Below are 57,671 nucleotides of genomic sequence, written 5' to 3'. Positions count from 1 at the left end.
GCCACCCGGGCCAGCGCCGACCGCGCCGCCCGCGCCGCGACCGCGGCCGCCTCGGCCATCTCGGCCAGTGCCCCCTCGACCGATCCCGCGCTTCCGTCATCCGCACGGGTTCGCTGCGTTCGCACGGGATCCGATCCCGTGCGAACGACAGGATCCCGTGCGAATCGGCCCGAGGCCGCCGACACCGCGGCTACCGTCTCGCCGACCGCCGACGCGGCGGCCTCCAGGACCGTGAGCGCGGTGCCGGGGCGGGGCGCCGACACCGCTCCGGTGGCGAGTGCCGCGGCCCGGCGCAGTGCCCCGGCGAGCAGCTCACCCGCGGTGCGGGCACGGGCCGCGACCCCGGGACCCGGCCCGTCCGCGACATCAGGACCCGGCTCGTCCCGGACACCGGCCGGGGCCGCCCGGTCGAGGTCGGCCGGCCCGGCGCCCGTCGGCCCGGGCCCTGCCCCGCCGGTCCCCTCGGCCGGGGTCGCCGCCAGCTCCTCGGCGAGCCCCCGGAACAGCTGGGACAGGATCAGCCCGGAGTTCCCGCGCGCGCCGCGCACCGCGGCCGCGGCCAGCGCCGCGGCCGCCCGCGCCGGGCCGCCCTCCAGCGGTGCCGACGCCGCCGCCCGCGCGGTGAGCAGCAGGTTCGAGCCGGTGTCGTGGTCGGCGACCGGGAACACGTTGATCCGGTCGATCTCGGCCCGGCCCGCGGTCAGCCGCTCGGCGGCCGCGTCGATCCAGCGGCGCAGCAGCGCGGGGTCGAACGGCGGGGCCACGCCGTCAGCGTAGGTGCGCGGCGGTCCGCCGCCGCCCCTGGGCGGGCCCCCGCGGAGGTCGCGTCGCACGGATGGCTAGACTGGATCGCCGAGCCCCGGTCCGTCCGGGCTCTGCGCACTGTCTCAACCTTGAGATGCTGTCTCTACCTTGCAATGTCTCCAACCTTCGAGGAGTGTTCGACGTGGCTGCCGTCTGCGACGTCTGTGGCAAGGGTCCGGGCTTCGGCATGTCCGTCTCGCACTCGCACCGCCGCACCCACCGCCGCTGGAACCCGAACATCCAGACCGTGCGGGCCGCGATCAACGGGGGCAACCGCCGCCGGATCAACGCCTGCACCTCGTGCCTGAAGGCCGGGAAGGTCGCCCGCGTCTGACGCGTGGTGCCGCGCGAGAACCGATACCCCGGTAGGCCCGGACCCGGCAGGGTCCGGGCCTACCGTCGTTCCGGGGCCGGTCAGCCCAGCACGGCCTTCCACCAGCCCTTGCGTGAGCCGCGGACGGTCAGCGATCCCATCCCGACCTTCCCGCGCACCACGATGTGCGGCCCGGAGCCGCCCGGCGTCGACGGCACCTTCGTCTTGACCTCGCCCCACGAGCCGGAGACGGCGTCGACGTCGGCGCTGCCGCCCTCGGGGAGCACCAGCACGATCTCGCCCATCCCGGTGGAGACCTCGATGTCGATCCGCGGCGGGATCCGCCGCGCCTCGGACAGGTCCAGGTGGATGGTGCCCATGCTGGTGGTCAGCCGCATCGCGGCCGGGACCGGCCAGTCCCCGGTCCGCTTCACCGTCCCGGCGCCGGTCCGCAGGTGCACCCGGTCCGCCCCGTCGACCGGACGCGCGAGCTGCGCCGACCCGGGCGGGACGACGAGGTCCGAGCCGGGCAGGTCGGCCAGCGGCGGGCGCAGCTCGCTCGCGGTGCGCGCGGCGTACACGGCGTCGAGCCGCTCCTCCAGTTCGGTGAGCGTGATCCGGCCCTCGCCGAGCGCGTCGTGCAGCCGTTTGGCGGCGGCCTCGCGGTCGGCGTCGGATATGCGCATCTCCCCCGGATCGGTCACACCGACCAGCCTAATGCCCCCCGGCGCGCGACCCGGCACACCCGTTGACGACGCCGCACACCTGCTGTGCGGGGTGTGCGGCGCGGTCAGGGGGTGTGCGGCCGGTCAGCCGCCCGAGGCGGCGGTGGCCCGGGCGGCAGCGGCGGGAGCTCGCCCCTGGCCCGCTCGAACTCGCCGTGGATCATGTCCTCGGTGTGGCCGTACTCGCGCGCCGCCGCCCGCAGCCGCTCGGTCGCCTCGGACAGCTCCCGGTAGCGCGCCCACTGGCCGTCGAGCATGTTGTTGATCTTGAGCTGGAAGGAGTTCCGCGCGTCCAGCGACACCGGATCGCCGCCGACCGCCTCGATGGTGCGCAGCCACCTCGACCCCTCCAGGAGGACGTACATCCGCTCGGCCTGCGCGGCGAGCACTCCGTGCACGGCCAGCACGTTGCCGATCGAGATCTGGCTCATCAGACCGTCCGACGCCGTGCCGACCGGACGCTTCGCCTCGATATCCACCGGCCGGACGGTACGCAGAGCGCACCCGGCCCGGGCCGCGAACCGGGCGCGGCGTTCACGGCCGCGAACCGCTCACGGGGTGAGCGTTCTCGCGGTACCGAGGGCGTCGGCCGCCAGCAGCTCCGCCTCCCGGCAGGCCTCGTCGATCGACGGCGTCGATCCGTCCGGCTTCCGGCCGACCACCTGAACCTGGAGCCGCATGAGCTGGCCGTCCGCCACGTCCACGACCAGCTCGCACATCGGCGAGGTGTCCTCCCGCTCCGTGTTCCGGACCGCGCCGTAGCCGGCGACCACCTGCACCCGCGAGCCCGGGCCGCCGACCGCGCGCGCCGCGTCCACCGGCATCATCTGCGCGCTGTAGCCGAAGTCCACCGTCCAGAGCTCGCTCCAGCCGCAGGCGTGGGTCGTCGCGTCGCCCACCACGGGCTCCGCGTAGTGGCTGTCCTCCGGCGTCAGACCGCGGCTCGCGAGCTGCTCCGGCGTCAGCACCCGGCACGGGTCGATGGTCATCACCTCGATCGGCTGCGGCCGCGGCGGGAACGGATCGGGCGCCCCCTCGGCAGCCCCCGAGCAGCCCGCCAGCACCGCCCCCGCCACCACGAGGATCCCGAGGTGACACCGCACGTCGATCATGTTGCCTCCCGCAACGGAGGCTAGCGGGGCGGCGCCCCGGTCAGGGCAGCTTCCAGTCGACGGGATCCCCGCCGATCTCCTCGAGCAGGTCGTTGGCCCGGGTGAACGGCCGCGACCCGAAGAAGCCACGGTCCGCCGACATCGGGCTGGGATGCGCGGACTCGATCATCGGCACGTCCTCCAGCAGCGGCGCGAGGTTGCGGGCGTCGCGGCCCCAGAGGATCGCCACCATCGGCTCGGCGTCCCGCGCGACGAGCGCCCGGATGGCCTGCTCGGTGATCTCCTCCCAGCCCTTGTTGCGGTGCGAGCCGGGCTCGCCGGGGGCGACCGTCAGGCACCTGTTGAGCAGCAGCACGCCCTGCTCGGTCCACGGCGTCAGGTCCCCCGACGACGGCGCCGGATGCCCGAGGTCCTCGCAGTACTCGCGGTAGATGTTCTGCAGCGAGCGCGGCAGCGGCCGGGTCTCCGGCGCCACCGAGAACGACAGGCCGACCGCGTGCCCCGGCGTCGGGTACGGGTCCTGGCCGACGATCAGCACCCGTACCTGGTCGAACGGCTGCTGGAAGGCGCGCAGCACGTTCGCCCCGGCCGGCAGGTAGCGGCGGCCCGCGGCGATCTCGGCGCGCAGGAACTCGCCCATCGCGGTCACCGCCCCGGCGACCGGCTCGAGCGCCTGCGCCCAGCCCGCCTCGACGACCTCGTGCAACGGCTTCCCGGCCATCAGCCCTCCAGCTTCCGCAGCTGATCGCGGAACCGGCGCCCGCGCTCGACGTAGGACTCCACCGAGTGCCGCCAGCGGTCCGCGGCGACCTCGTACCCCTCGCGCACCCGGGCCGGGACGCCGAGCGCCATCCGGTAGGCGGGGACCTCGGCGTTCGGCGAGACGACCGCGCCGGCGGCGACCACGGCGCCCTCGCCGATCCGGGAGCCGTTGAGCACCACCGAGCCGGACGAGATCAGCGCCCGGTTCCCGATCGTGGACGCCTCGATGTGCACGTTGTGCCCGACCGTCACCTCGTCGCCGATGATCGTCGGCTCGCGCAGCGTGGTGTGGATGATCGAGCCGTCCTGGATGCTGGTGCGCGCGCCCACCTCGATCCGGCCGTCGTCGCCGCGCAGCACCGCGGTCGGCCAGACGGTCGACTCCGGGCCGAGGGTCACGTTGCCGATCACCACCGCGTCCGGATGGACGTAGGCGGTGGGGTGGATGTCCGGTTCGGCGTCACCGAGCGCGTACAGGGGCACACCGGGAGGGTACGAGCGCCGCCGTGGCGACCTGCCGGGCCCCCCGGGAGGATGCGCCGCGCAAAGCAACGCGGTGTCCACCCTGGCGGGTTGGGAAACCTCGCGGGTGGGTAAGTAGTCGGGCGTGCTGTCGATCAGGGCGCTGCTGGCGCCGACCCCCGGACCCCGGACGGAGGCGCTCGCCCGGTGCTGCCGCTGATCGTCCTCGGTGGTTCGGTCCTCCTCGCGCTGGCCGCCCCGCTCCTCGCCCGCCTGTCCGGCCGCACCGCGGGCTACCCGCTGGCGGCCGGCCTGGCCGCGCTCGGCGTCTACGCCAACACCTCGGCCGGCGCGATCGTCGACGGCGACGTCCTCACCGCGTCCTGGGACTGGATGCCGGCCCTCGGCGTCTCGTTCGGCCTGCGGATGGACGGCCTGTCACTGCTGTTCGTGACGATCGTGCTGGGCGTCGGCGCGCTCGTCATGGCCTACAGCGCCCGCTACATGGGCGACGGGTACCCGGTCGGCACGGTCTACGGGCTGCTCACCGGCTTCGCCGCCGCGATGATCGGCCTGGTCACCGCGAACGACCTGGTGCTGCTCTACGTGTTTTGGGAGCTCACCACGATCCTGTCCTTCCTACTGATCAACACCGCCGGGCCGAAGGCGGCACTGCCCGCCGGCCGGGCGCTGGTGGTGACGGCGACCGGCGGCTTCGCGCTGCTCGGTGCGGTCGTGATGATCGGCGTGGCGGCCGGGACGACCGACCTGGGCGTGATCGTCGGGAGCCCCGAGGTGGTGCTCGCCAGCCCGCTCGCGGTGCCGGCGGCGGCCCTGCTGATCCTGGCCGCGGCGACCAAGTCCGCGCAGCTGCCGTTCACCTTCTGGCTGCCCGGCGCGATGGTCGCGATGACCCCGATCAGCGCCTACCTGCACGCCGCGACGATGGTGAAGGCCGGCGTCTACCTGCTGATGCGGTTCTCCCCGGTCTACGTCCCGACGACGGCGTGGTCGATGGTGCTCGTCCCGCTCGGCCTGCTGACCGCCGTCGTCGGCGCCGTGCTCGCGCTGCGCGAGCACGACCTGAAGGCGATCCTCGCCCAGTCCACGGTCAGCCAGCTGGGCCTGCTGACGGCCGCGATCGGCGTCGGCACCTCCTACGCGCTGTCCGCCGCGGTGCTGCACACCTTCGCGCACGCGCTGTTCAAGGCGACCCTGTTCATGCTGGTCGGGATCATCGACAAGGAGGCGGGCAGCCGCGACGTCCGCGAGCTCGGCGGGCTCCGGAAGGTCATGCCGGTCACCGCGACGCTCACCGGGATCGCCGCGCTGTCGATGGCCGGCGTCCCACCGCTGATCGGGTTCGTCTCCAAGGAGACGCTCTACGAGGGCTTCCTGGAGGCCGACTTCGCGCCGGGCGCCGGACCGGTCGCCGCGGTGACGGCAGTGATCGCCTCCGCGCTGACGTTCGCCTACAGCGCCCGCATCGTCTACGGAGCGTTCGGCGGCACCCTGACCCAGCCCGACCTGTACGAGCCGTCCACGGCGTTCCTCGCCCCGGCCGCCGTGGCCGCGGCGCTCGGCCTGGCCCTGGGGCTCGGCGTCGGCGTGCTGAACCCGCTGACCGACCGGGCCACCACCGACCTGTACCCGGGCGCCGAGCCCGCGACGTTCGCGTTGTGGCACGGCGTCAACGCGGCGCTGCTGCTGTCCCTGGTGACCTTCGCCGCCGGCTACGCGCTGTTCCACTGGCGGGACCGGGTGGACGCCCTGCTGCAACGGCTGTGGGTGCCCGACGGCTCCGCGGTCTACGACCGGATCCGGACCCGGGTGATCGAGTTCGGCGGCCTGGTCGGTAAGCCCGACGTCGACCCGACGCCGGCCGCCGTGCTGGCCCGGCCGGTGCTGCTGCTGCCGGTGCTCGCCGTCGTCGCCGGGATCGGCCTCCCGGCCCTGCCCGGGTACCCCGGACCGGCCGTGCAGGGCCTGGACTGGCTGGTCGTGGTGCTGGTGCTGGCGACGGTCGCCGGTGCCGCCGTCACCCGCTCGGTGCTCGCCGCACTGACCCTGACCGGGTTCGCCGGGCTGGCGACCGCACTGTGGCTGCTGCTCGCCGGGGCGCCGGACGTCGCGATGACCCTGCTGCTGGTCGAGGTGCTGACCACGGTGGTGGCGGTGCTGGTGCTGCGCGGGCGCGGGGAACGGCTGCAGCGGCCCGCGCGGATGCGCGCCACCCCCGCCGCGCTCACCGCGCTCGCCGCCGGGCTCTCGCTGGGCACCGCCACCTACGTGCTGACCGGGCGGCGCCCGCCGTCCGAGGTCGGCGGGTACTTCCTGGACACCGCACAGGAGGCGACCGGCGGCACGAACGTCGTCAACACCATCCTGGTCGACTTCCGCGGGATGGACACCTTCGGCGAGGCCGTCGTCGTCGGTGCGGCCGCGCTGGGCCTGCTCGTGCTGCTGCGGCGGACCAGCGACGAGAGCCCCGGCGGCACCGGGGACGCCGGGGCGCCGCGCCGGTTCGCCCGCGACGGCCCGGCGGACACCGTGGTGATGCGGGTGGCGAGCCGGGTGCTGTTCCCGGTAATGCTCGCGCTGTCGCTGTTCCTGCTGTGGCGCGGGCACGACGAGCCGGGCGGCGGGTTCATCTCGTCGCTGGTCGGCGGGGTCGCCGTGCTGTTCCTGCGGCTCGCCCACCGGGGCGACGCCTGGGCGCTGCGGCTGCGCCCGGAGCCGCTGGTCGGCACCGGCCTGCTGATCAGCCTGCTGACCGGGCTCGCCGTCTACCCGCTGGGACTGCCGTTCCTCGCGCCGGTGTACCTGCCCGGCGAGGTGCTGCTGTCCTCGTTCATCTTCGACCTGGGGATCTATCTGATGGTGGTGGGGCTGATGGTGGCCGCGGTCGACCGGATCAGCGGCCGGACACGGGTCGGCCCGGTGCTGGCCCGCCGGGACCGCGCCGCGCCCGGGGGGACCACCCCGTGACGGCCGCGATCATCGTGACGGTGCTGGTCGCCGGCGGCGTGTACCTGATCGCGCAGCGCGAGCTGCTGCGGGTGGTCCTCGGCTTCATCCTGCTCGGCCACGGCGTCAACGTGCTGATCATCTCCGCGGGTGGGATGTACAACCGGCAGCCCCCGCTGCTCGGCCAGCAGGACCGGGCCGCCATGGCCGATCCGCTGCCGCAGGCGTTCGTGCTGACCGCCATCGTGATCGCCTTCGCGATCACCGTGTACCTGCTCGCGCTGCTCAAGGCCGGCGACCAGGAGACCGGCGGGGACGGCGGCACCCGATCCGATTCGGACCACGACCCGGCCGCCCGGGACGACCCGGACCGGGAACGCACCGAACGGGCCGGCGGCTCGGCGCGGGGTGAGGACCGGTGACCGGGCTCGAGGCGCTGGTCATCGCGCCGGTCGCGGTCCCGCTGTTCGCCGCCGGCCTGCTGATCCTGTTCGCGGTCCGGATGCCGGTGGCCGCCCGCCGCGCGGTCGCGTTCGCCGCGGTCGCCGCCTGCACCGCCGTCGCCGGCTACCTGCTCGCCGTCACCACCGACGGCACGGTGATCGTGCAGCGGCTCGGCGGCTGGCCGGACGGCATCGCGATCCCGCTCGCCGCCGACGCCTTCGGTGCGGTGATGCTGCTGGTCACCGGCGTGCTCGGGCTGGCCTGCCTGGCGTTCGCCGCGCTCGACGGCGGCGGCCCCGGCGATCTCGAGGCCACCGACCGGACCCGCGCGTTCCTCCCGCAGGCGATGCTGCTGCTGGCCGGCGTCAACGGCGCCTACCTGACCGCCGACCTGTTCAACCTGTTCGTGTTCATCGAGGTCATGCTGGTCCCCAGCTACGTGCTGATCGCCACCGGCCGCAACCCGGAGCGGCTCGCCGCGGCCCGGCTGTACCTGACGGTGAACCTGCTCGCCTCCACCGTGTTCCTGGCCGGGTTGGGCCTGGTCTACGGCGTCGCGGGCACCGTGCAGCTCGGTGACCTCGCCGGGGCCGCCGTGACCGACCCAAGGGTGGCCGCCGCGACCGCCGTCATCCTGCTCGCGCTGTCGGTGAAGGCGGCCCTGGTGCCGCTGCACAACTGGCTGCCGCGGGCCTACTCGGTCGCCCCGGCCGCCGTCACCGTGCTGTTCTCCGGCCTGCTCACCAAGGTCGGCGTGTACGCGCTGTTCCGGATCTACGCGGTGGTGTTCGACGGCGACCCGCGGTTCCTGCCGGTCGTCCTGGTCGCCGCACTGCTCACCATGGTCGTCGGCGTGCTCGCCGCGGTCGGTGCCGGCGGGATGCGCCAGATCCTGACCTTCCACATGGTCAGCCAGCTCGGCTACATCGTGCTCGGGCTGGCGATCTTCACCCCGGTCGGGCTGGCCGCCGCCATCTACTTCATGGTGCAGTACGTGCTGGTCAAGGCGGCGCTGCTGATGATCGCCGGCGCGGTCGAGCGGCACGTCGGCATCGGTGAGCTGGCCCGGCTCGGCGGGCTCGCCGCACACAGCCCGGCGGCCGCGGTGGCCTTCGCCGTCTCCGCACTGTCGCTGGCCGGGATCCCCCCGCAGTCCGGGTTCGTCGGGAAGTTCGCCCTCGTGCTCGGCGCGGTGGACGCCGGGCTGATCGTCGCCGCACTCGTCGCGATCGGAGTCAGCGTGTTCACCCTGCTGTCGATGCTCAAGATCTGGAACGGCGCGTTCTGGGGCGGCGACGCGCCCGATCCCGACCCGTCCGGCGGCGCCGGGACGGTCGTCGCGCTGACGGTGCCGGTCCGCGCCGTCGCCCCCGCGCTCGCGCTGGGCGGACTGAGCCTGCTGCTCGGCCTGGCCGCCGAACCGCTGCTCGCCGTGTCGACGGCCGCCGCGAACGGCCTGGTCGACACCGCCGGCTACGCCGGGTCGGTGGGCGCCCCGTGACCGGCCGCACCCGCGCCCCCGGCGCCAGCAGGCTGCTCGCCTCGGCGCACTTCCTCGTCTGGTTCACCGGGGAGTTCTTCCGGGCCAACGCGGTCGTGCTCCGCGAGGTGCTGACGCCGGGGCACGGTATCGATCCGGCCGTCATCCGGGTCCGGCTGCGGTCCCGCAGCATGGTCGAGATCGCGACCATCATGGCCCTGATCAGCCTCACCCCGGGCACCCTCGCGCTGAACCTGACCACCGCTTCGCGCGGCCCGCTGCTGACCGTGCACGGCATGCACGCCTCCGACCCGGAGCAGCTCCGCGCGAGCGTGCAGGAGATGGAGGACCGGTTGCTCGCCTGCCTGCGCCGGCCCGCCCCCGCAGAAGAGGGAGTGGACCCGTGACCGCCACCCTGCTGCTCGACGCCGGGCTCGTCCTGCTCGGGCTGAGCCTGCTCGTCGCGGTGTACCGCGTGCTGCGCGGCCCGACCGAGGCCGACCGCGGGCTCGCCGTCGACTACGGCTTCGTGGTCGTCGTCGGGCTGATCGCGCTGCTCGCGTTGCGGCTCGGATCGACCGCGATGCTCGATCTCGTCGTCGTCGCGACCCTGGTCGGGTTCCTGACCACGGTCGCGGTGGCCCGGCTGGTCTGGGCGAGCTCGTGAGCGCGCCGGACGTGCTGACCGGCGGCCCGGTGCAGAACACGATCGGCGGCCTGATCGTCGCCGCCGGCGTGCTGCTGATCGGCTCCGGCGCGATCGGCATGCTGCGGCTGCCCGACATCTACAACCGCACCAACGCCGTCACCAAGGCGGCCGGGCTGGGCATCGTGGCGCTGCTCGTCGGCGTCGCCGTGCTGGTGCCCGAGCCCGGCGTACTGGTCACGCTCGGGGTGGCGGTGGCGCTGCAGCTGTTCACGATCCCGATCGCGAGCTTCGCGATCGGGCACGCGGCCTACCGGTCCGACGTCCCGTCGACGCCGTCGACGCTGCGCGAGGACGTACCCCCGGGATCGGAGGCCCGCTCGCCGTCGGACGACCGGGACGGCTGAGCGGGCGGCGGGGCCGGCACCCGCACGGCGCGGGCGTCGGCGTCCATCTGCTCGCCCAGGTCGTCGACCACCAGCGAGTCCCGGTCGATCGCGCCGCTGCGGTACGCCGACCGGCCCACCACCTGGGAGATCACCGGCGCGGTCAGCACCTGGAACAGCACCACGAGCACCAGCGTCGAGGAGTTCTCGAACTCCAGCTGCACGGCGACGCCGAGCAGGATCAGCAGCAGGCCCAGCGTCTGCGGCTTGGTGGTCGCCTGCAGCCGGGCGGGCAGGTCCGGCAGCCGGACCAGGCCGAGCGCGCCGAGCAGGCAGGACAGGCCGCCTGCCAGCATCAGCACCGCGGACAGCACGGCGGTCACGTCGACGTCGCCGATCACCGGTGTCGCTCCCATCGTTCGACGAGCCGGGCCGCGGTCGCCGAGCCGACCAGCGCGATCAGCGCGACGGCGGCCAGCAGCGGGATGTTCGACCCGTCCGAGTAGATCGCGGCGTACACCGCGGCGGCGGCCACGATGAGCACCACGAACACGTCCAGGGCCGCGATCCGGTCCAGGGTGGTCGGGCCCTGCAGCAGCCGCCACAGGGTCAGCATGGCCGCGGTGGTCAGCATGGCGAGGACCAGCGCGTAGACGACGGTCACTCCGGTGCCCTCCCCTGTTCGCGCCCGGCGGTCACGGCGTCCATCGCCGTCCGGCAGCGCCGCACGTCCTCCTCGCTGCCGACTGCGTCGATCACGCGCATCTGCAGCAGCATCATGTTGCGCCGGACCCACTCCACCGAGCCCGGCTGGTGCAGGCCGAGCGCGTAGACGTACCAGCGCCCGCGGCGCCGGTCGATCTGCAGGGTGAAGCTGCCCGGGGACAGCGCGCAGGCCGCGACGATCGTCGTCGTGGTGCGGTCGGAGCTGCTGCACAGCGGCAGCCCGACGATCCCGGACTGCGCGCGGGGCCCGTACATCAGCGTCACGGCGCTGACCCGGACACCGGAGACGACCAGGTCGCGGATCAGGAACCCGATCAGCCGCACCACCTTCACCGGGCGGATCGGCAGTCGCTCCGGCAGCACCGGCAGCGGGAAGATCATCGTGACCAGCAGGCCGACGAGCAGGCCCCCGACGATCGCCATCGGCGTCAGGCTGCCCCACAGCAGCACCCACACCAGGGCGAGCGCGAGCACCTGCGGGATCCGGCGCCGCCAGTTCCCGATCCGGGCGGTCCCGGCCATCGGCTCGGACGTCGTGTCGGGCACCGGCGGGGGGACCCGGGCCGTGGTGCGGTCGTCGGTGTCGTGGCCGGTCTCCGCCGACGACGCCGAGTGCTCCCGGTGGGCCTCCGCGGCACCGCCCGGCGAGTCCGTGTCGGCCGTGCCGGATGCACCGGCTCCGCCGGTGGTACCGGCGGTCCCGGTGGTCCTGTCGCCCACGACTCCCCCGCTGTCTTCCGTGCCCGTCCCGCTCGTAGCTGCTCCCGTCGTCGTGCTCCCGGGTGGCGCGGTACCCGTCTCCTCCGCGGCCACACCCAGCTCGGCCTCGACGGCGTCGGGCCTCGTCCCGCCGCCGGGGGTCGCGCCGTCGCCGCTCACGGGGTCACCTCCGGGCCGTCACCGGCCGGATCGGCGAGCGCCGTGCCGATGTCCCCGGCGGCGTCCCCGGTGTCGCCGGCGTCCCCCTCGGGTGCCCCGGCGACCGGGTCCAGGACCGCGCTGCGGTAGGTCTCCCTGCCGTGCAGGTCCTCACCGGCCCGCGCGGTGATCCCGGACAGCGGCCCGGCGAACAGCGCGATCACGATGCTGACCACGACCAGCGAGGACGCGCCGACGTACATGCCGCGGGCGCTGCGCGCGGTGCCGACCACCAGCTCGTCGTTCGGGTCGTTGTCGACCAGCGGCTCCTTCGGCGTCCCCCAGAACACCCGGACCCAGACCCGCGCGACCGCGTACAGCGTCAACAGGCTGGCGACCACCACGAAGGCGGCGACGATCTCGCTGGCCAGCCCGGCACCGGCACCGGCCTGTAGCAACGCCAGCTTCGCGACGAAGCCCGACGTCGGCGGCAGACCCGCGAGGGTGATCGCCGGGATGGCGAAGAGCACGGCCAGGTGCGGCGCGGTCTGCGCCAGCCCGCCCATCTGGCTGATCGACACCGTCCCGGTCCGCCGGGTGATCAGACCGCTGACCAGGAACAACGTCGCCTGCACGGTGATGTGGTGCACCACGTACAGCGCGGTGCCCGCGATGCCCTCGGGCGTCCAGACCGCCATCCCGAACAGCATGAAGCCGATGTGGCTGACCAGCAGGAACGACAGGAGCCGGTTGAGGTCGTCCTGCGCGATCGCGCCCAGCGCACCGACCACCATCGTGAGCGCCGCGATGACCAGCAGCAGCAGCGACGGGTGGTCCTGCGGGAAGACCAGCGTCTGGGTGCGCAGCAGCGCGTAGATGCCGACCTTCGTCAGGAGGCCGGCGAACAGCGCGGTGACCGGGGCCGGAGCGTTCGGGTAGCTGTCCGGGAGCCAGAAGTGCAGCGGCACGATCGCCGCCTTGATCCCGAACACCACGACGAGCACGAGGGCCAGCACGGTGCGCAGGCCGTCCGGCAGCAGGTCCATCCGGCCCGCCAGGTCCGCCAGGTTGACCGTGCCGGTCGCGGCGTAGACGAAGCCGACGGCAGTCAGGAACAGCAACGACGACGTCAGCGAGACGATCACATAGGTCATCCCGGACCGGATCCGGGACGCCGAGGTCCGCCGGGTGATCAGCACGTACGACGACGCCAGCATGATCTCGAACGCGACGAACAGGGTGAACAGGTCGCCGGTCAGGTAGGCCAGTGAGACACCCGTCGAGAGCAGCAGGAAGATCGGGTGGAACGTCGTGCTGGCCGTCTCCCGGCCGTAGTCGGAGATCCGCTGGTCGATCGCGTACACCAGCACCGCGAGGGTGACCAGCGTCGAGATCAGCAGCAGCAGCGCCGACATCCGGTCCGCGACCAGCGCGATGCCCATCGGGGCCGGCCAGCCGCCGAGCTCGGCCACGACCGGGCCGTTCCGGTCCGCGGCGACCAGCAGGATCCCCGCGACGACGCAGACGATCGCGAGGGTCACCACGCCGATCACCCGCTGCAGCGACGCGCGGCGCCCGACGATCACGCTGGCGGCCGCCCCCAGCATGGGGAGCAGCACCGGGAACGCGACCAGTGCCTGGAGCAGGGTCACTTGCGGCCCTCCTCGAGCTCGTGCGAGTCGGCGGTGTCCTCGGGGGAACTCTCGGTCTCCGCCGCGGTACCCTCCTCCATGGCGCCGTCCGGGCTCTGCCGGGCCGCGATCCGGCGGTCCTCGACGTCGTCCTGGACCTCGTCGTGACCGACCAGCACCCACGACCGGTAGCCCAGCGCGAGCAGGTAGGTGGTCAGCGCGAAGGTGATCACGATGGCGGTGAGGGCGAGCGCCTGCGGCAGCGGGTCGGTGATCTCGTCGAGCCCGACGGCGTCCAGGATCGGGGCCCGGCCGGGCGGCCCGCCGGCCAGCTGCAGCAGCAGGTTCGCGCCGTGCCCGAGCACCACGATGCCGATCAGGATGCGCATCAGGGAACGCTGCATGAGCAGGTAGAAGCCGACCGAGTAGAGCACGGCGAGCACCAGCGCCATGCTCAGGTTGATGGTCATGTTCATCGGTCACCACCGAGATCGCGGCCCGGCGGGTCCTCGCCCGCCTCGCGGGCGTCCCGGGCGATGCCGGAGCCGAGCGAGCGCAGCAGGTCCAGCACCACACCGATGATCAGCAGGTAGACGCCGACGTCGAGCAGCAGGCTGGTGACGATGTCCAGGTAGCCGAAGTCGCCGAAGGTGATCGTCCACTTGGTGGACTCCAGCACCGCGCCGCCCCACAGCACCGGGGCGAGCCCGGTGAGCACGGCGATCGTCAGGCCGGTCCCGACCACCACCGGCGGCCGGATCCGGAACTTCGAGCCCAGGTTGTCGTCGCCGCCCGCGATGTGCCGGAGCACGAACGCGAGCCCGGCGACCAGGCCGCCGGAGAACCCGCCGCCGGGGCCGTAGTGGCCCTCGAACAGCAGGAACACCGAGAAGACCAGCACTGTCGGGAACAGCAGCCGGGCGGCCGCCTCCAGCACCAGGGTCCGCTCCCGGGTGTCCGGGCAGTTGCCGGGCAGCATCCACTGGCCGCTGGGCTCGTCCCAGCGGGCCCAGGACTCCTCGGCGGCCGCTGCGCCGGGCTGCTCCGTCGTCGCGGGCGCCTCACGTGAGGTGGTCATCCCATCACCTCCTGCTCGTGCTTCGGAGACCCGGACCCGCTCGTCACGACCTGGCCGCCCTTCCTCTTGTCGTAGCGGGTGGCCAGCACCAGGCTGGCCGTCCCGGCGGCGCAGATCAGCAGGATCGTGATCTCGCCGATGGTGTCCAGCGCCCGGAAGTCGACCAGGATCGCACTGATCAGGTTGGTGGCGCCCGCGTCGGGCGCGGACGCGACGAAGTCGGCGGTGGTCGCCGGCGGCTGCACCCGGGCGCCGGAGAAGATCACCGCCATCCCGGCGACCAGGACGCCGCCCACCGAGGCCACGGCGGCCTTCGGCAGCCGCACCCGGCGCTCGGTGTCCGGCTCGTCGAAGTGCGCGGGCAGCCGCCGGAGCACGAACACGAACGCGACCAGGGTCAGCGTCTCCACCAGGAACTGGGCGAGCGCGAGGTCCGGGGCGCCGTCGATGACGAACAGCCCGCCGATGCCGTAGCCGACGGCGCCGACCAGCAGCACCGCGGTGAACCGGCGGCGCGCCCGGCACAGCGCGATCGCCGCGACGATCACCATCAGGCCCACCGGGACCTGCATGATCGAGTGGTAGACGCTCTGGTCCTGCGGCAGCGCACCGCCCATCAGCAGGGCCGGGGCGGGCAGCGCGATCAGGGTGACCAGGATGAAGCCCAGGTAGACCGGCAGCGAACCGATCTGCAGCCGTCCGGTGACGGTGATCGCGGCCCGCTCCATGCCGGTCACCACCGACTCGTAGCCGCGCTGCGCGGACAGCCCGTGCAGCACCACCCGCTCGGTGAGTGCCGCGCCGTACTGGTGCAGCAGCAGACCACCGGCAACGGCGATCGCGGAGAACAGCAGGGCGATCCCGAACCCGTGCCAGAGCCCGAGCTCGTACTGCGCGGCGTAGGCGTCGCCGAGCGAGGGCAGCGGCCGGGCGTAGGCCGCGGCGAGCTCCTGGACGGCCGGGGCGGCGAACCCGGCGGCGAGCCCGGTCAGCGCGCACAGCCAGGCCGGCCCGGACAGGCCGAGCGGCACCGGGTCCCCGCCGGTGGGCTGCAGGCCCTTCGTCGCGAACGCGCCCCAGAGGAAGCGCGCGGTGTAGGCGACCGTCAGCAGCGACCCGGCGAGCAGGCCGATCGCGACGATCCAGCCGCGCACCCCGCCCTCCAGCACGAACGCCTCGTAGGCGGCCTCCTTGCCGACGAACCCGAGCATCGGAGGCAGCCCGGCCATCGACATCCCGGCGATCGCCGCGAGCACCGCGAGCCCGCGCTTGCGCCGGCCCAGCCCGCACAGCTCGCGCAGGTCACGCGTCCCGCACGCCTTGTCGATCGCACCGACCACCATGAACAGCGGGGCCTTGAACAGGCCGTGCGCGAGCAGCATCGCGATGCCGGCCAGCGCCGCGACCCGGGAGCCCGCGCCGAACAGCACCATCAGGAAGCCGAGCTGGCTGACGGTGCCGAAGGCGAGCAGCCGCTTCAGGTCGGTCTGGCGCAGTGCGCGCCAGCCGCCGAGCAGCATCGTCGCCAGGCCGAGCACGACCACCGGCACCCACCACACCGCGAACGGAGAGAACGCCGGCCCGAGCCGGGCCACCAGCACGACGCCGGCCTTCACCATCGACGCGGCGTGCAGGTAGGCCGAGATCGGGGTCGGGGCGGCCATCGCATACGGCAGCCACGGGTGGAACGGCAGCTGCGCCGACTTGGTCAGCGCGCCGAGCAGGATCAGCACCAACGCGAAGCCGAGCGCCACCGGCTGGTCCGCGGCCAGGGTGCCGGCGTTGGCCGCCGCGGTGATCTCCGGGATCGAGTAGGTGCCGGCGAGCTGGCCGAGCAGCACGATGCCCAGCAGCATCGCGAGCCCGCCGAACACGGTCACCAGCAGCGCCTGCACCGCGGCCCGCCGGTTCTCCCGGTACTGGCCGCCCTGCCCGACGAGCAGGAACGACGTCAGCGACGTCAGCTCCCAGAACACGTAGAGGGTGAGCAGGTCGTCGGCCAGCACCAGGCCGAGCATCATCCCGGCGAAGGTGACCAGCAGCGCCGCCGACCGCGCGGCGTCGGTCGAGCGGGGACCGAAGTACCAGGCCGCGTAGATCAGGATGAGGGCGCCGACCCCGGACACCAGGACGATCATCGCCAGGGCCAGCGCGTCCAGCCGCAGGCTGAGGGACAGGCTCAGCTCGGGCGCCCAGGCGAGCTCGTCGGTCACCCCCGTGCCGAGCGCAGCGGGGGCCTGCATCATCGCCCATACGAGTGTTGCCGCGAGCAGGGCAGCGCCGGCCGCGAAGGCCAGCCGCCGGTTGTACCGGGCGAGTGCGGGGAGGCACAACGCCAGGACGATATGGGCGGCCACAACGGCGAGCACCGACACCTCCTGGGTCACGGGGTCGTTCGGACGGACGGTCAGTTCACTCGCGTCCCAGTCGAACCGGGGAGCGGCCCCGGTATCGGAGAGCCGGCGGCCGGCAAGGACACGGCAGCGGAGCCGCCGTCATCCTATCGGAGCAACCGGACGTTTCGCCCGCCACCGTACCGGGGCTCACTCCCGCAGGAGCTTGCCGAAACACCGTGAACGGTGATCGTCCCGGTATGTGCCGAACCTCCCGATCGGCTGATACCCGCAGGCGCGATACAGCGACATGGCCTCGGGCTGGGCGGTGCCGGTCTCGAGGATCATCCGTCGCCGCCCGGCGGCCGCGGCGGTGCGTTCGAGCTCCGCCAGCAGTGTGCGCGCGTGACCGGCCCCGCGCGCGTCGGGGACGACGTACATCCGCTTGATCTCGGCGTCGCCGTCGCGCAGCACCGGGTCGTCGGGGCGGGCGTCGACCGGCCGCCAGGCACCGGTCGCGACCGGCTGGCCGTCGTCGTAGCCGACCAGGTAGCGGCCGCGCGGGGCGGTGAACTGCTCCGGGGCGAGCACGGTCACGTCGTTGTCGCCGTAGACCTCGCGGTAGTAGGCCTGGACCTCCTCGTTCAGCTCCAGGGCGTCCGGGTGGTCCAGGGCGCAGACACGCAGTTCGAACACGGGACCATCATCGTCGCCACCATGATCCGCGTTTCGGGAGTGCTGGTGCGCGTGGGCGCCGCGAGCACTCCCGAAACGCGGATCATGGACCGTCACACCCCGACCGGCTCCGGTGCCGGACGCCGGACCCCGCGCCACACCGGCACCAGGCAGAGCCCCTGCACCGCGGCCACCCCCAGCAACAGCACCGGGTACCCCGCACCGGGTACCCCGAGCCCGCCCGGCCAGGCCCGCACGGCGGCACCGGACAGCGCGGCCAGTGCCACCGGGAGCAGGAACCCGAGGTAGGTGGCGGAGTAGAAGACCGCGGTCAGCCCGGCGAGCTGCCCGGGCGGGGCGATCCGCTGCACCTGCTGCAACCCGGCCAGCAGCACGAAGCCGTATCCGGCGCCGAGCAGCGCGGCGGCGGCGAACGCGACCGGCACCGACGCGGTCACGGCGACCGGCACGGTCACCAGCGTCCCGCCGATCACCAGGGCCAGCCCGGCGCGCACGACGGCCTGCTCGCCACCTCGGCGCTCGACCGTGCGGGCCAGCGACTGGGCCCCGAACCCGACGGCCAGGCTCACCGTGGTGAGCCCGGTCGCGACCAGCAGGCCGTGGCTGCCGGGCGCCAGCAGGTCGGGCTGCACGGCGTAGGCCAGCGCGGCCGCGCCGAACACCCAGGGCGCGGCGGGCAGCACCAGCCGGACGAAGCGCGGATCGGTCACCGCGGGCACCCGCAGCGCCCGCCACAGCGGCCCGCCGCCCGGATCGGGGAACACCGTCTCGGGCGCCCGGCGCAGCGCGGCCAGCACCGGGACCATGATCAGCACGTGCACCAGGTAGGGCAGCACCGTCGGCCACGGCGCGTACTGCGCGAGCAGCCCGCCGACCAGCGGCCCGGACCCGAAGCCGAGGGTGGTCGCCAGCGCGGCGCGCCGGGCACCGCCCTCGGCCGATAGCTCCTTCACCCAGGTCGTCGCGACCGCCATCGCGACGCCCATGCTCAGCCCGGCCAGCAGCCGTCCGGCGTGCAGCAGCAGCTCGGCACCGCCGCCCGCGGCGAGCACCGCCGACGCCGGGACCGCGAGCGCCGCGGCCGGGAGCAGCACCCGGCGCCGACCCCACCGCTGCGAGGCGGGGCCGCCCAGCAGCAGGCCGGGGACCAGCCCGAGCACGTAGACCCCGAAGAAGGCGGCGACCGCCGTCGACGAGTGATGGCCCTGTTCGCGGTAGGCGACCATCAGCGGGCTGAACTGGTTGGCGCCGTAGCCGACGCCGAACAGCACGGCCGCGGGGCGCACCCAGGGCGCGGGGCGGTTCAGCGGACTCTCCTCCTCACACACGTCGGCGCCCCCGGGCCGAGGGGCCCGGGGGCGCCGATGACGACGCGGAACGGTCAGGCGCTGCTCTTGGCCCGCTGCCGCCAGCGGGTGAGCGTGCGCTCGGTGTAGCCGTTGGGCTCGGTCGCGCCGGAGAACACCAGCTCCAGCGCGGCCTGGAAGGACTCGCTGCCCGCCAGGTCCTTCGCCATCGGCGGGTAGCCGGGCTCGCCGGCGTTCTGGTCGTCGACGACGGCGGCCATCCGGGCGAACGTGTCCCGCACGGTCCCGGCGTCGACGACCCCGTGCTCCAGCCAGTTGGCGACCAGCTGGGCGGAGATCCGCAGCGTGGCCCGGTCCTCCATCAGCCCGACGCCGGACAGGTCGGGCACGGTGGAGCAGCCGATGCCCATGCCCACCCAGCGCACGACGTAGCCGAGGATCGACTGCGCGTTCGTCTCCAGCTCGTGGGTGACCGCGTCGGCCGTCAGCGTCGCCGGGTCGGCGAGCGGCAGCTCCAGCAGCGGGCGCCGCTGCGCGACCGGCCGGGTGGCGATCCCGGACTGCACCTCGTGCACGTCGACCCGCAGGTAGTGCAGCGCGTGCAGGGTCGCGGCGGTCGGCGAGGGCACCCAGGCACAGTTCGCGCCGGCCCTCGGGTGGCCGATCTTCTGCTCGATCATCTCGGCCATCGCAGCCGGCTTGGCCCACATGCCCTTGCCGACCTGGGCGCGGTGCGAGAACCCGGCGGCGAGTGCGACGTCGACGTTGCGGTCCTCGTAGGTCTGCAGCCAGGTGGTCGACTTCATGTCGCCCTTGCGGAGCACCGGGCCCGCCCGGAAGCAGGTGTGGATCTCGTCGCCGGTCCGGTCCAGGAACCCGGTGTTGACGAAGATGACCCGCTCGCCGGCCTCGGCGATGCAGGCGCCGAGGTTGACGGTGGTCCGCTTCTCCTCGTCCATGATGCCGATCTTGAGCGTGTTCGGGCTCAGCCCGAGCGCCTCCTCCACCGCCGCGAACAGCTCGACGGTCAGCGCGACCTCCTCGGGGCCGTGCTGCTTGGGCTTGACGATGTAGACGCTGCCGGCCCGCGAGTTCGTGTGCGGACCCTTGTGCTGCAGGTCGTAGAGCCCGGCGACGGCGGACACCAGCGCGTCCAGCACGCCCTCGGCGATCTCGTCGCCCTGCGCGGTCAGCACCGCGTTGGTGGTCATGTGGTGGCCGCAGTTGCGGACCAGCATCAGCGAGCGACCGGGCAGGGTGAACGCCGAACCGTCCGGCGCGGTGTACTCGCGGTCCGGGTCGACCCGGCGGGTGACGGTCCGGCCGCCCTTCTCGAACTCGGCGACCAGGTCGCCGGTGAGCAGGCCCAGCCAGGTGCGGTACGCCGCCGCCTTGTCCTCGCCGTCGACGGTCGCGACCGAGTCCTCGAGATCGACGATGGTGGTGACGGCCGACTCCAGCACGACGTCCGCGACGCCGGCGTGGTGCTGGCGCCCCACCCGGGCCGTCGGGTCGATGCCCAGCTCCAGGTGCAGGCCGTTGCGGGTGAGCAGCACGGCGCCGCGGCCGTCGGCGTCGGTCGGCCGGTGCCCGGCGAACTGCGCGGGATCGGCGAGCACGGCCGGCCCGTCGGCGGTGTCGGCGACCAGGCCGTCGTCGGTGACGCGGTAGGCGCTCACCCCGGCGTGGCTGCCGCGGGCCAGCGGGAACAGCTCGTCGAGCAGCTCGTCGGCGGCGGCGATGACCTGGGCGCCGCGCTGCTCGTCGTAGCCGGGGGCGAGCTCGCCCTGCTGCGGGAGCGCGTCGGTGCCGTAGAACGCGTCGAACAGCGATCCCCAACGGGCGTTCGCCGCGTTCAGCGCGTAGCGCGGCACGGTCGCGGGCACGACCAGCTGCGGGCCGGGGATCTCGGCGATCTCCGGATCGACCCGGTCCACGCTGATCGTGGGCGAGGCGTCGGGGCGCAGGTAGCCCAGCTCGGTCAGGAACGCCTCGTACTCCTCGACCGAACCGGCACCGTGCTCGGAGTGCCAGGCGTCGATGCGGGCCTGGAGGTCGTCCCGGCGGGCGAGCGCGTCGGCGATCTTCGGCGCGAAGCGCTCCTGCAGCCGCGCCAGGGTCGACCAGAACGACTCGGCGGTGAGACCCACGTCGGACAGGAGCTCGTCCTCGACGAACGCGCGCAGGTGCGGATCGACCTGCAGCCCGGAGCTGTCGGCCATCTGTGACCACCCTCTCTACATATGCCTGGGACTGGCTGCATTTCTACCAGTGGACTATCTTTTCCGCATCATGAAAGTGACGCGGCACGCGGAACCTCCCGTGCCGACGTACCCTCGCGTGAGCCCGACCACGCCCGGGAGGACCGAACCATGCCCCTCGCCCGCCGCGTCCACGACGAGTTCGTCGCCCTGCTCGGCGCCGCCGACGTGATCGACGATCCGGTCCGCGCCCGCGCCTACGAGTGCGACGGGCTGACCGGCAGCCGGGTCGTCCCGGAACTGGTACTGCTCCCCCGCACCGCCGACGACGTCGCCGGCTGCGTCCGGATCTGTGCCCGGCACCGCGTCCCGTTCGTCGCGCGCGGCGCGGGCACCGGCCTGTCCGGCGGCGCGCTGCCGGTCGCCGACGGCGTCGTCATCGGGCTGAACCGGCTCAACCGGGTGCTCGAGGTCGATCCGGAGAACCGCCGCGCGGTGCTCGAGCCCGGCGTCACCAATCTCGAGATCACCGCGGCCGCGGCGGCGCACGGCCTCTACTACGCGCCCGACCCGTCGTCGCAGCAGGTCTGCACGATCGGCGGCAACGTCGCGGAGAACTCCGGCGGCGCGCACTGCCTGAAGTACGGCTTCACCACCAACCACGTGCTGTCGATGGAGGTCGTGCTGCCGGACGGCACCCAGGTCACCCTGGGCACCGACTCCGCCGAGCAGCAGGGCCCGGACCTGCGCGGGGTGTTCCTCGGCTCGGAGGGCACCCTCGGCATCGTCACCGCCGTCACCGTGCGGCTGCTGCGCACCCCGGAGGTCATGCGCACGCTGCTCGCCGACTTCCCGTCGGTCGCCGCGGGCGGGCAGGTGGTGTCCGACATCGTCGCCGCCGGGATCGTCCCGGCCGCCGTCGAGATGATGGACGCGCTCGCGATCGAGGCGGCCGAGGGCGCCACCGGGGCCGGATACTCGCTGGACACCCCGGCCGCGCTGGTGGTGGAGCTCGACGGCACCGTCGAGGAGTGCGAGGAGCAGTTCGCACTGGTCAAGGAGATCTGCGACAGGCACGGCTGCACCCGGCTGCACATCGCGGGCTCGCCCGAGGAGCGGGCGAACATCTGGCGCGGGCGCAAGGCCGCGTTCGCCGCGGTCGGCCGGATCTCGCCGGACTACATCGTGCAGGACGGCGTCGTCCCCCGGACCCGGCTGGCCGAGGTGCTGGAACGGATCGAGGAGATGAGCTCCGCCGCCGGGCTGCGGGTGGCGAACGTCTTCCACGCCGGGGACGGCAACCTGCACCCGCTGGTGCTGTTCTCCGACGCCGAGGGCCAGACCGAGCGGGCCGAGCACCTGTCGGCGCAGATCGCCGAGCTGTGCGTCGAGATGGGCGGCTCGCTGTCCGGCGAGCACGGAATCGGCACCGACAAGGCCTGCTCGATGCCGACCATGTTCGGCGAGGACGACCTGGCCGTGATGGACCGGGTCCGGGCCGGCTTCGACCCGGACCACATCTGCAATCCCGGCAAGCTGCTGCCCACCCCACGGCTCTGCGGCGAGAAGCCGGGCCGGTACCGGCCGCATCCCCTGGAGGAAGCCGGCCTGATCGAGCGTCTCTAGAAGGGCCCGAACCCATGACCCGCGCTGCCCCCACCACGCTGCGCCCGACGTCGGCGAAGGAGGTCCGCGACGCCGTCCTCGACACCCCGGGCCGGCTCGCGATCTCCGGGGCGGGCACCGCCCGCCACTGGGCCGGACGGCCCGCCGAGGCCGACGCCACGATCGACCTGTCCGCGCTGTCCGGGGTGATCACCCACAACCCGGGTGACATGACGGTCTCGGTGCACGCCGGGACGCCCGTGCGCGAGCTGCAGGAACAGCTGGCCGAGCACGGCCAGCGGCTCGCGCTGGACGCGGCCCGGACCGACCGCGGTGCGACCGTCGGCGGGCTGCTCGCGACCGCCGACGCCGGCCCGTCCGCGCTGGTCTACGGCGGCATGCGGGACCTGGTGATCGGCACGACCACGGTGCTCGCCGACGGCACGATGGTCCGCAGCGGCGGCCACGTCATCAAGAACGTGGCCGGCTACGACATGGCCAAGCTGATGCACGGCTCGTACGGCACCTTCGGCCCGGTGGTCGAGGTGGTGCTGCGGCTGCACCCGGTGCCCAAGGCGGTGGCCTGCGTCGCCGTCGACGGGCCCCTGGACGCCGCCGCCGCGCACGTGCAGCGGCTGATGGCGAGCCCGCTGGAGCCGATCGCTGCCGAGTGGGTGTCCGGCGAGCCGGGCACGCTGCTCGTCCGGTTGGAGGGCGGGACCGACACCCTGCCCGCGCGCACCGGGCGGCTGCTGGAACTGCTCGGCGACGGGGCCCGGGAGATCGGGCCGGAGGGCTGGGCCCGGCACGCCGCGCTGACCGGCGGCCCGTCCAGCCGGCCGGAGCAGGCGCGGGCGGCCGTCGCCGCGGCCGGCCCGGCCGGGACCTCCGCGACCGCGCTCGCCGGGGCCGGCATCGCGGACCCGACGGCCGTCCCCGGCCCGGACCCGGCGGCGCCCGCCGGGGCCGCGGGGGACCCCGGGGCCGTCGTCCGGATCGGGTGCGCACCGGTCCGGCTCGCCCCGCTGCTCGCCGGGCTGCCCAGCACCGCCGTCACCGCGGGCCCGGCCACCGGCGTCGCCACCGTGACCGTGCCGGGCAGCGCGGTCGCCGAGGTGCACCGGGCGGTGGCCGCGGCCGGCGGCACGTCGGTGCTGCGGGACCGCCCGGACACCCTGGACGCCCCCGCCTGGGGACCGGCACCGTCCGCACTCGCCCTGCTCAAGGCCGTCAAGACCCAGCTCGACCCCGAGGCCCGGTTCGCCGCCGGTCGCTTCGAACCCTGGATGTGAGGCACGCATGACGAGCACCCACGACCCCGCCCAGCCGTCCGCGTTCGACGGCGTCCACCCGCCGGAGCGGGAGCTGCTCGACGACTGCGTGCACTGCGGGTTCTGCCTGCCCACGTGTCCGACCTACGTGCTGTGGGGCGAGGAGATGGACTCCCCGCGCGGCCGGATCCTGCTGATGGACCTGGCCGAGAAGGGCGACATCGGGCTGGACGGCCCGTTCACCGAGCACATCGACAACTGCCTGGGCTGCATGGCCTGCGTGACGGCCTGCCCGTCCGGCGTGCAGTACGACAAGCTGCTGGAGTCGGTGCGCCCGCAGATCGAGCGCAACGTCCCCCGCAACCGGGCGGACAAGCTGTTCCGGGACGCGATCTTCGCGCTGTTCCCCTACCGGCGCCGGTTGCGCGCCGCCGCCCTGCCCGGCGCGCTCTACCAGAAGCTGCGCGCCGTCCCGGCGATCCGGAAGCTGGCCGAGAAGCTGCCCGGCCGGCTGCCGGCCGGAACGATGAGGCGGCTCGCCGCCGTGGAGTCGCTGCTGCCGCCGGTCTCGGTCCGCGAGGCGTTCGCCACGCTGCCGGTGCACACCCCCGCCGTCGGACGCCGCCGGGCCCGGGTCGCGCTGCTCACCGGCTGCGTGCAGGACGTGTTCTTCCACCGGGTCAACGAGGCCACCCTGCGGGTGCTCGCCGCCGAGGGCTGCGACGTGCTGGTGCCGCGCGACCAGCAGTGCTGCGGCGCGCTGGAGGTGCACGCCGGCCGCGCGGAGTCCGCGCTGGCCAGGGCGCGGCGCACGATCGCCCGGTTCGAGACGCTCGACGTCGACGCGGTGGTCACCAACGTCGCGGGCTGCGGCTCGTCGATGAAGGACTACGGCCACCTGCTCGCCGACGACCCGGAGTGGGCCGACCGGGCGGCCGCGTTCTCCGCGCGCTGCCGCGACGTGCACGAGGTGCTGGCCGAGCTGTACTCGCGTCCCGAGTCCGAGGACGGCGGCCCGCGCGCCCCGCGGACCCCGGTGCGCGGCCGCGTCGCCTACCACGACGCCTGCCACCTCGGGCACGCCCAGGGCGTGCGGTCCCAGCCACGGGAGGTGCTGCGGACGGTGCCGGAAGTGGAGCTGGTCGACATCGCCGAGGCGTCGCTGTGCTGCGGCTCCGCCGGGATCTACAACATGATCATGCCGGACGCGGCGGCCGAGCTCGGCGAGCGCAAGGCCGGGAAGATCCGGGACGCGAAACCGGACGTGGTGGTCACCGCGAACCCGGGCTGCCTGCTGCAGATCGCCAAGTACCTGCCCGGGTCCCCCGACGGCCCGAACAGCACCGAGGGCACCGGCGGCCCGGGGTTCGCCGACGTCCCGCTGCTGCACCCGGTGCAGCTGCTCGACGCCAGCATCCGCGGGGCGGCGCTGCCGCACCGCTGAACCGGCCGGCCGCGGAGCACCGGCCGGGGCCGCGACCGACGTCGGCGCACCCCCTGCTCGTCGGCGCACCCGTCAGAGCGGGTGCGCCGCCGCGGTGGGGGTGCGGGGGCCGGCCGGGGGTGCGCCCTGGTCCTGGAAGGCCGCCAGCACCGCGTCCCGGCAGGTCGTCGTCGCACCGTCCGGCGCGACCACCGAGCCGGTGACGCTCGCGGGCGGATCCAGCGCGAGCTCGCGGATCCGCGCGGATCCCGATCGCACCGCCCGCCCCGCGGGCAGCAGCGTCCAGCTGCACCGGTCCGCCCCGATCTCGACGACGACGTCGTCCTCGGTCCCGACCTGCCGTCCCGCACCGGACCGCACCCCGGCCGGCTCGACGATCCGGGCCACCGCGTCGTGCCACGGCCGGTCGCCGTCCCGGCAGGGATACCGGAACGGGCCCGCCGCGGCCAGCTCGGCCAGGGTCACCGGGCCGGCCCCGGCCAGCGGGTGCCGGGCGGACACGACCGCGTGCAACGGCTCGGTCCAGGCCGGGCGCACCAGCAGCCCGCGGGCCGCCGGGGTACCGCGGACCAGCGCGAGATCCAGGTCGCCGGCCAGCACCGCGTCCAGCCGCTCCCGCACCGGCAGGTCGAACAGCTGCACGTCGAGTGCCGGGTTGTGGGCGCGCAGCCGCTCGATGCCGGTCTCGATCCGCGCGGTCAGGCCGGACGCGGTGCCCAGCCGGAGCCGGACGGCGGGCTCGTCGAGCACCCGGTGCACCCGGTCCGCCGCGGCCAGCGCCTCGCGCGCCGCGGCGAGCACCCGGTGCCCGGCCGGGGTCAGCCGGACGTGCCGGGACGACCGATCCAGCAGCGTCGCGCCGAGCTCGCGTTCCAGCAGCGCGACCTGCCTGCTGACCGCCGGCTGGACGATCCGCAGCCGTTCCGCGGCCCGGCCGAAGTGCAGCTCCTCGGCCACCGTGACGAAGTAGCGCAACCCGCGCAGTTCCATGTCCGCCCCTCCCTGCCTGCATCGATGCCCAACGCTGATCGCTGCGCGGTCTGTTCCGGTCTGGTTCGCCGCCCGCCGCCGGGGTGGGCTGGACCGATGCGGATCGGAACCTTCCTCGACACCTCCGGCGGACCGGCAGCGGTCCACGACGCGATCGCCGCGGCGGGCCGGCGCGGGCTCGACGCGGCCTGGACGAACCAGCTCCCGGGCAGCTGGGACCCGCTGGCGCTGCTCGCCGGTGCCGGTCCGGACCGCGGGCCCGCCGAGCTCGGCACCGCGGTGACGCTCACCGCCCCGGTGCATCCGGCCGCGCTGGCGGCGAACGCGCTGACCGTACAGGCCGCCGTCGGCGGGCGGCTGACGCTCGGCGTCGGGCCGGGACACGGGTGGTTCGTGACCGACCAGCTCGGCCTGCCCTACAACGCGGTCGCCGCCCGCACCCGCGAGTACCTGGAGATCCTGCGACCGCTGCTGCACGGCGAGCAGGTCACCCACCGGGGCCGCTTCCACACCGTCGACACCCGGATCACGGTGCCCGGCCCGCCGCCCCGGCTGCTGCTGTCCGCGCTCGGGCCGCGGATGCTCGCCGTCGCCGGGGAGCTCACCGACGGCACGGTGGCCACCTGGGTGCGGCCGGACCTGGTCGCCGACCACCTGCGGCCCGCGCTGCCGGACACCGCCCGGATCGTCGTCTCGGTGGTGACCGTGGTGACCTCCGATCCGGACGCGGCCCGGGCCGGGATCGAGCGGACGTTCGGCGTGGCCGCCGACATGCCCGCCTACCGGGCGGTGCTGGACCGGGGCGGACTGACCCGGATCGCCGAGACCGTGGTCGCCGGGGACGAGGAGACGGTGGCCGCGGAGCTGCGCCGGTTCGCCGACGCGGGCGCCACCGATCTGGTGCTGGTGGCGGCCGGCGAGCACCCGGAGCGGGTACTGGACGTCGCCGACGCGCTCCGCACGCCCTGATTTATCAAGCAACGTTCCATCCTGCAATTCCGCGATGTGGATGTCAGACTCCACTCCATGACGAAATGGTCAGCGCCGCCCCTCTCGTCGGAGACCCTCACGGCCCTCGCCCAGGGCCCCTACCAGCAGGATCCGGAGGCCGTCGGCGGCTCCCTGGTCGCGTCCGCGCTGGTGTCGGTACTCCCGCTCGCCACCGTCTTCGTGCTGCTGGGCGTGTTCCGGCTGCGCGCCCAGTGGGCGGCGCTGTCCGGCCTGGCGGTGGCGCTCGTCGTCGCCGTCGCCGGGTTCGCGATGCCGGTCGGCCAGGCGCTGCTCGCCGCGTCGCACGGCGCGTTCTTCGGGCTGTTCCCGATCCTCTGGATCGTGGTGAACGCGCTGTGGGTCTACAACATGACCGTCTCCACCGGGCACTTCGACGTGCTGCGGCGCAGCTTCGGCGCGCTGTCCTCGGACACCCGCACCCAGGCCATCCTGGTGGCGTTCTGCTTCGGCGGGCTGCTGGAGGCGCTCGCCGGGTTCGGCGCCCCGGTCGCGATCACCGCGGTGATGCTGATCGCGCTCGGCTTCGACAAGCTGAAGGCCGCGGTGGTGGCGCTGGTCGCGAACACCGCGCCGGTCGCGTTCGGCGCGATGGGTGTCCCGGTGATCACGCTGGCCCGGGTCTCCGGTCTGCCGCTGGACCAGGTGTCGGCGGTGGTCGGGCGGCAGACGCCGCTGCTGGCCCTGTTCGTGCCGCTGGTGCTGGTGTTCATCGTGGACGGCGTGCGCGGGATCCGGGAGGCCTGGCCGCCGGCCGTCGCCGGCGGCGTCGTCTTCGCCCTCGGCCAGTTCCTCACCTCGAACTTCGTGTCGGTCGAGCTCACCGACATCGTCGCCTCACTGGCCGGTGCGCTGGCGATCGTCGGGCTGGCCCGGCTGCGGCCGGACGCGGTGTGGGCGGCCCGCCGGACCACCCGGGTCACCGCCGGGACGGCCGGTCCCGGCGGTACCGGTGGCACCGGGGACCCGGAGCCGGAGGACTCGCCGCGCGACGTCCGGCTGGCCTACCTGCCCTACGTGGTGATCGTCGGGGTGTTCGCGCTCGCCCAGATCCCCGGCCTGAAGGGTGCGCTGGACTCGCTGAAGCTGGCCTTCGAGTGGCCGGGCCTGGCCGTGGTCGATCCGCAGGGCGAGCCGCACAGCACCACGGCGTACTCGCTCACCTGGGTGTCCACCGCCGGCACCCTGATGGTGGTGGCCGCGGTGATCATCGCCGCGCTGCTCGGGGTGTCCGCCCGGCGCGCGCTGCGGCTCTGGGGCGAGACGGTGCACGACCTGCGCTGGGCGATCGTCACGGTCACCTCGGTGCTGGCGCTGGCCTACGTGATGAACGCGTCCGCGCAGACCACCGCGATCGGGTTGCTGATCGCCGGGGCGGGCGGCGCGCTGGCGTTCCTGTCGCCGGTGCTGGGCTGGTTCGCGGTCGCCGTCACCGGCTCGGACACCTCGGCGAACGCGCTGTTCGGGTCGCTGCAGGTGACGGCGGCGAACGGTGCCGGGCTCCCGCCGGACCTGCTCGCCGCGGCGAACTCCTCGGGCGGCGTGCTGGGCAAGATGCTGTCCCCGCAGAACCTGACGATCGCCTGCGTCGCGGTGAAGCTGGAGGGCCAGGAGGGCATGCTGCTGCGCCGGGTGATCGGGTGGAGCCTCGGGATGCTCGTCGTGCTGTCCGCCGTGATCGCGCTGCAGGCGACGCCGGTGCTGGGCTGGATGCTGCCGTGACCCCGGACGGCGTCCGGCGGGTTCAGTAGGTGCGGCGCCGGTCCCGGCGGGCCGGGCGGTGGTGCGAGCGCCGCCAGGCCGTCGGGCCGGTGGTCCGGGCCTCGGTGCTCCGGGCCTCGGTGGTCCCGGCCCGCCGGCCGGGCGGCGCTGCACTCCCCGCCGGGTCCGACACACCGGTGCCCACCACCGGATCAGCCGCAGCCACCACCCGCACCGGCTCCCCGGCCCGCAGCTCCCCGCGCAACGCCCCCAGCTCGGCGCGCAGCGCGAGCAGGTCCCACTTGCGCGCGGTGTCGGCCCGCTGCAGCTGCTCGATCCGCCGGTGTGCGAGGAGCAGCAGCGCCGCGGCGAGGACCCACCCCGCCAGCGCCGCCCAGGCCACACCCGCCACCGGTCCGACACCCCCGCCCGTCCTCGTCCTGCGACCGTCCACCGTCCCGGTTCGTACGGTAGCCCGATCGGGGCCGGCGACCGGCTGTCCGGGTGAGGCACCGCACGCAGCGCGATCCGGCGGCCGTACTACCCTGAAACGACCAGGCATCGACGCCCGCGCTTCCCCGTGACCACCCGCTCGGCGGTGTCCCCGCGCGCCCCGCCCGGGCCCCCGGGTCGTGCCGGCGCCCCCGGTCGACGGTGCGCGGACCGGCACATCGAGGAGGCTGATCATGCGGCAGACCACCGGTAACGGATCGACCACGCATGGCGATGGAGCGGTCGTGCAGGAGAAGTCCGTGATCCCGTCCAGCCGTCATTTCCCGCAGACCCTCGTCGCCATGGACCCGCCGACCCTGCCCGCCGCGGGCGTCACCGCGCCGCCGCCGGAGTTCCGGCAGTTCCCGGCGCCGCAGCGCTCCGTGCCCGGGCATCCGCGGCTGCGCAACCGGCTGCGTCGCGTCCTGCTGTTCTGGCGCCGCGGCGGCTGAGACCGGCCGCCGGACCCACAACGGCGGCTCGCACACACGCCGGCCCGGTCACCTCGCGGTGACCGGGCCGGCGTGTGTCCGGGGTGGGCGTCAGCTCACGTCAGGTCCGGACCGGCGTCGCCCGGCGCAGCCCGACGACGACCGCCGCGAGCGTCACCAGCAGCAGCACCAGCAGCGCGGTGCCGAGGTTGAAGCCGACGCCGTAGATCAGCACGAACGACAGCCCACCGGCCATCAGGCAGTAGTAGACCGTCGGCAGGATCGTCATCCGGATGACGTCGCCCTCCTTGCCGAGCAGTCCGACCGTCGCCGACGCCGCGACGACGTTGTGCACCGTCACCATGTTGCCGGCCGCACCGCCGACCGCCTGGGTGGCGACGACGGTCTCCGGTACGGCGCCGATGTTCTCCGCGGTGGCGAACTGGAACAGCGCGAAGGTCAGGTTCGAGACCGTGTTGCTGCCCGCGACGAACGCTCCGAGCGCCCCGATCCACGGTGCCAGGATCGGCCAGGCGGGACCGGCGACCGCGGCCGCGCCCTCGGCCAGGGTCAGCGGCATGCTCGCCAGGCCGGAGGTGTTGAACTCGGTACCGGAGTTGATCAGGATTCGCACCAGCGGCACCGCGAACAGCAACGCCACCGCGGCCCCGGCGAGCTGGCCGGCCGAGACCGACAAGGATCGGCCGACCTGCCGCCCACTCATCCGGTGCAGCCCGTAGGTGATGAGGCAGACGGCCAGGAACACCCCTCCCGGCGAGTACAGCGGCTCCAGTTCCTCCGAGATCCCGGTGCCGAGAATGTCCGACAGGCCGACGGTCACGCCCTGCAGGGCCTCCTTGATCGGCTCGACGGTCCGGGTCAGCACCAGGATCACGGCGACCAGCACGTAGGGCAACCAGGCCAGCCAGGTGTTCATCCGCGCGCCGGCCACGGAGGTGTCCGGCTCGATGTTGCCGACCCAGCGGTCCAGCCAGCGCTCACGGGGCGGGAAGTCCCAGGCCTGCTTCGGCATCAGGAAGCCGCGGCTGGACGTGAACATCACCAGCGCGAGGCCGATCAGGCCACCGAGCAGCGACGGGAACTCCGGCCCCAGCAGTGCGGCGACCAGCACGTACGGCACGGTCATGGCGAACGCCGCGTAGAGCGCGAACGGCCAGATCGAGAGCCCCTCGGCGAAGCTGCGGTTCTCACCGAAGAAGCGGGTCACCAGGCAGACCAGGAACAGCGGGATCAACGTGCCGGCGACAGCGTGGATCGCGGCGACCTCGAGCCCGATCAGCGACAGGTAACCGGCCTGGTCCAGCCCGAGTGCCGCCATCCGGGCGTCCACCTCGGGCGAGCCGGCGAGACCCTGCCCGATACCGGTCAGCACCGGGGTGCCCGCCGCACCGAAGCTCACCGGGGTGGACTGGATGACCATGCCGACCAGCACCGCGGCCAGCGCCGGGAAGCCGAGCGCCAGCAGCAGCGGTGCGACGACGGCGGCCGGTGTCCCGAACCCGGAGGCGCCCTCGATGAAGGATCCGAACAGCCAGCCGATGATGATCGCCTGTACCCGGCGGTCCGGGCTGATCTTGGTGAAGCCGGCCCGGATGGTGGCCAGCGCACCGCTCTGGGTGAGGGTCTGCAACAGCAGCAGCGCACCGAAGATGATGTAGAGCAGCCCGATGGCGATCACCAGGCCCTCGATCGTCGCGGCCAGGATCGTCGTGGCGTTCATCCCCCACACCAGGGCGCCGATCAGTGCGGCGGCGACGAAGCCCAGCGGCATCGCGTACTTCGCCGGCCAGCGCAGCCCGACCAGCAGGATCGCGACGACGAGGATCGGCGTGAGCGCGAGCAGGCTGAGTACACCCAGGTTGTCCACGGTGACATCTCCTCGGGAGACGGTCGTTTCCGGACAGAACGCCCGGAACCAGCACGAATGCACAGGACCTTGTCACCCGGGCGGGCGTATCGCAAGGAGGAAGTGGAATCAATATTTCGCGAAGTGGATCCACCCGGCGTCGCCGTCGTAGGGGCGCCCGTCCACCGTGACGCCCGGCCCGTCCTCGCCGGGCGGCTCCACCGTGCCCACCTCGGCCCAGTCCGCCGGCAGCGCCACGTCCTGCGGGAACGTCGCGACGAGCGCGTGGTCCTCGCCACCGGTGAGCACCCAGCGCAGCGGGTCCAGGCCCAGCGCCGAGCCGATCTCGGCCAGTTTCGCCGGAACCGTGAACGCCCGCGACCGCAGCCGCACGGCCACCGCGGAGGCGTGCGCCACATGGGCAAGGTCGGCCAGGAGCCCGTCCGACACGTCGACCATCGCGGTGGCGCCGGCGGCGGCCGCGGTCGGCCCCGCGGCGTACGGCGGGGCGGGCACCCGGTGCGCGTTCACCAGCGCCGCGGGCGACCGGAACCCGCGGCCGAGCACGGCCAGCCCGGCGGCCGACCACCCGAGCCGCCCACAGACCGCGACCCGGTCGCCCGGCCGCGCCCCCGAGCGCAGCACCGGCGACCGGCCCTGCAGCGACCCGAGCGCGGTCACCGAGACCACGATCACCGGCCCCGACGTCAGGTCGCCGCCGACCAGCCCGGCCCCGACCGCCGACGCCTCGGCCCACAGCCCGTCGGCGAGCTGCTCGATCCGGGACGCCGGCGTCTCCGACGGGCAGGCCAGCCCGACCAGCAGCGAGGTGGGCACCGCGCCCATCGCGGCCAGGTCGGCCAGGTTCGCCGCGGCCGCCTTGCGGCCCACCTGCTCGGGGCTGGACCAGTCCAGCCGGAAGTGCACGCCCTCGACCAGGACGTCGGTGCAGGCGACCACCCGCCCGTCCGGGGTCGCGACGACGGCCGAGTCGTCACCGGGGCCGAGCAGGGTGCTGTCCGGCTGGACCCGGCCGGCGGTGACCCGGTCGATCACCCGGAACTCACCCACCTCCCGGAGTGAGACGCTCGCCTCGGAACCGCCCTCGGGCGTGATCGCGGATGGGGACACGGGGGCTGCCTCCGGTAGGTTCGGCGTCCGACATTCCTGCCGTCAACCATCCGGCAGGGCGGCACGTACCGGAAAGGGGCACGCCGTGGTGCAGGCATACATCCTCGTCCAGACGGAGGTCGGCAAGGCCGCCTCCGTCGCCTCCGAGATCGGGGGCCTGCCGGGGGTCATCTCGGCGGAGGACGTCACCGGACCGTACGACGTGATCGTGCGCGCCGAGGCCGACGACGTCGACGAGCTCGGCCGGCTCGTCGTCGCCCGGGTGCAGAACGTCAACGGGATCACCCGGACGCTCACCTGCCCCGTGGTCAAGCTCAACTGATCCGGGCCGTACCCGTGGCAGGGGCCGGGAGCCGACGCATCGCACCGCTCACCGCGGTGGCGGTCGCCCTGCCCCTGCTGCTGGCGGTCGTCGTCGCCGGGCTGGGGATCCACGCCCGGACGACGGCCGGGCCGGACACCGGCCCGCTCGAGCTCCCCGCCGTCGCCGCCCCGCAGGCGACCACCCCGGCCTGTGCCGCCGTGCTGGACGCGCTGCCCGCCGAGCTCCCCGGCACGGGCGGCCCGATGCCGCCCCGCGAGCTGGACCCGGCCGTGCCGGGCGCCCGCGCCTGGGTGGCGCAGCCGGAGCCGGTGGTGCTGCGCTGCGGCACCGACCGACCGGAAGAGCTGGGCCCGACCTCCCCGCTGATCGTCGTCAACGGGGTGGACTGGCTGCCGCTGACCGGCGCGCCGGACGCCCGCTCGGACAGCTACGCCGTCGTCGACCGGGAGGTGTACCTGGAGCTCAGCGCACCGACCGAGACCGGTCCCGGCCCGCTGCAGACGGTCGCCGACGCGGTCGGCGCCACCCTGCCGGTGCAGCCGGTGCAGGTGCGGTAGCTACCGCAGCCCGGTCCCGCGCCTCAGTGCCGTCTCGACCAGTGTGGTCAGCAGCTCGGGGTAGTCCAGCCCGGTGACCGCCCACATCTTCGGGAACGCCGAGCTGGAGGTGAACCCGGGCATCGTGTTGACCTCGTTGACGGTGATCGCGCCGTCGTCGGTCACGAAGAAGTCGACCCGGGCCAGTCCCTGCACGTCCAGCGCGCGGAACGCGGTGATCGCCTTCCAGCGCACCGACTCGGTGATCTCGTCGTCCAGCTTGGCCGGGATGTCCAGCTCGGACACGTCGAGGTACTTGGACTCGAAGTCGTAGAACTCACCGGTGTAGCGCAGCTCGGCGGGCAGGCTGGCGCGGACGCTGCCGTCCGGGAACTCCAGCACCGCGCACTCCACCTCGCGGCCCGGCACGGCGGCCTCCACCAGCACCTTCGGGTCGTGCAGCCGGGCCTGCGCGATCGCGGCATCCAGCGCGGCCGGGTCGGTCACCCGGCTCACCCCCATCGACGAGCCGGCCCGGGCGGGCTTGACGAACAGCGGCAACCCGAGCCGGTCACGGTCGGCGAATCCGATGTCGGTGCCCGGCCGCAGCACGACGCCGTCGGCGACGTCCAGGCCCTCGGCGCGCAGCAGCTTCTTGGCGAACTCCTTGTCCATCCCGACCGCGGACGCCAGCACCCCGGCGCCGACGTAGGGGACGCCGGCCATCTCCAGGAGGCCCTGCACGGTGCCGTCCTCGCCGAACGCGCCGTGCAGGATCGGGAAGACGACGTCGACGTCGGCGAGCACCTCGCCGGACCGCCCGGTGTCCAGCCGGACCAGGCCGCGCCCGGGCTCCCCCGGGAGCACCAGCGCGTCCGCGGCGCCGTCGACCTCGGGCAGGGTCCGGTCGGTGATCGCCAGCTGCTGCGGGTCGCCCGGGCCGACGACCCAGGCGCCGTCGCGGGTGATGCCGACCGGGATCACCTCGAACCGGTCGGGGTCCAGATGGGTCAACACGCTGCCCGCTGAGACGCACGAGATCGCGTGCTCGGAACTGCGGCCGCCGAAGACGACGGCGACCCTGACCCGGTCGGAACTCATGGGCCCCGAGGGTAGGCGGCCCCGCCGGGCGCCCGATCAGCCGGTCAGCCGGGCCAGCGCGGCCCGCAGGTCGGCCCGGGTCCCGGCGGCGTGGCCGACCACCAGCCCGGACGTCCGCGGCGGGCCCTCGTGGTAGCCGGCCAGCCCGCGGACCGTGATCCCGCGCCCGGCGGCCGCGGCGACCTGCCCGGCCTCGGTCCCGGGGAAGCCGCGCAGCACCAGGTGCGCCCCGGCCGGGTCGCCGTGCGCCGTCCAGCCGGCGGCGGCCGCGGCGGCCAGCACCGTGGACCGGCGTTCGCGCAGCTCGCGGCGCAGCCGGCGCAGGTGCCGGGACAGGTCGCCGTGCCGGGCCAGCGCGACGAGCACCCGCTGGCCGGCCGGCGAGGGCCGGGTCCCGGTGCGTTCGCGCAGGTCCCGCCAGGCGGCGAGCACCGGTGGCGGGGCGAGCGCCCAGCCGGCACCCAGCGTCGGGCTGACGATCTTGCTGGCGGTGCCGAGGTGCACCACCGTGTCCGGGGCGAGCGCGGCGAGCAGCGGCAGCGGCGCGACGTCGTAGCGCAGCTCGCCGTCGTAGTCGTCCTCGATGATCAGGAACCCCTCGGCCCGGGCCCGCTCGACCAGCGCCACCCGGCGGTTGGCCGGCATCCGCACCGCGGTCGGGAACTGGTGCGCCGGGGTGACGTACACGGCCGCGCAGCCGGCCGGGACGGCGTCGACGACCAGGCCGTCGTCGTCCACCGGGACGGGCACGATCCGCAGCCCGGCGGCACGCAGCGCGGAGACCGCGCGCCGGTAGCCGGGCTCCTCGACCGCGACCCGGGCGCCAGCGGGCAGCAGCCGGGCCAGCTCGGCGACGGCGGCCGAGGTGCCCGCGGTGCTCAGCACGGCGTCCGGGGTGAGCCCGCGGTGCCGCAGCAGGTGCTCGACGACGGCCGCGTGGAAGTCCGGCAGGCCGTCCGGGCGGGGTGCGTCGTCGGGTTCCGGATCGGCGGCGGCCCGCCAGGCCCGGCGCCACATCGCCCGGTCGAGCGCCGCGACGCAGGGCCGGCCGGGATCGAGCGCCGCCGGGACGCCGTCCCGGTCGGGTCCGCGCACCGCACCGGCCGAGGCGTCGCGGGCGCCGTCGTCCGGGAGCCCGACCGGGAGCGCGGTGACGTAGGTACCCGAGCCGGTCCGGCCGGCCACCCAGCCCTCGGCGAGCAGCTGGTCGAACGCGGCGGTGGTGACCGTGCGGCTCACCCGCAGAGCGGCCGCCAGCGCCCGGGTCGAGGGCAGGCGGTCGCCGGGCCGCAGCGTGCCACCGGCCGCGGCCGCGCGGAGCCCGTCGGCGAGCTGGACCGCGAGCGGGACGGACGAGCCGCGGTCGAGCGGCAGCGGCGGGACCTCGGACACGAACCGGCCTTTCCGATCGGCGCGGGATTGGCCGTTCCAGGATGCCACTGCACGGCGTCACGCTGGTCGCGTGACGCTCTCCCCCACCGCCCGCAGCACCCTCGGCCGCAAGCCCGATCGCGCCGCCACCGACCGCGCCGAGCTGCATGCGCTGCTCGACGAGGGCCTGGTGTGCCACGTCGGGTTCGTCCGCGACGGCGCACCGGTGGTGCTGCCCACTGCGTACGGACGCGCCGGCGACACCCTCTACCTGCACGGATCCACCGGTGCGGGCTGGCTGCGCACCGACGAGTTGCCCTGTTCGGTCGCCGTCACCCACCTGGACGGGATCGTGCACGCCAGGGCGGTGATGAACTTCTCGATGAACTACCGCAGCGCCGTCGTGCACGGGACGGCCCGGCGGGTCACCGATCCCGCCGCGAAGGCCGACGGGCTGCGCGCGATCGTCGAGCACCTGACCCCGGGCGCCTGGGACCACGCCCGCCGGCCGAACAACCGCGAGCTCGCCGCGACCGCGCTGTTCGCGCTCGACCTGACCGAGGCCAGCGTGAAGCGCCGCTCCGGCCCGCCGTCGGACGATCCGCCGGACGTCGAGGCCGATCTCGCCTGGTGCGGCGTGGTACCGCTGCGCACCGTGCGCGACGCCCCGCAACCGGCCCCCGACCTGCCGGAACACCACTCCTTGCCGGCTCACCTGGGGGCTGCGGACCACCGGTACGGGTGACGTAGTCTCGGGTCACGCGATCCGCCGGGCACCCCGGCCGGCGAGCGCCGTCCCGCGGGTCGCGCCGACGCAGCCCTCACCGCCCCCGAGGAGGACGCGTGATCAGCACGGTCATCCCGCCGGTCCCCGCCCCGGGGCTCACCGGCGCCCTCATGCCGCAGTGCACCCAGGACCCGGGGTCCTGGTGCGCCACCCTCTACCGCTGGACCAACAACGACTTCATCGCCCAGCACGCCGACGTGATCGTCGGCCGCACCATCTCGATCACCTCGATCATCCTGATCGCGGTGCTGGTGCGCTGGCTGGCGCACCGCGGCATCGCGCGGATGGTCAACGGCGCCACCAACGGCGCGTTCACCGCGCTCGCCGGGCGGGCCCGCCGGCTGCGCCGCGCCCCCGAGGGCGGCGGCAGCGGCGACGCCCCCGGTGCGCAGCGCCGGATGCAGCGCGCCCGCACCATCGGGTCGGTGCTGCGCTCGATCGTCTCCGCGGTGGTGCTGCTGGTCGCGGTGATGATGGTGATGAACGAGCTCGGCTACCCGCTGGGCCCGCTGCTCGCCGGTGCCGGGGTGCTCGGCCTGGCGATCGGTTTCGGCGCGCAGAACCTGGTGCGCGACTTCCTGTCCGGCATGTTCATGCTGCTGGAGGACCAGTACGGGGTCGGCGACATCGTCGACGTCGGCGAGGCGGTCGGCACCGTCGAGGCGGTCGGGCTGCGGATCACCACGATCCGGGACCTGCAGGGCACCGTCTGGTACGTCCGCAACGGCGAGATCCTGCGGGTGGGCAACATGAGCCAGGGCTACGCCGTCGCCGTGGTGGACCTGCCGATCGCGCACAGCGCCGACGTCGAGCAGGCCACCGAGCTCGCCGGCTCGACGGCGACGACGCGGGCCGCCCAGGACGACATCTCCGGTGACGTCCTGGAGCCGCCCGAGGTGCTCGGCGTCGACCGGATCAGCCCGGAGGGCGTCACACTGCGGATCACCGTCCGGGTCAAGCCGGGCCGGCAGTGGGCGGTGCAGCGCGCACTCAACGGCGCGATCACCGACGCGTTCGACGACCACGGGATCCCGCGGCCGATGCTGTTCCCGACCGCCGCCCTGGACGGGCGCACGCAGCGGCAGAGCTGAGACCATGACGGCGTGAGTGCACCGCAGAACTTCTACGCCGAGGTGGGCGGCGCTCCGGTCTTCCGCCGGATCGTCCACCGGTTCTACCAGGAGGTCGCCCGGGACGACGTGCTGCGGCCGATGTACCCGGAGGAAGATCTGGGCCCGGCCGAGGAGCGGCTGCGGATGTTCCTGGAGCAGTACTGGGGCGGCCCGCGCACCTACTCCGACCAGCGCGGGCACCCCCGGCTGCGGATGCGGCACGTGCCATTCACGATCGGCCCGATCGAGCGGGACGCCTGGCTGCGCTGCATGCGGATCGCGGTCGACGAGGAGGACCTCTCGCCCGAGCACCGCGAGCAGCTGTGGAACTACCTCCAGTACGCCGCGCTCAGCATGCAGAACTCCGAGTTCTGATCCGGGCGCTGCGGTCCGCAGACGATCCGGTTCCCTTACACGTTCTTACTGCGACGACCTTGATCGTCACCCTCCGCAACCTCGTGAGCCGCCATCCAGCGGCCGATCGGGTGGTGTTCGGCCGCAATCCGAGCGCGAGCCGCCGTGATCGTGACCGAACGCGTCCGATCTCGTTGAACGGGACGCCGCCCCGGGAGGTCGGGCGGCGAGAAGTCACCCGTCTGGGGGTTCATCGTGACCGCACTGCCGTCGCCGTCCGGATCCGCGTCCGGTCCGCAACGTCCCGATCCTGCGCCCGGGTCGTCCCGGCACTCGCACCGTGCCGCCGACGCACCGACCGGTTCCGGCGGCGGCGAGCCCGGCGGCGCGGTGGACGGGGCCTGGTTCGCCGTCGTGCTCCGCGGCTACGACCGCGCCCAGGTCGAGACCCGGCTCTCGGACCTGGACCGGCGGATCCACGACGAGATCCGGCGCGCCGAGGCCGCCGAGCAGGCGCTGTCCGCGGCTCGCGCGCAGAGCCGCAGGCTACAGCAGCAGCTCGAGGCCGGCGCGTCCGAGCAGGCGGGCTTCGGGCTCCGGGTGGAGCGCGTCCTGGAGGCCGCCGAGCGGGAGGCCGCCGAGCTGCGCGGCCGCGCGGCCGACGAGGCCGAGTCCATCGTCGCCGGCGCCCGCGAGGAGGCCGACGCCGTGCTCGCCCGGGCCAGCGAGGAGGCCGACGAGCGGCGCACCCGCACCGAGGAGGCGCTGCTCGGTCGGGCCGCGGAACTCGACCGCGAGTTCACCGCTCGCCGGACCGCGCTGGACGAGCAGGAGCGCGAGGCCGCCCGCCGGGAGCGCGAGCTCGCCGACCAGGAGCGGGACGCCGCCGAGCGGCTCGACCGGGCCGCCGAGGAGGCCGACCGGCTGCTGGCCACGACCCGCGCGGACGCCGACGAGATCCTCTCCGCCGCCCGCGACGAGGCCGCCGAGACGCTGCGGCGGCTCGGCGAGCGGCGGGCCGGCGTCGCCGGGGACGTCGAGCGCCTCGCGGCGCTCCGCGACGAGGTCCGGGAGGAGCTGTCCCGGATGCGCACCACCCTCGCCGCCGAGCTGGACCGGGAGCCGGTGGCCGCCACCCTGGACGACGCGCTGTTCGGCGGGTCCGAGCCGGGCATCTCCGATCTCCCCGGCGCCGCGGGTCCGGACGGTGGGCGCGGCACCGGGCCCTCGTTCGTCTGGTCGTCCGGCGCCGGGACCGACGGGCTGCCATCCACGGTGCGGCCCGATCCGGCCGTCCGGGACCGGTCGTCGTCCGCAACCGGCGACACCTCGGCCAGTACGGACACATCGGGCCAGCCGGGCATTTCCGACGAAACTGATGAAACGGTCGACGAGGACACCACCACCGGTACCCTGCTGCTCGGCCCCGGGCGCCGCCCCGGCACCGAGCGGGAGGACGACGCCGAGGGCACCTCGATCGGGCAGATCCCGCCGGTGTCGCTGACCTCGATCGGGGTACTCCCGTTCGGTGATCTCGGCGCGGGCCGTGACAACGCCCGGACCAGGACGGACGGCGCCGCAGGCGGGTCCCGCACGCACCGGGGACCGACCCGGGGTCAGGGCCCCGGGCGCCGCTCGCGATAATCAGATCGTTATGTGCACCCGACCGTCGCAGAACGCATGACGTCGGCGCCCGGCCAGCCGGGACGTGACGACGCCGCGGAACCGGACCCTGACGGGCTCGGCGAGGCGATCCGGACCGGCCGCGTCCCCGTGGTCCCGGGATCCCTCGTCGACCTGGTGATGCGGTCGGGTTCCGCACGCTCCCCCGATGCCGGCACCGACGACGCCGCGACCGACGACGCCGGCACGGCCGATGCCACCGGTGTGACCGGCCCGGCTCCCGCTGCGGGGCCGTCCGGCGGGGCACCGGTGGAGACGTCCGCGACCTCCGGTCCGGCGGCGTCCACCGGTTCCGGGTTCGCCGATCTGGTCCGTGGGCGCAACGGTCGCGCCGATGCCTCGGGCGGGGGGGCCGGCGTCGCGCCGGGCGCACCATCGGTGACCGGCCCGCGGCCGACGCCGTCGCCGCGCCCCGGCCCGGCGGCCGCCGACGTCGCACAGAGCAGCGGCCACCGCGACGACACCGGCAGCAGCGACGGCACCGGCAGTGGCGACAACACCGCCAGTGGCGACGGCACCGGTCACGACGGCCGCACCGGCACCGGTCACGACGGGGCCGGCCACACCGGCACCGAGCCCGCCGCGGCCGACCGGGAGGCGCCGGACACCGGCCCGGCCCCCGGCACGCACGGCGACGACCCGTCGCACTACGACGGCACCGGCGGCACCGGCGGCACGGACAGCACCGACAGCACCGACAGCACCGACGGCACCGACGGCTACTACGCCGATCTCGGCGACCTCGGTGACGACCCGCTCGGGGTCGGGCCGCTGCCCGACGACGCCGGTGACACCGACGACCCGCTGCACACCCCTGCGGACCGGTTCGCACCACCGCCGTCGTTCGCGCCCGACGTCGACGCCTCCGCGAACGGCACCACCCCCGTCCGCACCGGCTCGATCAGCGCCGGCCCCACCGGCGCCGACCGATCCGGCACCAGCCCGGACGGCGCCACCACGGACAGCCCCGCCACCGACGGCCCCACACCGGCCGACCGGCACCGGGACACCCCTGCCCACGGCCACCCGGTCCCCGGCGCCGACCCGGACAGCTCGTCCGGTTCGACCGGACCGGCGACGACCGGCCCGGCGAGCAGCAGCGACCATGCGGGCCAGACCGGACACGGCGCAGGCCCCGCGCACCCGGCAACGACCGGCGATCCCGCAGCCTCGACCCACCCGGCAGAGACCGGCGGGCCGGCGGGCCCGGCAGCCTGGGCACACCCCGCCGGCCAGGCCGACCGTCCGGGCTCCGCGACGAACCACCCGGACCCGGCAGCCACCCCGGGCGCCCCCGACGCACCGGCGGACAGCCCGTCCACCGGCCGGCCGGACGCCGCCGGCCGGTCCGGACCGGCCGGCGCCGGGGACCCGGCCGCGACCCCGGCCGCCGGGCGCCCCCGCATGGGTGGCGACCGGTCCGCTCCCGGTGACGCGCCGCCGACCCAGCCGGCCCCGACCGTGGTGCCCCCGATCGCACCGTCGCCCCGCCCGCTGGACGACGGCGACGCCCCCGCGGTCAGGCCCGTCCGGTCGGCCCGGGCCGACGCCCCCGCCACCGGCGGCACGACGTCCAAGCGCTGGCCGCCCCGGCCCGGCGCGGACGGCGGCCCGGAGACCGACATCCTGCCGCCCGGCGCGCTGCTCGGGCACTACCCGAGCGCGTCCGCGGACACCGCCGAGCCGGGCGGGCCGACCGCGGACGCGCGGCCGGCGACCCCGTCGTCCGGGGTCCGCCCGACGATGCCCGGTCGGCGCAGGCCCGCCCCGGAGAACACCGAGCGGGAGTCCGCGCCGCGGCCCCCGATGGGCGGCACACCGTCCGGTCCCGCGATGGCCGGCCTGTCCGGCAACGACCTGTTCGCCACCCCCGGTGGCGGTGGCACCGGTCGCGGCTTCGGCGAGCTCCCCGGCCGCACCGCCCGGGACGCCGAGCAGGGCGGCCACACCCGCCGCGACGACACCTCCACCGACGCCGGTCACCGCGGCGACGACCGGCCCGCGGAACCCGGTCGGCCGGACCCGCGCGACGAGCCCGCCCGCGGCGCCCCGGTGCACGGCAGCGGCGGCACCGGGCGGAACCCGCTCCCCACCGACACGACGACCGCCGGCCCCCCGGCGCGCCGCGGCGGCCCCGGGCCGACCGGCCTGACCGGGCCGACCGGGCCGCCCCGACCGGCAGGCCCGGCCGGTGCCGAGGCGACCGGCGGGATGCCGCCCACCGGCAGCAGAACCGGCGCGCAGCCCTACCCGCGGCCCGGTGACCACGCGCCGTGGGCAGCACCGGACGGCCGCTCCCAGCACGATCCCGCCCGCCGAGCGCCCCGGCCGGCGGCGTCCGACGCCACCGTGACCATCCCCGCCCTCGACGACGACGGCCGTCCCCGGCACGCGATCACCCCGCCGCCCGGGCGCGGCCCCCGCCCGGTCACCGGCCGGCCCCCGCAGGACGGCCCGGCGCCGTCGGCCCGGCACGGCCGGGACGGCGACGGGACGGACGCCACCGCACGGGTCGCAGCGGTGTTCCCCGCGCCGGCCCGTACCCCGGCCCACGGACCGGCCCACGAGGGACCGCCACCCGGCGACGCCCCCCGCCCACCGGAGCAGCGCAACGGCACCCCCGCTGCCCGCACCACCGCCGACCCCACCGGCCGCCACGGCACCGACAGCAACGACGGCAGCGGCAGCAGCAGCACCGACAGCACCGACAGCACCGACGGCACCGGCGGTGCCGGGACCGGGAACATCGCGGCCGCCGCGTCGGTGGGTGCCGTGTCGGTCGCCGCGGCCCGCGCCGCATCCGGTCGGGACGGCGCGGTCACCGGCACCGGGCCCCGCACCGAGGTGCGGCCGGCCGCCGACCAGGGGTCCGGGTCCGGCAAGCCGATCACCCCGCGCCGCGAGGCGATCATGTCCGCGAAGCCGCGCAACGGCCGCCGCGGGGTGTCACCGGCCGGGCTGGCGATCGCACTCGCGATCGTGCTGCTCGGCACCCTGACCCTGTGGGCGATGTTCTCCCCCGGGTCCGACGGGGACGGCACCGGCGCGGACCGCGCCGCCACCGAGGGCACCCCCGCCGCCGGTCTCGGGCCGCGTCCCGATGCCGGCCCGGCCGCGGCGAGCGCGTCCCGGCCGACGGTCCGGGCCACCGTCGGGGTCGGCGCGGAACCGGTCGCGGTCGCGGCCACCGCGGACGGCCGGACGGCCCTGGTCGCGGTGGCCGACGACCCGCGCCTGCTGGTGCTCGACGGCGCCACCGACACCGTCACCGCCGAGATCCTGCTCCCGGCGACCCCGCAGGGCGTGACCACGTCCCCGGACGGCGCCCGGGCGTTCGTCAGCCTCACCGGCCCCGAGGGCGGGCAGCTCGCCGTCGTCGACGTGCCGGGGGCGTCCGTTATCGGCACCACGTCGACGACGGCCGATCCGGCGGGCGCCGTCGTCGCCCCGGACGGCCGGTTCCTGTACGTGCCCTCGCGCACCGACGGCGTCGTCGACGAGCTGGACCCGTACGCCGGGACGGTCACCCGCTCCGTCCCGGTCTCCCGGGACCCGTTCGCGGCCGCCGGCAACGACACCGGGGACCGCATCTACCTCGCGACCCGCGGCGCCGACCAGCTCACCGTGCTGGACCCGAGCAGCCTCACCGTGCTCCGCAGCTATCCGGTGCGCGGCGGCGCGGAGGCCGTCGCGGTGTCCGCCGGGCCGGAGACCCAGGTCGCCGTCGGCGGCCCGGACTCGGACACCGTCACCGTGCTCGATCCGACCGACGGCCGGGAGGTCGCCGGCGTCGAGACCCGGGGCGGCCCCACCGGCCTGGCCTTCGCCCCCGACGGCAGGCACCTCTACGCCGTCACCGACCAGGGTCTGCAGGTGATCCGCACGTCGACCTGGCGGGTGGCCGGCACCACCGACGTCGCGCTGAACCCGACCGCGATCGCCGTCTCCGCGGACGGCCGCACCGGCTGGGTCACCGGCGACGGCGAGGTCAGCGTGCTCGACCTCGGTTCCTGAACCGGGATCAGGCGGTGACCATCAGCGGCAGCGACACCACCCGGCGTCGCACGACGGCGCCGTAGCGGGCGTCCAGCCGCACCCAGGAACCGGACGCCGACACCCGCACCCGGGGCCCGTCCCCGGCGCCGCCGGGACCGGAGCCCAGGAAGCCCATCCCGGACATCGCGAACAGCACCCGCATCGGCACCGTCACCGGGCGGCCCGGTTCCGGCGGTGACACCGTCAGCACCGTCTGGTCCAGCAGCGACGCCGGCGGCCCCATCGGCCCGGCGTGCTCGCGGGCCAGGGCCAGTCCGCGATCGGCCAGCCCGTCCAGCTCGTCGGCGGGGACGTCGTCGACCAGCGCCCAGCCGTCCTCCGGCGGCAGCTCCTCGAACCAGGCCGCGCCCGGCCCGGGATCGATCTCCTCGGCCCGTTCCACCGCGAGCGCGGTCAGCAGCGACGACGCGTGCGCCGTCACCGGCCCGCCGCCGTCCAGGGTGCCGGTCACCGACCGGGTGACGAGCACGTCGAACGGGGTCCGCGCCCACGCCGTGACCCGATCACCGGCGGCCGTCAGCCGGATCGCCGCCGCGTCGTCGAGCCGCGCCACCCGCGCGGTGAACGCGCCGAGATCGTCCCGCTCGGTCACGTCGGCCAGCCGCAGGATCACGAGACCTCCCCCAGGTGCCGCTTCAGGTAGTCGCGCTCGCCGTCGGTGAGCCGACGCGGCCGAGCGGCGTCCAGATCGTAGAGCGCCATCCTGGTGGACGCGGTCACCGCGACCGGATCGTCCGGTCCCGGCCCGTCGTGCAGCAGGTAGTCCAGGGTGAACGACGCTGCCCGCAGGTCCCGCACGGTGATCTCCACCCGCAGCGGTTCGGACCGCCACGGCAGCTGCCGCTTGTACTCCACGTTCAGCCCGGCGACCAGCAGCCCGGACGAGAACCCGGTCAGTCCCTCCTCGCCGGCGCCGGTGAAGGCCAGCGCGACGCGGGCCTCCTCGAGCAGCGTGACGATCCGGGCGTGGTTGACGTGCCGGTAGGCGTCCTGGTCGGTCCAGCGGAGCGGGACCTGCGCGACGAAAGCGGACATACGCCCGAGTGTCCCCGACCGCTACCGGGCCAGGCCACGCAGCTGGCGCGAGATCACCGACAGCGTCGCGAGGTCCAGCGAGGCGGACGCCCCGATCTCCTCCAGCGCGGTCCGCGCCCGGGACAGCTTCGACGCGTTCGCCTGCTCCCACGCGGCGACGGCCTCGGTGACGCCGGTGCCCGGCGGGGTCTCTCGCAGCGCGTCGAGGGTGATCGAGCGCAGCGAGCCGTACAGGTCGTCGCGCAGCGCGAGCCGGGCCAGCGCGTGCCAGCGGTCGCCGCGGTCGAGCCTGCTGACGGCGGTGAGCGCCTGGTCGACGCCGAGGTGCTCGGACAGCGCGTAGTACAGCCGAGCGACCTCGTCGGCCGGGCGGGGCTCCTTCTCCCGGTCCGACAGCTCGACGAGCTCGACGACGTCGAGCAGCCCGTAGGCGTACAGCGACAGTGCCGCCGGTTCGACGAGCGCCTCCGGCACACCGGACGCCCGCAGCGCCGCCGCCCGGTCCCGGACGGCCGCCAGCTCGCGGCCCTGCAGCAGCTCGGGCAGCTGCCGGCGCAGCTGCGCGATCGGGTCGGCGAACCGGCTGATCTCGGCGCCGACGGCGAGTGGCTGTGGCCGGTTCGTGAGGAACCACCGTGACACCCGGTCCAGCAGCCTGCGGGACTCCAGCACGACGGCGTCGGCGACCGACACCGGGACGTCCGCGGTCCGGACCATCTCCCACAGCTCGGGCAGCGCGAACACCCGGGTGGTGACGGCCCAGGCCCGCGTCACGTCGTCCGGCCCGGCGGCCAGCTCCTCACCCAGCCGGAACGCGTAGCTGATCCCGGCGCCGTCGACCATCTGGTTCACCAGCCGGGTGCCGATGATCTCCCGGCGCAGCGGGTGGTTGCGGACGGCGTGGTCGAACCGTTCGCGCAGCGGGGCCGGGAAGTAGGCGGGCAGCGTCGCGGCGAACGCCGGCCGGTCCGGCAGGTCTGTCTGCAGCAGCCGGTCGGTCAGGTCCAGCTTGGCATGGGCGAGCAGGGTCGCCAGCTCGGGGCTGGTGAGACCGAGGCCGTCGGCGGCGAGCCCGTCGAACCCGGCCGGATCGGGCAGTACCTCCAGCTCGCGGTCCAGCCCGGTCCGCTCGACGAGATCGGTGACCATCCGGCCGTGCACGCCGACCATGTCGGCGGCGTGCGCCCTGGCGACGCCGAGGACGGCGTTCTGCGCGATGTTGTCGGCGAGCACCAGGTCGGCGACCTCGTCGGTCATCGACTCCAGCAGCGCGTTGCGCGCCGGGGTGTCCAGTTTTCCCTCGGCGACCGGCCGGTCGAGCAGGATCTTGATGTTGACCTCGTGGTCGGAGCAGTCGACGCCTGCCGAGTTGTCGATGGCGTCGGTGTTGATCCGGCCGCCGGCCCTGGCGAACTCGATCCGGCCGCGCTGGGTGAGGCCCAGGTTGCCGCCCTCACCGACGACATGCACCCGCAGTTCCCGCCCGTCGACCCGGATGAGGTCGTTGGCCTTGTCGCCGACCTCGGCGTTGGACTCGTCGGACGCCTTCACGTACGTCCCGATGCCGCCGTTCCACAGCAGATCGGCGGGGGCCAGCAGGATGGCGTGGATGAGCTCCGGCGGGGAGAGCCGGGTGACGCCGTCGGGCAGGCCGAGCGCGGCGCGGATCTCCGGGCCGACCGGCACCGACTTGGCAGTCCGCGGCCACACCCCGCCACCGGCGCTGATCAGCGTGCGGTCGTAGTCCTCCCAGGACGACCGGGGCAGCTCGAACAGCCTGCGCCGCTCGGCGTAGGAGGTCGCGGCGACCGGATCCGGGTCGACGAACACGTGCCGGTGGTCGAACGCGGCGACCAGCCGGATGTGCTCGGAGAGCAGCATCCCGTTGCCGAACACGTCACCGGACATGTCCCCGACGCCGACGACGGTGAACTCCTCGGTCTGGGTGTCCAGGCCGCGCTCGGCGAAGTGCCGCTTCACCGACTCCCAGGCGCCGCGCGCGGTGATGCCCATGGCCTTGTGGTCGTAGCCGACGGAGCCGCCGGAGGCGAACGCGTCACCGAGCCAGAAGCCGTACGACGCGGCGACCGAGTTGGCGAGATCGGAGAACGTCGCGGTGCCCTTGTCGGCGGCGACGACGAGGTAGGAGTCGTCGCCGTCGTGCCGCACGACGTCCGGCGGCGGCAGCGTCTGGGTGCTGCCGTCCGGCCGGGTCAGCAGGTTGTCGGTGACGTCGAGCAGGCCGGAGATGAAGGTCGTGTAGCACTCGCGCACGTGCTCGGGTGACGGCGACGGCGTCCGCACGACGAAGCCGCCCTTCGCGCCGACCGGCACGATAACCGCGTTCTTCACCGCCTGCGCCTTCACCAGCCCGAGGATCTCGGTGCGGTAGTCCTGCTGGCGGTCGGAGAACCGCAGCCCGCCGCGGGCGACCGGCCCGAAGCGCAGGTGCACGCCCTCCACCCCGGGCGCGTACACGAAGATCTCGTACTTGGGCCGGGGCGGCGGCATGTCCGGCACGGCGGCCGGGTCGAGCTTGAACGAGAAGAACGGCCTGCCCCGGAACCAGTTGGTCCGCAGCGTCGCCTCGATCACGGCGAGCAGCCCGCGCAGGATCCGGTCCGCGTCGAGGCCGCTGACCTGGTCGATCAGCGTGGTCGCGTGCTCGAGCGCGCGGTGGTGCGCGGCCTCCCGTTCGACCGGGTCGGCGCGGTCCGGGTCGAACCGGGCCCGGAACAGGGTGATCAGGGCCTGCGCGACGTCCGGGTGCGCGACCAGGACGTTCGCCGTGTACTGCAGGGTGAACCGGCCGCCGACCTGGCGGGTGTAGCGGCTGTAGGCGCGCAGGACGGCCGCCTCCCGCCAGTGCAGCCCGGCGCGCAGCACCAGCGCGGAGAACCGGTCGGACTCCGCGTCGCCGCGCCACGCGGCCGCGAACGCCTCCTCGAACCGGGTCCCGGCGTCCTCCACCGCGACGGCCGGTGCGGCGGGCGCCCCGGCGGGTTCCGGGGCGCGGACGCCGAAGTCGTAGAGCCAGCAGCCGCGCCCGCCGGGCAGGGTGAACTCGTAGGGCCGCTCGTCGACGACGTCGATGTCGAGCTGCTGCAGCAGCGGCAGCATCCGGGTCAGCGTCGCCGGGGAGTCGCGCAGGTAGAGCGCGAACCGGATGTCGTCGTCCGCGCCGCGGTAGAGGCGCAGGTCGAACGCGTCGCCATCACCTGCACCGGCACCGGCACTGTCACCACCGCCCGCACCGAGTGTCATCACCCGGCGCAGGTCCTCGACGGCGTGCCGGGGCGCGACCCCGGCCTTGTAGGACCGGGGGACGCCGGCCAGCAGCGGCCGGGCCGCCGCGCCGGCGTCGCCGAGGGCGGCGACCAGCAGGTCGTCCCAGGTCCGGGTGGCCTCGGCGACCTCGTCCTGCAGCCGGGACACATCCACCTCGGCCGGATCGGCCGCCGGGTCGGTGGTGATGGTCAGGTGCAGCATCGCCAGCTCGGCGTCGCCGACCTGCGCGGTGTAGGTGGTGTCGGTGCCGCCGAGCCTGCTGCGCAGGATCTCGGTGATCCGCAACCGGGTGTCGGTCGTGTAGCGATCGCGGGGCAGGTAGACCAGGCAGGTCAGGAAGCGGCGGTACGGGTCGGGATGCACGAACAGCCGCACCGCGCGCCGGGCGCTGGCCTCCAGGACACCGACGCCGGTGTCGTGCAGCCGCTGCTCCGACGACGCGAACAGCTCGGCCCGCGGCAGCACCGAGAAGACCTCGAGCATCTGCTGCCCGGAGTAGGAGTCGGCGGGGAACCCGGCGCGCCGGATCGCACCCCGGACCCGGCGGGCGACCACCGGGATGTCGAGGACGGACTCGTGCCGGGCCGGCACGGTGAGCATGCCGAGGAAGCGGTGCTCCCCGGTGACGGTGCCGTCGGCGGCGCGGGTCCGGACACCGACGTAGTACGGGTGCACCGCCCGCAGCACCCGGCTGCGTTCCCCGGCGCGGGTGATGAGCAACAGCCCCGCCGGGTCGCCGGCGCCGCTGTTCCCGGTCCAGGTCTCCCCGGGGAGGAACACGTTGGCCCCGGCGTCGTGCGGGCGCAGCACACCCAGGCCGGTCTCGGTGTCGGGCTGCAGGCGGCCGTCGCGGCGCGAGTAGTGCCGGTACCCGACGAACACGAAATGGTCGTCGACCAGCCAGCGCAGCAGGTCGGCGACCTCGGCCGGGTGCACGTCGTCGCCCGGGTCCGGCGCGGTGACGGTCCCGGCGCCGGTGAGATCGTCGGCCACGACGCGCGCCCGCAGGGTCATCGCGGCCGTGTCGTCGACGATCTGCCGGACGTCGGACAGCGTCCGTTCCAGCTCGGCCCGCAGCGCCTCCGGATCGAGCCCGCCGCCGGAGGCCCCGTTCCCGGGGAGGCCGCCCTCGTCGGCCCTGCCCTCGTGCACCACGTCGAGGTGCATCCAGGACTCGGCGAGCGCGTCGCCGGGGCGGCCGGGATCGGCCTCGGTGTCGACACCGCGCAGGGTGCCCGCCGCGTCGCGGTGGACGACCAGGATCGGGTGCACGACCCGGCGCACCGTGCCGCCCGCCCGCCCGACCCCGGCGATGACCGACTCGACCAGGTAGGGCATGTCGTCGGTGACGATGTCGACCGTCGCCGCGCCCCCGACGCCGGGGACGACCCGGATGACGGCCCGGCCGGGCGCGCGGCGCGCGGCGAGCGCGAGATGCGCGTCGACGACCGCTGCCGGGCCCGGCAGCGCAGCGCCGTCGGTGCTCTCCGGCTCGGGGGTGTGCCGGGCGTAGTGACGGACCAGGGCCGCGGCGGCGCTGCTGCCCGGGCGCGGTTCACCGCCCGCCGACGCGCCGAGGTCGGTCCTGTCTCCGGTGTCGCCCGTCGTACCGCTGCTCACGTCCCACTCCGACCCGCGTGTGTTGGCGGCCGTCACCCTATCCCGTGAGGGTGACGGCGCCGGGCACTCTGCGGAAACCCGGAACGGGGTCGCGAGCGGGCCGTTCCTACAGGCCGGATCAGATCTCGCGGTACGCGGCGAGCGCCCCGGCCAGGAGATCGGCCATGCTCATGTTCTCGGGGATCTCGGCCGGATCGCCGGACGTGGTCGTGGCGGCGTCGGACGGTGTGGCCTCGGTGGGCGGTGTGTTCCCGCCGGTGACCGCCGCGGCAGCGCCGCCGCTCGTGCCCGGTCGCCCCGGGGCGGGCCGGTCGGCCGGGCCGGCCGCAGCCGGTTCGCCGGCCCCCGGGGTCGCGTCGGTCGCGTCGTCGTCGGCCGGCGGGGCGCTCGCCCGCCGCACCGTGCGGGCACCGGGCACCGGCCCGGCACCGGATGCCGCGCCACGCTCCCGCCGGACCGTGCGGGCACCGGACTCCGGCTCGGCACCGGACGCGACCCCGGGCTCCCGCCCGACCCTGCGGGCACCGGACACCGGCCCGGCACCGGACTCCGTCGCCAGGGCTCCCGCCTCCCGGGGCCCGGAGTCCGTGGGTGCGGTGGACCGGCCTTCCGTGCCCGGACCGGACCGGGACCGGGCCCCGGCGTCGTGGTCACCCGGACCGGGCCGCGCCCCGGCCGGGGCGTCGGCATCGGCATCGGCATCGGCATCGGCATCGGCATCGGCATCGGCGCCAGGGTCGGGGTCGGCACCGGGGTCGGCTGGGTCTGCGAACAGGTCGGCGCCGCTGCGCGGGCCGTTCCCGCCGACCAGGTCGCCGAAGAGCCCGCCGGGCCGGTCCGCCGACCACGCGGTCCGGTAGACGTCGCGGGTGTGCGACCGGGCGGCCGCTTCGGATCCCGGTTCCAGCACCGACGTGGGCCCCGGGTCCGGCCTCGCCACCTGCATCGGCCCCGACTCCGGGTCCAGCCCCGACGCCGTCGTCGACCGCGGCTGCGAGTCCGGCCCAGGCGCCGCATCCGGACGGGACGCCTCGCCCGGAACGACCACCGGCTCCGGATCGACGGCGCGAACCGTCCACACGTCGTCGTGGCCGGCGGTGTCCCCCGCCAGCGTGAAGGGGCGTGCCGCGCCCGGCCGGCCGGGCCCCGATCCTGCCGCCGACGCGGCCGCCGGATCCCCGCCGGAGCGGCGGGCCCGCCCGTTCCGCTTCGGGAGCGCCCCCGGGCCGCTCCCCGTCGACACCGACGACCAGGCGACCGGCAGCCCGGCCCGGTCCCCGGCCGGATCCGGGTCCGCCTCGGCGGACCGGCTCCCGGTCACCGCCGACCCGGACAGGTCGATGTGCGCGCGGACCGCGTCGGCCAGCCTCCGGTCGGAGACACCCGCGCCGGGCGCCGACGGGTCACTCCCGACAGCCACCGGGTCGGTCCCCGCGGCCGCCGGATCGCTCCCCACGACCACGGAATCGCTTTCCGCAGCCGCCCGATCGCTCCCCCGGACCGCCGGGTCGTTCCCGGCGGCCGCCGCCCCGGCCGGTGCGCCGGTGGTGTGCACAGCATGCTCGGCAGCGGCGACCGACACGATGTCCCCGCCACCGTCGCCGGTCACCCCGCGGCGCGACTCACCGGCGACGTCGCGGCCACCGGTCCCGACGGGCGAATCCGTGCGCCGGCGCCCGCCACTGCCCGGCCGGACGGTGATCCCGGCCTTGAGCAGCGGCGCGACGTCCCCGTCCGCTGCACGACGCCGTCCCCCGCGCTCCTCCTCGGCGACGACGGACGCCAGATCGAGCGACCTCGCCATCGCGGGGCCCGCGACCGGGTCCGGACGGGGCGGCTGCCCGTCATCCCCGGTGCCCTCCGATCCCGGCGTCACGGCGGGCACCGCGGACACCGGCTGCCGGTCGGCGGCCGGCACCCAGGCCGCGGCGTCGACCCGGGCGGGCTCGTCCGGACCGGTCAACCGGCGAACGACCTCGTCGCCCTCGATGCCGTCCGGGCCGAGGGCGCGCAATCGCATCGCGGCCCCCTCGGGGAGGCCGCCCTGCGGGACACGATCGGCGAGATGGGTCGCGAGCGACCGGGCCCACAGCAGGACGGTCACCCGGTCTGCATCCGGGAGGGTGACCCGCACGGCGGCGGCATCGATACCCGCCGAACCGGACGGCGGCACCAGCCGGCGGGACCGCACTGCGATCTCGTGCAGCGTGCCCATCGCCTGCTCGGCGGGCACCGTCCGGCCATCGGCGTCGACGATGTCGACCAGGATCGAGCGCTCCACCGCCGCGGGGACGGCGGGCGTCCGCTCGGGTGCGGGGAGGCGCTCCGGCGCAGCGCGGCCCGGGATGTCCGCGGTCCGGGCGGCCCCGTTCAGAACGCCCCGCGCGGGCACTCGGGAGCGGCCGTTGGCGCGCAGCTCCGCGACCAGCTCGTCGGCGAGCGGGGTGCCGGCGTCGGCGGTGTCGACGCCCGCGGGATCCGGCTCGTCGGTACCGGCATCACGGGCACCCAGGGCATCCAGCACGCCGCGATCGGGGTGGTCGTCGTCGTGTGCCCCGGTGCGGGCCCGGCCGCCGGTGCCGAGGCCGCCCGCGGCGGCCGAACCCGGTGCAGCCCGGTCGGGTCGGCCCCTCGACGGCAGCCGGCCGTGCTCACCCGACGACCCCGACGAGCCGGACCATCCCGATCCGCTCCTCGGCGCAGGCACCGGATCCGGGCCGTCGACGGTGCCGAGCAGCCCGGACACCCCGAGCGGATCGTCCGGGTCGATCCCCGAGCGCGCCGTCGCGGACCGCCTGCCGGACGTCCCGGACTCGGCGGGCAGCTCCCCGCCGGCACCCGCCCAGCCCCGATCCGCACGCCCGGAGGTCGTGCCTGCAGGCTCGGCCGTCACGCCGGCCCCGCGTCCATGTGCGGCGACGATCCCGGACCAGGCGGGATCGCCGGACGCCGGACGCCCGCGGTCCTGATCCGCGTCCGCCTCAGCCGCCGTGCTCACCGGCACCGGCGACGGCCGGCGCCGCACGGCCGCACCGCGGGCCGGGGCCGCCTCCGGCAGCGGAAGCGCAGCCGCGACCGCCTGCCGGAACCGGCGGCCCCGGGCACGGTCGAGCCGATCGGCCTCGGCGGCCGCACGCATCGCCTCGAGCGCCTCGCGGTACCGGCCGGCGCCCTCGTACAGCTCCGACTGCGCGTTCCGGCAGGCCGCGACGAGTGCGGGGACGCCCGCGGCCGCGGCGCCCTCGGCGGCCTCGGCGAGCGCGCGCGACGCGTGGTCGGCCCGGCCCGCCTCCGCCCGCGCGAGCGTCAGCCGCAGCAGCACGCCCTGTCGTCCGGCGTCGGTGACATCGCGCTGCGCGGCAGCGGCCCGCACCGCCGCGAGCGGCACCCGACCGGCATCGAGCAGCGCCGTGATCCACTGGCTGAGCAGCGCGGCCGCGAGGTGCGCCGACAGCGGACGCGCCTCTGGCCGGGTGGGCGTCCAGCCCAGCTGCGCGAGCCCGCGCAGCGCGCAGTCCACCGCGCGGTCGTGCTCCCGGCAGGCCCGGTACACCGAACCGGCGACGAGCTCGGCGTACGCCGACGCCTCCCCGCCGAGCCGCCCGGCACACGACTCCGTGGCGGCGCGCAGCCCGGCAAGGTCGGCACCCGCCGGGTCGGCGAGCGCGCACCGCACCTCGACGGCCAGCCGGTCGAGACGGAGCAGGCCCGCCTCCTCGCCCGGGGCGTCGTCCGGCAACCCGGAGACGAGTGCCCGGGCGCTCTCCCACTCCCCGTCCGCCTGGGCGACGGCGGCCAGCACGACCCGCAGCCGGAAGGCCTCGGGCCGGCTCAGCAACGCCGCCCCGGGGGCCCGGGCGGGCACGGCGGGCACCGCCTCGTCGGGATCGCCGACACCGGTGACCCCGCCGAGTACGGCGGTGGCGACGTCACGGGCGTCACCGCCGGCCGACAACCCGTCGAGCAGCCAACCCGCGGCCTGGACCCAGTGCAGATCGTCACCGTCTGCAACGGCGCGCACGCAGGCGTGCCCGGCGAGCTCCGCGGTCAGCAGCGGACGCTGCCAACGCAGCGCCGCTGCTGTCCGCAGCTCGGCGGTTGCCGTACTACCGACACGATTTCCCAGGTCGGACGTCACATCGCCTCCTGTGGACACCACCGGCCGGATTGCACGTGCTGCGCCGTTGCGTCCGCTCTGCCCAGATCGGACCCGCCCGGGTTCGGCCCGGCGGCGTAGCGCTCAGTCGCGAGTGAGCTTACGGTGCGTGACTCGATGCGGTCGCGCCGCCTCCGCGCCGAGCCGTTCGATCTTGTTCTTCTCGTAGGCCTCGAAGTTGCCCTCGAACCAGAACCAGGCAGCCGGGTTCTCGTCGGTGCCCTCCCACGCGAGGATGTGCGTGCAAACGCGGTCGAGGAACCAGCGGTCGTGGGAAATCACGACGGCGCAGCCCGGGAACTGCTCCAGCGCGTTCTCCAGCGAACCGAGGGTCTCGACGTCCAGGTCGTTCGTCGGCTCGTCGAGCAGGATCAGGTTTCCACCCTGCTTGAGCGTCAGCGCCAGGTTGAGCCGGTTCCGCTCGCCACCGGAGAGGACCCCGGCCGGCTTCTGCTGGTCCGGGCCCTTGAAACCGAACGCCGCCACATACGCCCTGGACGGCATCTCCACGTTCCCGACCTGGATGAAGTCCAGGCCGTCGGAGACGATCTCGAAGACCGTCTTCTCCGGCGCGATACCGCCCCGGTTCTGGTCGACGTAGGAGAGCTTGACCGTATCGCCGATCCGCACCTCTCCCGAGTCCGGCTTCTCGAGCCCGACGATCGTCTTGAACAACGTCGTCTTGCCGACACCGTTCGGGCCGATGACCCCGACGATGCCGTTCCGCGGGAGCGTGAAGGACAGGTCCTTGATCAGCTGGCGGCCGTCGAAGCCCTTGTCCAGGTGCGAGACCTCCACGACCTGGTTACCCAGACGCGGCCCCGGCGGGATCTGGATCTCCTCGAAGTCCAGCTTGCGGTGCCGGTCGGCCTCGGCGGCCATCTCGTCGTACCGGTCGAGCCGGGAACGGCTCTTCGCCTGCCGCGCCTTCGGGTTGGATCGGACCCACGCCAGCTCCTCCTTCAGCCGCTTCTGCAGCTTGGCGTCCTTCTTGCCCTGGACGGCGAGCCGCTCCGCCTTCTTCTCCAGGTAGGTGGAGTAGTTGCCCTCGTACGGGAAGGTCCGGCCCCGGTCGAGCTCGAGGATCCAGCCCGCGACGTTGTCCAGGAAGTAGCGATCGTGGGTGACCGCCAGGACGGCGCCCGGGTAGTTCGCGAGGAACTGCTCCAGCCAGAGCACGCTCTCCGCGTCGAGGTGGTTGGTGGGCTCGTCGAGCAGGAGAAGGTCCGGGCTGGACAGCAGGAGCTTGCACAGCGCCACCCGGCGGCGCTCGCCACCGGACAGGTGGGTGACCTCCGCGTCGGGCGGCGGGCAGCGCAGGGCGTCCATCGCCTGCTCCAGCTGGGAGTCGATCTCCCACGCGTCGGCGTGGTCGAGCTCCTCCTGGAGCTGGCCCATCTCCTCCATCAGCTCGTCGGTGTAGTTGGTCGCCATCTCCTCGGCGATCGCGTTGTACCGGTCGAGCTTGACCTTGATGTCGCCGAGCCCCTCCTCGACATTGCCGAGAACGGTCTTCTCCTCGTTCAGAGGCGGCTCCTGCTGGAGGATCCCGACGGTTGCTCCCGGCTTGAGCGTCGCGTCACCGTTGTTCGCGTGCTCCAGCCCTGCCATGATCTTGAGGACGGTCGACTTCCCGGCCCCGTTCGGGCCCACCACGCCGATCTTCGCCCCCGGCAGGAAGCTGATCGACGCGTTCTCCAGGATGACCTTGTCGCCGTGCGCCTTGCGCACGTTCCGCATCGTGTAAATCAGGTCCGCCACGACAACGATGGTAGTTCGGTCGCACTCAGCCGTCGGAGGCCGGTGCGGTCGCCAGCTGCTCCTGCCTGATGCGGTCGACCATGCTGCGGCCCTCGACGTCCTCCCCGTCCACGTCGAAGGGTTCGTCGACGTCGTCCGGCTCGTCGGTCGGGGGCTCACCGACGACGACCTCCCAGCCGGATGCCGGCCGCCCGGTGCGGTCCTCCGCGGCGGCCTGCCGGTCCGGCCCGGGTGTCCGCGGAGGCACCAGGGCCGAGGAGTACTTCAGGTCGTATCCGACGCTGTCCGCCTCGATGCACAGAGTGCGGCGCAGCTCGCCCTCCCGTCCCACCCACTCGTCCATGTACATGCGGCCGACGACGATGACGGAGTGCCCCTTCCCCAGGGTGCCCGCGGCGTGCTCGGCGAGGCTCCGCCAGCAGGTCACGCGGTAGTACGTCCTCGACACGTCGCGCCACTCCTTGCTGACAGTGTCCAGCCGGCGGTAGTTCTCCGCGACGGTCAGTTCGACGACGGCGACACCGGTCGGCGTGTAACGGAGCTCGGGCTTGCGGGTCAGGTTGCCGATGACGGTGATGCGGTTGGCGGGCACGGGATCCTCCTGGGCGGCGGTTTCGCTGTCCCTACGAGGGTCGCGCCATCGGGACCGCCGGGACGGTCGGTTCGCGCAGCTGTGGATGTTTCGGGGCTATGTGGACAACTCGACGCCCGACCGGGCACGGGGCCGTCGGCTGTCGGTGCGATGTGCTTGCGTCACCGGTTCGATGAGGTGCCACCGGTAGCACCGGCGCTGGAGAGCTCGAGTCGGTGCGCAGCGCGGCCCGAGCGCGCCTCGCAGGCGATCCGGCCGGCCGGGGATGCGAACTGACCCGGAGTCGGTCACGAGCCGGGCAGCTCCACCGCCATCAGACCAACCCGGGGAGCAGCGCGGGCACCCACTGCACGGTTGCCAACGACGCGGTTGCCAACGACGTGATCGGCTACGACATGATCACCTGGAACGGGGCCGGTGACCCGCTCCGGGGCCGGGCCGACACGCGCTGCCTCCGCGCCGACACGCGCTGCGCGACGACCTCCGCCGCCGCACGCCGCAGCGTGCGCGGACCACGGCGCTGATGCAACCGCGCCGGTCCGAACCAGCCTGACCGGGCCCGACGCGGCCCACGGCAGCGTGCGCAGTCCGCCCACCAGCACTCCGACGGCCCACCGCCGATCGGCACGGGCCACCGCCGGCGATCGATACGGAGCAGCACCGGGCGCAGCGGCCCGGCGAACGGCGCCACCTACCGTGCTGCGCCGGCACTCGTGCCAGGTGTCGACGCCGGGCGGGCCAGCCGGTCCCTACTTCCTACCGCCCATCCTGGGCCGGAAACACGGTGCCGACACTCCGTGCAGTAGCGGTCGAGCGCCACGCCGGCGACGACGCCGAGACCGCTCCCACTGTCCGGCAGCCCCGCGCGGGACATCCGCCCCGGAACGCAGAAATGCCCCGGACCGAAGTCCGGGGCATCCCCACAAAAGTTGAATGTCGGCAGCGACCTACTCTCCCACACCCTGTCGAGTGCAGTACCATCGGCGCAGAAAGGCTTAGCTACCGGGTTCGGAATGGGACCGG

At 74.7% G+C, this 57,671-nt stretch carries 48 protein-coding genes and 1 rRNA gene (1 of these 49 running past the window's edge); 20 read left to right on the top strand and 29 right to left on the bottom strand.

Annotation, left to right across the window (positions count from 1 at the left end):
- Positions 1–764 carry the 5' end (the start) of a DAK2 domain-containing protein gene (locus ABZ881_RS05950; protein WP_358482188.1) on the bottom strand. 1,162 nt of this gene lie to the left of the window's left edge, so the window shows 764 of its 1,926 coding nt (coding positions 1–764); it begins with the start codon at positions 762–764; its stop codon lies off the left edge, out of view.
- Positions 765–946: 182 nt separating this feature from the next.
- Between ABZ881_RS05950 and rpmB the strand changes: the two genes are divergently transcribed.
- Positions 947–1,138 (top strand): 50S ribosomal protein L28, encoded by a 192-nt coding sequence (gene rpmB / locus ABZ881_RS05945; protein ID WP_186358563.1) that lies wholly within the window; start codon positions 947–949, stop codon positions 1,136–1,138.
- An 80-nt stretch (positions 1,139–1,218) separates the two neighbouring features.
- On the opposite strand, the gene ABZ881_RS05940 is transcribed toward rpmB, so the two are convergent.
- From ABZ881_RS05940 to ABZ881_RS05920, 5 genes are all read right to left on the bottom strand, one after another.
- Positions 1,219–1,821, bottom strand: coding sequence for a DUF1707 domain-containing protein (locus ABZ881_RS05940; protein WP_344025058.1), 603 nt, complete (start codon positions 1,819–1,821; stop codon positions 1,219–1,221).
- Positions 1,822–1,907: 86 nt separating this feature from the next.
- Positions 1,908–2,321, bottom strand: a complete 414-nt coding sequence (locus tag ABZ881_RS05935; RefSeq protein ID WP_358482186.1) for a hypothetical protein — start codon at positions 2,319–2,321, stop codon at positions 1,908–1,910.
- A 72-nt stretch (positions 2,322–2,393) separates the two neighbouring features.
- On the bottom strand, positions 2,394–2,954 hold the full coding sequence (locus tag ABZ881_RS05930) for a DUF3558 family protein (protein WP_358482185.1): 561 nt from the start codon (positions 2,952–2,954) through the stop codon (positions 2,394–2,396).
- 40 nt (positions 2,955–2,994) lie between these two features.
- Positions 2,995–3,675, bottom strand: coding sequence for a uracil-DNA glycosylase (locus ABZ881_RS05925; RefSeq protein WP_344025052.1), 681 nt, complete (start codon positions 3,673–3,675; stop codon positions 2,995–2,997).
- The gene (locus ABZ881_RS05920) at positions 3,675–4,199 is read right to left on the bottom strand and encodes a gamma carbonic anhydrase family protein (protein ID WP_358482182.1); all 525 of its coding nucleotides are present in this window, start codon (positions 4,197–4,199) and stop codon (positions 3,675–3,677) included. The genes ABZ881_RS05925 and ABZ881_RS05920 overlap by 1 nt, the downstream gene beginning before the upstream one ends.
- A gap of 186 nt (positions 4,200–4,385) precedes the next feature.
- Between ABZ881_RS05920 and mbhE (ABZ881_RS05915) the strand changes: the two genes are divergently transcribed.
- Genes mbhE (ABZ881_RS05915) through ABZ881_RS05890 form a run of 6 tightly spaced genes read left to right on the top strand, consistent with a single transcriptional unit; the run spans position 4,386 to position 10,122 of the window.
- Positions 4,386–7,166, top strand: coding sequence for a hydrogen gas-evolving membrane-bound hydrogenase subunit E (gene mbhE, locus ABZ881_RS05915; RefSeq protein ID WP_358482179.1), 2,781 nt, complete (start codon positions 4,386–4,388; stop codon positions 7,164–7,166).
- Positions 7,163–7,567 carry a cation:proton antiporter subunit C gene (locus tag ABZ881_RS05910; protein WP_358482178.1) on the top strand — a complete coding sequence of 135 codons (405 nt, stop codon included), beginning with the start codon at positions 7,163–7,165 and terminating at the stop codon, positions 7,565–7,567. The genes mbhE (ABZ881_RS05915) and ABZ881_RS05910 overlap by 4 nt, the downstream gene beginning before the upstream one ends.
- A complete protein-coding gene (locus tag ABZ881_RS05905) occupies positions 7,564–9,090 on the top strand; it encodes a monovalent cation/H+ antiporter subunit D family protein (RefSeq protein ID WP_358482176.1) in 1,527 nt (508 codons plus the stop codon). The genes ABZ881_RS05910 and ABZ881_RS05905 overlap by 4 nt, the downstream gene beginning before the upstream one ends.
- Positions 9,087–9,476 (top strand): Na+/H+ antiporter subunit E, encoded by a 390-nt coding sequence (locus ABZ881_RS05900; protein WP_358482174.1) that lies wholly within the window; start codon positions 9,087–9,089, stop codon positions 9,474–9,476. The genes ABZ881_RS05905 and ABZ881_RS05900 overlap by 4 nt, the downstream gene beginning before the upstream one ends.
- Positions 9,473–9,736, top strand: coding sequence for a monovalent cation/H+ antiporter complex subunit F (locus tag ABZ881_RS05895; RefSeq protein ID WP_344025041.1), 264 nt, complete (start codon positions 9,473–9,475; stop codon positions 9,734–9,736). The genes ABZ881_RS05900 and ABZ881_RS05895 overlap by 4 nt, the downstream gene beginning before the upstream one ends.
- Positions 9,733–10,122 (top strand): monovalent cation/H(+) antiporter subunit G, encoded by a 390-nt coding sequence (locus tag ABZ881_RS05890; RefSeq protein WP_344025039.1) that lies wholly within the window; start codon positions 9,733–9,735, stop codon positions 10,120–10,122. Before ABZ881_RS05895 ends, ABZ881_RS05890 begins: the two co-directional genes overlap by 4 nt.
- Here ABZ881_RS05890 and mnhG read toward each other — a convergent pair.
- From mnhG to ABZ881_RS05840, 10 genes are all read right to left on the bottom strand, one after another.
- Entirely contained in the window at positions 10,026–10,517 is a 492-nt protein-coding gene (gene mnhG / locus ABZ881_RS05885) for a monovalent cation/H(+) antiporter subunit G (protein WP_358482172.1), read from the bottom strand. The genes ABZ881_RS05890 and mnhG overlap by 97 nt on opposite strands.
- Positions 10,499–10,765 (bottom strand): monovalent cation/H+ antiporter complex subunit F, encoded by a 267-nt coding sequence (locus tag ABZ881_RS05880; RefSeq protein WP_344025035.1) that lies wholly within the window; start codon positions 10,763–10,765, stop codon positions 10,499–10,501. The genes mnhG and ABZ881_RS05880 overlap by 19 nt, the downstream gene beginning before the upstream one ends.
- The gene (locus tag ABZ881_RS05875) at positions 10,762–11,547 is read right to left on the bottom strand and encodes a Na+/H+ antiporter subunit E (protein WP_358482170.1); all 786 of its coding nucleotides are present in this window, start codon (positions 11,545–11,547) and stop codon (positions 10,762–10,764) included. The genes ABZ881_RS05880 and ABZ881_RS05875 overlap by 4 nt, the downstream gene beginning before the upstream one ends.
- Before the next feature lie 155 nt (positions 11,548–11,702).
- Positions 11,703–13,337 (bottom strand): Na+/H+ antiporter subunit D, encoded by a 1,635-nt coding sequence (locus ABZ881_RS05870; protein ID WP_358482168.1) that lies wholly within the window; start codon positions 13,335–13,337, stop codon positions 11,703–11,705.
- Entirely contained in the window at positions 13,334–13,786 is a 453-nt protein-coding gene (locus ABZ881_RS05865; protein ID WP_344025029.1) for a Na(+)/H(+) antiporter subunit C, read from the bottom strand. Before ABZ881_RS05865 ends, ABZ881_RS05870 begins: the two co-directional genes overlap by 4 nt.
- Before the next feature lie 2 nt (positions 13,787–13,788).
- A complete protein-coding gene (locus ABZ881_RS05860) occupies positions 13,789–14,394 on the bottom strand; it encodes an MnhB domain-containing protein (protein WP_344025028.1) in 606 nt (201 codons plus the stop codon).
- Complete coding sequence (mbhE, locus tag ABZ881_RS05855; RefSeq protein ID WP_358482165.1) at positions 14,391–16,763, bottom strand: hydrogen gas-evolving membrane-bound hydrogenase subunit E; 2,373 nt, start codon at positions 16,761–16,763, stop codon at positions 14,391–14,393. Before mbhE (ABZ881_RS05855) ends, ABZ881_RS05860 begins: the two co-directional genes overlap by 4 nt.
- Positions 16,764–16,937: 174 nt before the next feature.
- Complete coding sequence (locus ABZ881_RS05850) at positions 16,938–17,423, bottom strand: GNAT family N-acetyltransferase (RefSeq protein ID WP_358482163.1); 486 nt, start codon at positions 17,421–17,423, stop codon at positions 16,938–16,940.
- A gap of 92 nt (positions 17,424–17,515) precedes the next feature.
- Positions 17,516–18,808: an MFS transporter gene (locus ABZ881_RS05845; RefSeq protein WP_358482553.1), complete on the bottom strand. Its 1,293-nt coding sequence runs from the start codon at positions 18,806–18,808 to the stop codon at positions 17,516–17,518.
- Positions 18,805–20,952, bottom strand: coding sequence for a malate synthase G (locus ABZ881_RS05840; protein WP_358482161.1), 2,148 nt, complete (start codon positions 20,950–20,952; stop codon positions 18,805–18,807). The genes ABZ881_RS05845 and ABZ881_RS05840 overlap by 4 nt, the downstream gene beginning before the upstream one ends.
- A gap of 150 nt (positions 20,953–21,102) precedes the next feature.
- Between ABZ881_RS05840 and ABZ881_RS05835 the strand changes: the two genes are divergently transcribed.
- The 3 genes from ABZ881_RS05835 to ABZ881_RS05825 are packed head-to-tail and all read left to right on the top strand — an operon-like array spanning position 21,103 to position 25,251.
- Positions 21,103–22,557: an FAD-linked oxidase C-terminal domain-containing protein gene (locus ABZ881_RS05835; RefSeq protein WP_358482159.1), complete on the top strand. Its 1,455-nt coding sequence runs from the start codon at positions 21,103–21,105 to the stop codon at positions 22,555–22,557.
- A 14-nt stretch (positions 22,558–22,571) separates the two neighbouring features.
- Entirely contained in the window at positions 22,572–23,828 is a 1,257-nt protein-coding gene (locus tag ABZ881_RS05830; RefSeq protein ID WP_358482157.1) for an FAD-binding oxidoreductase, read from the top strand.
- A 7-nt stretch (positions 23,829–23,835) separates the two neighbouring features.
- The gene (locus ABZ881_RS05825; RefSeq protein WP_358482155.1) at positions 23,836–25,251 is read left to right on the top strand and encodes a heterodisulfide reductase-related iron-sulfur binding cluster; all 1,416 of its coding nucleotides are present in this window, start codon (positions 23,836–23,838) and stop codon (positions 25,249–25,251) included.
- Between the two features lie 72 nt (positions 25,252–25,323).
- On the opposite strand, the gene ABZ881_RS05820 is transcribed toward ABZ881_RS05825, so the two are convergent.
- A complete protein-coding gene (locus ABZ881_RS05820) occupies positions 25,324–26,241 on the bottom strand; it encodes a LysR family transcriptional regulator (RefSeq protein ID WP_358482152.1) in 918 nt (305 codons plus the stop codon).
- Positions 26,242–26,337: 96 nt separating this feature from the next.
- On the opposite strand from ABZ881_RS05820, the gene ABZ881_RS05815 reads away from it, so the two are divergent.
- Both ABZ881_RS05815 and ABZ881_RS05810 read left to right on the top strand, forming a co-directional pair.
- Positions 26,338–27,210 carry a TIGR03564 family F420-dependent LLM class oxidoreductase gene (locus ABZ881_RS05815; protein ID WP_358482150.1) on the top strand — a complete coding sequence of 291 codons (873 nt, stop codon included), beginning with the start codon at positions 26,338–26,340 and terminating at the stop codon, positions 27,208–27,210.
- Between the two features lie 57 nt (positions 27,211–27,267).
- Complete coding sequence (locus tag ABZ881_RS05810; RefSeq protein ID WP_358482148.1) at positions 27,268–28,971, top strand: L-lactate permease; 1,704 nt, start codon at positions 27,268–27,270, stop codon at positions 28,969–28,971.
- 22 nt (positions 28,972–28,993) lie between these two features.
- Here ABZ881_RS05810 and ABZ881_RS05805 read toward each other — a convergent pair whose 3' ends face one another.
- Positions 28,994–29,362: a hypothetical protein gene (locus tag ABZ881_RS05805; RefSeq protein WP_358482146.1), complete on the bottom strand. Its 369-nt coding sequence runs from the start codon at positions 29,360–29,362 to the stop codon at positions 28,994–28,996.
- Between the two features lie 325 nt (positions 29,363–29,687).
- On the opposite strand from ABZ881_RS05805, the gene ABZ881_RS05800 reads away from it, so the two are divergent.
- On the top strand, positions 29,688–29,894 hold the full coding sequence (locus tag ABZ881_RS05800) for a hypothetical protein (protein ID WP_358482144.1): 207 nt from the start codon (positions 29,688–29,690) through the stop codon (positions 29,892–29,894).
- 100 nt (positions 29,895–29,994) lie between these two features.
- Here ABZ881_RS05800 and ABZ881_RS05795 read toward each other — a convergent pair whose 3' ends face one another.
- Both ABZ881_RS05795 and ABZ881_RS05790 read right to left on the bottom strand, forming a co-directional pair.
- On the bottom strand, positions 29,995–31,761 hold the full coding sequence (locus tag ABZ881_RS05795; protein WP_358482142.1) for an L-lactate permease: 1,767 nt from the start codon (positions 31,759–31,761) through the stop codon (positions 29,995–29,997).
- A 108-nt stretch (positions 31,762–31,869) separates the two neighbouring features.
- Complete coding sequence (locus ABZ881_RS05790; protein WP_358482552.1) at positions 31,870–32,856, bottom strand: thiamine-phosphate kinase; 987 nt, start codon at positions 32,854–32,856, stop codon at positions 31,870–31,872.
- Positions 32,857–32,956: 100 nt separating this feature from the next.
- Between ABZ881_RS05790 and ABZ881_RS05785 the strand changes: the two genes are divergently transcribed.
- Positions 32,957–33,193 carry an Lrp/AsnC ligand binding domain-containing protein gene (locus ABZ881_RS05785; RefSeq protein ID WP_085915679.1) on the top strand — a complete coding sequence of 79 codons (237 nt, stop codon included), beginning with the start codon at positions 32,957–32,959 and terminating at the stop codon, positions 33,191–33,193.
- Between the two features lie 56 nt (positions 33,194–33,249).
- Positions 33,250–33,753: a DUF3515 domain-containing protein gene (locus tag ABZ881_RS05780; protein ID WP_358482140.1), complete on the top strand. Its 504-nt coding sequence runs from the start codon at positions 33,250–33,252 to the stop codon at positions 33,751–33,753.
- Here ABZ881_RS05780 and ABZ881_RS05775 read toward each other — a convergent pair whose 3' ends face one another.
- Both ABZ881_RS05775 and ABZ881_RS05770 read right to left on the bottom strand, forming a co-directional pair.
- A complete protein-coding gene (locus ABZ881_RS05775; RefSeq protein ID WP_358482137.1) occupies positions 33,754–34,833 on the bottom strand; it encodes a D-alanine--D-alanine ligase family protein in 1,080 nt (359 codons plus the stop codon).
- A gap of 36 nt (positions 34,834–34,869) precedes the next feature.
- Positions 34,870–36,225 (bottom strand): PLP-dependent aminotransferase family protein, encoded by a 1,356-nt coding sequence (locus ABZ881_RS05770; protein WP_358482135.1) that lies wholly within the window; start codon positions 36,223–36,225, stop codon positions 34,870–34,872.
- A gap of 70 nt (positions 36,226–36,295) precedes the next feature.
- Between ABZ881_RS05770 and ABZ881_RS05765 the strand changes: the two genes are divergently transcribed.
- The 5 genes from ABZ881_RS05765 (at position 36,296) to ABZ881_RS05745 (ending at position 44,154) form a co-directional block, all read left to right on the top strand.
- Complete coding sequence (locus ABZ881_RS05765) at positions 36,296–36,949, top strand: pyridoxamine 5'-phosphate oxidase family protein (RefSeq protein WP_358482133.1); 654 nt, start codon at positions 36,296–36,298, stop codon at positions 36,947–36,949.
- 98 nt (positions 36,950–37,047) lie between these two features.
- Positions 37,048–38,082 (top strand): mechanosensitive ion channel family protein, encoded by a 1,035-nt coding sequence (locus ABZ881_RS05760; RefSeq protein WP_344024993.1) that lies wholly within the window; start codon positions 37,048–37,050, stop codon positions 38,080–38,082.
- A gap of 12 nt (positions 38,083–38,094) precedes the next feature.
- On the top strand, positions 38,095–38,478 hold the full coding sequence (locus ABZ881_RS05755; protein WP_344024991.1) for a globin: 384 nt from the start codon (positions 38,095–38,097) through the stop codon (positions 38,476–38,478).
- Positions 38,479–38,712: 234 nt separating this feature from the next.
- Positions 38,713–40,101 carry a hypothetical protein gene (locus tag ABZ881_RS05750; RefSeq protein ID WP_358482130.1) on the top strand — a complete coding sequence of 463 codons (1,389 nt, stop codon included), beginning with the start codon at positions 38,713–38,715 and terminating at the stop codon, positions 40,099–40,101.
- Between the two features lie 36 nt (positions 40,102–40,137).
- The gene (locus ABZ881_RS05745; protein ID WP_358482128.1) at positions 40,138–44,154 is read left to right on the top strand and encodes a hypothetical protein; all 4,017 of its coding nucleotides are present in this window, start codon (positions 40,138–40,140) and stop codon (positions 44,152–44,154) included.
- Between the two features lie 7 nt (positions 44,155–44,161).
- Here ABZ881_RS05745 and ABZ881_RS05740 read toward each other — a convergent pair whose 3' ends face one another.
- The 7 genes from ABZ881_RS05740 to rrf form a co-directional block, all read right to left on the bottom strand.
- On the bottom strand, positions 44,162–44,809 hold the full coding sequence (locus ABZ881_RS05740) for a hypothetical protein (protein ID WP_358482126.1): 648 nt from the start codon (positions 44,807–44,809) through the stop codon (positions 44,162–44,164).
- Positions 44,806–45,231, bottom strand: a complete 426-nt coding sequence (locus tag ABZ881_RS05735; RefSeq protein ID WP_358482124.1) for a thioesterase family protein — start codon at positions 45,229–45,231, stop codon at positions 44,806–44,808. The genes ABZ881_RS05740 and ABZ881_RS05735 overlap by 4 nt, the downstream gene beginning before the upstream one ends.
- Before the next feature lie 21 nt (positions 45,232–45,252).
- Positions 45,253–50,139: an NAD-glutamate dehydrogenase gene (locus tag ABZ881_RS05730; RefSeq protein ID WP_358482121.1), complete on the bottom strand. Its 4,887-nt coding sequence runs from the start codon at positions 50,137–50,139 to the stop codon at positions 45,253–45,255.
- Positions 50,140–50,257: 118 nt separating this feature from the next.
- Positions 50,258–54,277, bottom strand: a complete 4,020-nt coding sequence (locus ABZ881_RS05725) for a hypothetical protein (RefSeq protein WP_358482120.1) — start codon at positions 54,275–54,277, stop codon at positions 50,258–50,260.
- A 102-nt stretch (positions 54,278–54,379) separates the two neighbouring features.
- A complete protein-coding gene (gene ettA, locus ABZ881_RS05720) occupies positions 54,380–56,056 on the bottom strand; it encodes an energy-dependent translational throttle protein EttA (protein ID WP_344024977.1) in 1,677 nt (558 codons plus the stop codon).
- A 25-nt stretch (positions 56,057–56,081) separates the two neighbouring features.
- Positions 56,082–56,648, bottom strand: a complete 567-nt coding sequence (ssb, locus tag ABZ881_RS05715; RefSeq protein WP_358482119.1) for a single-stranded DNA-binding protein — start codon at positions 56,646–56,648, stop codon at positions 56,082–56,084.
- Between the two features lie 934 nt (positions 56,649–57,582).
- Positions 57,583–57,671: ribosomal RNA gene (gene rrf, locus ABZ881_RS05710) — 5S ribosomal RNA — on the bottom strand; the annotation flags it as partial.

This window comes from Pseudonocardia sp. NPDC046786 (assembly GCF_040645415.1).
Taxonomy (GTDB): Bacteria; Actinomycetota; Actinomycetes; order Mycobacteriales; family Pseudonocardiaceae; genus Pseudonocardia; species Pseudonocardia kongjuensis.
The sequence above is the reverse complement of the archived record's forward strand: the minus strand, read 5'-3'. Positions and strand labels throughout refer to the sequence as shown.

Bases quoted from the DNA above. Each gene is read 5' to 3' on its own strand.
- ABZ881_RS05930 (WP_358482185.1), bottom strand. From the start codon at position 2,954: ATGATCGACGTGCGGTGTCACCTCGGGATCCTCGTGGTGGCGGGGGCG.
- ABZ881_RS05925 (WP_344025052.1), bottom strand. From the start codon at position 3,675: ATGGCCGGGAAGCCGTTGCACGAGGTCGTCGAGGCGGGCTGGGCGCAG.
- mnhG (WP_358482172.1), bottom strand. From the start codon at position 10,517: ATGGGAGCGACACCGGTGATCGGCGACGTCGACGTGACCGCCGTGCTG.
- ABZ881_RS05865 (WP_344025029.1), bottom strand. From the start codon at position 13,786: ATGACCATCAACCTGAGCATGGCGCTGGTGCTCGCCGTGCTCTACTCG.
- ABZ881_RS05860 (WP_344025028.1), bottom strand. From the start codon at position 14,394: ATGACCACCTCACGTGAGGCGCCCGCGACGACGGAGCAGCCCGGCGCA.
- ABZ881_RS05840 (WP_358482161.1), bottom strand. From the start codon at position 20,952: ATGGCCGACAGCTCCGGGCTGCAGGTCGATCCGCACCTGCGCGCGTTC.
- ABZ881_RS05835 (WP_358482159.1), top strand. From the start codon at position 21,103: ATGCCCCTCGCCCGCCGCGTCCACGACGAGTTCGTCGCCCTGCTCGGC.
- ABZ881_RS05830 (WP_358482157.1), top strand. From the start codon at position 22,572: ATGACCCGCGCTGCCCCCACCACGCTGCGCCCGACGTCGGCGAAGGAG.
- ABZ881_RS05825 (WP_358482155.1), top strand. From the start codon at position 23,836: ATGACGAGCACCCACGACCCCGCCCAGCCGTCCGCGTTCGACGGCGTC.
- ABZ881_RS05820 (WP_358482152.1), bottom strand. From the start codon at position 26,241: ATGGAACTGCGCGGGTTGCGCTACTTCGTCACGGTGGCCGAGGAGCTG.
- ABZ881_RS05815 (WP_358482150.1), top strand. From the start codon at position 26,338: ATGCGGATCGGAACCTTCCTCGACACCTCCGGCGGACCGGCAGCGGTC.
- ABZ881_RS05810 (WP_358482148.1), top strand. From the start codon at position 27,268: ATGACGAAATGGTCAGCGCCGCCCCTCTCGTCGGAGACCCTCACGGCC.
- ABZ881_RS05775 (WP_358482137.1), bottom strand. From the start codon at position 34,833: ATGAGTTCCGACCGGGTCAGGGTCGCCGTCGTCTTCGGCGGCCGCAGT.
- ABZ881_RS05745 (WP_358482128.1), top strand. From the start codon at position 40,138: ATGACGTCGGCGCCCGGCCAGCCGGGACGTGACGACGCCGCGGAACCG.
- ABZ881_RS05735 (WP_358482124.1), bottom strand. From the start codon at position 45,231: ATGTCCGCTTTCGTCGCGCAGGTCCCGCTCCGCTGGACCGACCAGGAC.